60 protein-coding genes (2 of these 60 cut by a window edge) are annotated in these 55,199 nt (G+C 70.2%); 11 read left to right on the top strand and 49 right to left on the bottom strand.

What is annotated here, in order from left to right:
- From ACYVNR_RS06445 to ACYVNR_RS06420, 6 genes are all read left to right on the top strand, one after another.
- A protein-coding gene (locus ACYVNR_RS06445; protein ID WP_461047331.1) for a substrate-binding and VWA domain-containing protein crosses the window boundary here: on the top strand, positions 1-584 show its end. 1,141 nt of this gene lie to the left of the window's left edge; the window shows 584 of its 1,725 coding nt (coding positions 1,142-1,725); its start codon lies off the left edge, out of view; the stop codon is at positions 582-584.
- A gap of 203 nt (positions 585-787) precedes the next feature.
- Positions 788-2,146: an ABC transporter substrate-binding protein gene (locus ACYVNR_RS06440; protein ID WP_052677383.1), complete on the top strand. Its 1,359-nt coding sequence runs from the start codon at positions 788-790 to the stop codon at positions 2,144-2,146.
- The gene (locus tag ACYVNR_RS06435; protein ID WP_461047328.1) at positions 2,143-3,300 is read left to right on the top strand and encodes a carbohydrate ABC transporter permease; all 1,158 of its coding nucleotides are present in this window, start codon (positions 2,143-2,145) and stop codon (positions 3,298-3,300) included. The genes ACYVNR_RS06440 and ACYVNR_RS06435 overlap by 4 nt, the downstream gene beginning before the upstream one ends.
- On the top strand, positions 3,297-4,160 hold the full coding sequence (locus ACYVNR_RS06430) for a carbohydrate ABC transporter permease (protein WP_461047326.1): 864 nt from the start codon (positions 3,297-3,299) through the stop codon (positions 4,158-4,160). Before ACYVNR_RS06435 ends, ACYVNR_RS06430 begins: the two co-directional genes overlap by 4 nt.
- Positions 4,161-4,331: 171 nt before the next feature.
- Positions 4,332-6,044 (top strand): fumarate hydratase, encoded by a 1,713-nt coding sequence (locus tag ACYVNR_RS06425; protein ID WP_045191863.1) that lies wholly within the window; start codon positions 4,332-4,334, stop codon positions 6,042-6,044.
- Between the two features lie 2 nt (positions 6,045-6,046).
- Positions 6,047-6,562, top strand: coding sequence for a beta-class carbonic anhydrase (locus ACYVNR_RS06420; protein WP_045191864.1), 516 nt, complete (start codon positions 6,047-6,049; stop codon positions 6,560-6,562).
- A 115-nt stretch (positions 6,563-6,677) separates the two neighbouring features.
- On the opposite strand, the gene ACYVNR_RS06415 is transcribed toward ACYVNR_RS06420, so the two are convergent.
- From ACYVNR_RS06415 to rplM, 6 genes are all read right to left on the bottom strand, one after another.
- Positions 6,678-7,859 (bottom strand): low temperature requirement protein A, encoded by a 1,182-nt coding sequence (locus ACYVNR_RS06415; RefSeq protein WP_461047324.1) that lies wholly within the window; start codon positions 7,857-7,859, stop codon positions 6,678-6,680.
- A 39-nt stretch (positions 7,860-7,898) separates the two neighbouring features.
- Positions 7,899-9,932, bottom strand: a complete 2,034-nt coding sequence (locus ACYVNR_RS06410; protein ID WP_461047322.1) for a M3 family metallopeptidase — start codon at positions 9,930-9,932, stop codon at positions 7,899-7,901.
- 105 nt (positions 9,933-10,037) lie between these two features.
- Complete coding sequence (gene glmM, locus ACYVNR_RS06405) at positions 10,038-11,384, bottom strand: phosphoglucosamine mutase (RefSeq protein WP_458798542.1); 1,347 nt, start codon at positions 11,382-11,384, stop codon at positions 10,038-10,040.
- Between the two features lie 171 nt (positions 11,385-11,555).
- Complete coding sequence (locus tag ACYVNR_RS06400; RefSeq protein WP_461047320.1) at positions 11,556-13,982, bottom strand: hypothetical protein; 2,427 nt, start codon at positions 13,980-13,982, stop codon at positions 11,556-11,558.
- Between the two features lie 260 nt (positions 13,983-14,242).
- Entirely contained in the window at positions 14,243-14,749 is a 507-nt protein-coding gene (gene rpsI, locus ACYVNR_RS06395) for a 30S ribosomal protein S9 (RefSeq protein WP_045191868.1), read from the bottom strand.
- Positions 14,750-14,799: 50 nt separating this feature from the next.
- Positions 14,800-15,243: a 50S ribosomal protein L13 gene (gene rplM, locus ACYVNR_RS06390; protein ID WP_045191869.1), complete on the bottom strand. Its 444-nt coding sequence runs from the start codon at positions 15,241-15,243 to the stop codon at positions 14,800-14,802.
- Between the two features lie 256 nt (positions 15,244-15,499).
- Here rplM and ACYVNR_RS06385 point away from each other — a divergent pair, with 256 nt between their 5' ends.
- On the top strand, positions 15,500-16,135 hold the full coding sequence (locus tag ACYVNR_RS06385) for a helix-turn-helix domain-containing protein (RefSeq protein WP_461047318.1): 636 nt from the start codon (positions 15,500-15,502) through the stop codon (positions 16,133-16,135).
- Positions 16,132-17,490: an MFS transporter gene (locus ACYVNR_RS06380; protein WP_461047316.1), complete on the top strand. Its 1,359-nt coding sequence runs from the start codon at positions 16,132-16,134 to the stop codon at positions 17,488-17,490. The genes ACYVNR_RS06385 and ACYVNR_RS06380 overlap by 4 nt, the downstream gene beginning before the upstream one ends.
- On the opposite strand, the gene ACYVNR_RS06375 is transcribed toward ACYVNR_RS06380, so the two are convergent.
- The 9 genes from ACYVNR_RS06375 to truA all read right to left on the bottom strand — a co-directional run bounded on the left by ACYVNR_RS06375 (position 17,471) and on the right by truA (position 32,098).
- Positions 17,471-18,412, bottom strand: coding sequence for an aldo/keto reductase (locus ACYVNR_RS06375; protein ID WP_045191871.1), 942 nt, complete (start codon positions 18,410-18,412; stop codon positions 17,471-17,473). The genes ACYVNR_RS06380 and ACYVNR_RS06375 overlap by 20 nt on opposite strands.
- A gap of 118 nt (positions 18,413-18,530) precedes the next feature.
- Entirely contained in the window at positions 18,531-24,332 is a 5,802-nt protein-coding gene (pulA, locus tag ACYVNR_RS06370) for a pullulanase-type alpha-1,6-glucosidase (protein ID WP_461047314.1), read from the bottom strand.
- Positions 24,333-24,524: 192 nt separating this feature from the next.
- Positions 24,525-25,061: a YbaK/EbsC family protein gene (locus tag ACYVNR_RS06365; RefSeq protein ID WP_045192027.1), complete on the bottom strand. Its 537-nt coding sequence runs from the start codon at positions 25,059-25,061 to the stop codon at positions 24,525-24,527.
- A 56-nt stretch (positions 25,062-25,117) separates the two neighbouring features.
- Positions 25,118-26,878 (bottom strand): carbohydrate-binding module family 20 domain-containing protein, encoded by a 1,761-nt coding sequence (locus ACYVNR_RS06360; protein ID WP_461047312.1) that lies wholly within the window; start codon positions 26,876-26,878, stop codon positions 25,118-25,120.
- 122 nt (positions 26,879-27,000) lie between these two features.
- On the bottom strand, positions 27,001-28,062 hold the full coding sequence (locus ACYVNR_RS06355; RefSeq protein ID WP_461047310.1) for a nitronate monooxygenase: 1,062 nt from the start codon (positions 28,060-28,062) through the stop codon (positions 27,001-27,003).
- Positions 28,063-28,081: 19 nt separating this feature from the next.
- Entirely contained in the window at positions 28,082-29,764 is a 1,683-nt protein-coding gene (locus tag ACYVNR_RS06350; RefSeq protein WP_461048288.1) for an ABC-F family ATP-binding cassette domain-containing protein, read from the bottom strand.
- A 71-nt stretch (positions 29,765-29,835) separates the two neighbouring features.
- On the bottom strand, positions 29,836-30,477 hold the full coding sequence (locus tag ACYVNR_RS06345) for a hypothetical protein (RefSeq protein ID WP_461047308.1): 642 nt from the start codon (positions 30,475-30,477) through the stop codon (positions 29,836-29,838).
- 4 nt (positions 30,478-30,481) lie between these two features.
- Positions 30,482-31,114 (bottom strand): hypothetical protein, encoded by a 633-nt coding sequence (locus ACYVNR_RS06340; protein ID WP_461047306.1) that lies wholly within the window; start codon positions 31,112-31,114, stop codon positions 30,482-30,484.
- Positions 31,115-31,222: 108 nt separating this feature from the next.
- Entirely contained in the window at positions 31,223-32,098 is an 876-nt protein-coding gene (truA, locus tag ACYVNR_RS06335; RefSeq protein ID WP_461047304.1) for a tRNA pseudouridine(38-40) synthase TruA, read from the bottom strand.
- A gap of 138 nt (positions 32,099-32,236) precedes the next feature.
- On the opposite strand from truA, the gene ACYVNR_RS06330 reads away from it, so the two are divergent.
- Positions 32,237-32,773, top strand: coding sequence for an AMIN-like domain-containing (lipo)protein (locus tag ACYVNR_RS06330; protein ID WP_045191878.1), 537 nt, complete (start codon positions 32,237-32,239; stop codon positions 32,771-32,773).
- 122 nt (positions 32,774-32,895) lie between these two features.
- Here the strand turns inward: ACYVNR_RS06330 and rplQ are convergent, their stop codons facing one another.
- From rplQ to ACYVNR_RS06290, 8 genes are all read right to left on the bottom strand, one after another.
- A complete protein-coding gene (rplQ, locus tag ACYVNR_RS06325; RefSeq protein WP_458798550.1) occupies positions 32,896-33,603 on the bottom strand; it encodes a 50S ribosomal protein L17, sunset domain variant in 708 nt (235 codons plus the stop codon).
- A 72-nt stretch (positions 33,604-33,675) separates the two neighbouring features.
- Positions 33,676-34,707: a DNA-directed RNA polymerase subunit alpha gene (locus ACYVNR_RS06320; protein ID WP_045191880.1), complete on the bottom strand. Its 1,032-nt coding sequence runs from the start codon at positions 34,705-34,707 to the stop codon at positions 33,676-33,678.
- Between the two features lie 155 nt (positions 34,708-34,862).
- The gene (rpsD, locus tag ACYVNR_RS06315) at positions 34,863-35,471 is read right to left on the bottom strand and encodes a 30S ribosomal protein S4 (protein WP_045191881.1); all 609 of its coding nucleotides are present in this window, start codon (positions 35,469-35,471) and stop codon (positions 34,863-34,865) included.
- A 32-nt stretch (positions 35,472-35,503) separates the two neighbouring features.
- A complete protein-coding gene (gene rpsK / locus ACYVNR_RS06310; protein WP_020143208.1) occupies positions 35,504-35,899 on the bottom strand; it encodes a 30S ribosomal protein S11 in 396 nt (131 codons plus the stop codon).
- Between the two features lie 71 nt (positions 35,900-35,970).
- Positions 35,971-36,345 carry a 30S ribosomal protein S13 gene (gene rpsM, locus ACYVNR_RS06305; protein ID WP_045191882.1) on the bottom strand — a complete coding sequence of 125 codons (375 nt, stop codon included), beginning with the start codon at positions 36,343-36,345 and terminating at the stop codon, positions 35,971-35,973.
- Positions 36,346-36,568: 223 nt separating this feature from the next.
- On the bottom strand, positions 36,569-36,682 hold the full coding sequence (gene rpmJ / locus ACYVNR_RS06300) for a 50S ribosomal protein L36 (RefSeq protein ID WP_006592630.1): 114 nt from the start codon (positions 36,680-36,682) through the stop codon (positions 36,569-36,571).
- A 151-nt stretch (positions 36,683-36,833) separates the two neighbouring features.
- Positions 36,834-37,055: a translation initiation factor IF-1 gene (gene infA, locus ACYVNR_RS06295; RefSeq protein WP_013493543.1), complete on the bottom strand. Its 222-nt coding sequence runs from the start codon at positions 37,053-37,055 to the stop codon at positions 36,834-36,836.
- Positions 37,056-37,257: 202 nt separating this feature from the next.
- On the bottom strand, positions 37,258-37,602 hold the full coding sequence (locus ACYVNR_RS06290; RefSeq protein ID WP_461047301.1) for an iron chaperone: 345 nt from the start codon (positions 37,600-37,602) through the stop codon (positions 37,258-37,260).
- A 201-nt stretch (positions 37,603-37,803) separates the two neighbouring features.
- Between ACYVNR_RS06290 and ACYVNR_RS06285 the strand changes: the two genes are divergently transcribed.
- Together ACYVNR_RS06285 and ACYVNR_RS06280 are read left to right on the top strand one after the other, a co-directional pair.
- Positions 37,804-38,025: a hypothetical protein gene (locus tag ACYVNR_RS06285; RefSeq protein WP_045191884.1), complete on the top strand. Its 222-nt coding sequence runs from the start codon at positions 37,804-37,806 to the stop codon at positions 38,023-38,025.
- 87 nt (positions 38,026-38,112) lie between these two features.
- Positions 38,113-38,865: a hypothetical protein gene (locus ACYVNR_RS06280; protein ID WP_461047299.1), complete on the top strand. Its 753-nt coding sequence runs from the start codon at positions 38,113-38,115 to the stop codon at positions 38,863-38,865.
- Positions 38,866-38,949: 84 nt separating this feature from the next.
- On the opposite strand, the gene ACYVNR_RS06275 is transcribed toward ACYVNR_RS06280, so the two are convergent.
- The 26 genes from ACYVNR_RS06275 to rplD all read right to left on the bottom strand — a co-directional run.
- A complete protein-coding gene (locus ACYVNR_RS06275; protein ID WP_461047297.1) occupies positions 38,950-39,831 on the bottom strand; it encodes a hypothetical protein in 882 nt (293 codons plus the stop codon).
- Positions 39,828-40,322 (bottom strand): RNA polymerase sigma factor, encoded by a 495-nt coding sequence (locus tag ACYVNR_RS06270; RefSeq protein ID WP_461047294.1) that lies wholly within the window; start codon positions 40,320-40,322, stop codon positions 39,828-39,830. Before ACYVNR_RS06270 ends, ACYVNR_RS06275 begins: the two co-directional genes overlap by 4 nt.
- A gap of 125 nt (positions 40,323-40,447) precedes the next feature.
- The gene (locus ACYVNR_RS06265) at positions 40,448-41,863 is read right to left on the bottom strand and encodes a DHA2 family efflux MFS transporter permease subunit (RefSeq protein WP_461048287.1); all 1,416 of its coding nucleotides are present in this window, start codon (positions 41,861-41,863) and stop codon (positions 40,448-40,450) included.
- A 205-nt stretch (positions 41,864-42,068) separates the two neighbouring features.
- Positions 42,069-43,499: a serine hydrolase domain-containing protein gene (locus tag ACYVNR_RS06260; RefSeq protein ID WP_461047292.1), complete on the bottom strand. Its 1,431-nt coding sequence runs from the start codon at positions 43,497-43,499 to the stop codon at positions 42,069-42,071.
- Between the two features lie 79 nt (positions 43,500-43,578).
- Positions 43,579-44,433, bottom strand: coding sequence for a type I methionyl aminopeptidase (gene map, locus ACYVNR_RS06255; protein WP_461047290.1), 855 nt, complete (start codon positions 44,431-44,433; stop codon positions 43,579-43,581).
- Complete coding sequence (locus ACYVNR_RS06250; RefSeq protein WP_045191888.1) at positions 44,433-45,002, bottom strand: adenylate kinase; 570 nt, start codon at positions 45,000-45,002, stop codon at positions 44,433-44,435. Before ACYVNR_RS06250 ends, map begins: the two co-directional genes overlap by 1 nt.
- Positions 45,003-46,325: a preprotein translocase subunit SecY gene (secY, locus tag ACYVNR_RS06245; RefSeq protein WP_461047288.1), complete on the bottom strand. Its 1,323-nt coding sequence runs from the start codon at positions 46,323-46,325 to the stop codon at positions 45,003-45,005.
- A 178-nt stretch (positions 46,326-46,503) separates the two neighbouring features.
- Entirely contained in the window at positions 46,504-46,980 is a 477-nt protein-coding gene (gene rplO, locus ACYVNR_RS06240; protein WP_045191890.1) for a 50S ribosomal protein L15, read from the bottom strand.
- Positions 46,981-46,982: 2 nt separating this feature from the next.
- Positions 46,983-47,165 (bottom strand): 50S ribosomal protein L30, encoded by a 183-nt coding sequence (rpmD, locus tag ACYVNR_RS06235; protein ID WP_045191891.1) that lies wholly within the window; start codon positions 47,163-47,165, stop codon positions 46,983-46,985.
- Entirely contained in the window at positions 47,165-47,821 is a 657-nt protein-coding gene (gene rpsE, locus ACYVNR_RS06230) for a 30S ribosomal protein S5 (protein ID WP_045191892.1), read from the bottom strand. Before rpsE ends, rpmD begins: the two co-directional genes overlap by 1 nt.
- 43 nt (positions 47,822-47,864) lie before the next feature.
- The gene (gene rplR / locus ACYVNR_RS06225) at positions 47,865-48,239 is read right to left on the bottom strand and encodes a 50S ribosomal protein L18 (protein ID WP_045191893.1); all 375 of its coding nucleotides are present in this window, start codon (positions 48,237-48,239) and stop codon (positions 47,865-47,867) included.
- Between the two features lie 3 nt (positions 48,240-48,242).
- Positions 48,243-48,779 (bottom strand): 50S ribosomal protein L6, encoded by a 537-nt coding sequence (gene rplF, locus ACYVNR_RS06220; RefSeq protein WP_045191894.1) that lies wholly within the window; start codon positions 48,777-48,779, stop codon positions 48,243-48,245.
- 12 nt (positions 48,780-48,791) lie between these two features.
- Positions 48,792-49,190: a 30S ribosomal protein S8 gene (rpsH, locus tag ACYVNR_RS06215; protein ID WP_045191896.1), complete on the bottom strand. Its 399-nt coding sequence runs from the start codon at positions 49,188-49,190 to the stop codon at positions 48,792-48,794.
- Between the two features lie 124 nt (positions 49,191-49,314).
- On the bottom strand, positions 49,315-49,500 hold the full coding sequence (locus ACYVNR_RS06210; protein ID WP_020143231.1) for a type Z 30S ribosomal protein S14: 186 nt from the start codon (positions 49,498-49,500) through the stop codon (positions 49,315-49,317).
- Position 49,501: 1 nt separating this feature from the next.
- Positions 49,502-50,062: a 50S ribosomal protein L5 gene (gene rplE / locus ACYVNR_RS06205; RefSeq protein WP_045191897.1), complete on the bottom strand. Its 561-nt coding sequence runs from the start codon at positions 50,060-50,062 to the stop codon at positions 49,502-49,504.
- 2 nt (positions 50,063-50,064) lie between these two features.
- Entirely contained in the window at positions 50,065-50,442 is a 378-nt protein-coding gene (gene rplX, locus ACYVNR_RS06200) for a 50S ribosomal protein L24 (protein ID WP_045191898.1), read from the bottom strand.
- 2 nt (positions 50,443-50,444) lie between these two features.
- Positions 50,445-50,813, bottom strand: coding sequence for a 50S ribosomal protein L14 (rplN, locus tag ACYVNR_RS06195; RefSeq protein ID WP_045191900.1), 369 nt, complete (start codon positions 50,811-50,813; stop codon positions 50,445-50,447).
- Between the two features lie 74 nt (positions 50,814-50,887).
- Positions 50,888-51,178, bottom strand: a complete 291-nt coding sequence (rpsQ, locus tag ACYVNR_RS06190; protein WP_045191901.1) for a 30S ribosomal protein S17 — start codon at positions 51,176-51,178, stop codon at positions 50,888-50,890.
- Positions 51,175-51,531 (bottom strand): 50S ribosomal protein L29, encoded by a 357-nt coding sequence (rpmC, locus tag ACYVNR_RS06185; protein WP_045191902.1) that lies wholly within the window; start codon positions 51,529-51,531, stop codon positions 51,175-51,177. The genes rpsQ and rpmC overlap by 4 nt, the downstream gene beginning before the upstream one ends.
- A complete protein-coding gene (gene rplP / locus ACYVNR_RS06180) occupies positions 51,531-51,950 on the bottom strand; it encodes a 50S ribosomal protein L16 (RefSeq protein ID WP_020143237.1) in 420 nt (139 codons plus the stop codon). The genes rpmC and rplP overlap by 1 nt, the downstream gene beginning before the upstream one ends.
- A 3-nt stretch (positions 51,951-51,953) precedes the next feature.
- Positions 51,954-52,778 carry a 30S ribosomal protein S3 gene (gene rpsC, locus ACYVNR_RS06175; protein ID WP_030194229.1) on the bottom strand — a complete coding sequence of 275 codons (825 nt, stop codon included), beginning with the start codon at positions 52,776-52,778 and terminating at the stop codon, positions 51,954-51,956.
- Positions 52,778-53,146 (bottom strand): 50S ribosomal protein L22, encoded by a 369-nt coding sequence (gene rplV, locus ACYVNR_RS06170; RefSeq protein ID WP_045191904.1) that lies wholly within the window; start codon positions 53,144-53,146, stop codon positions 52,778-52,780. Before rplV ends, rpsC begins: the two co-directional genes overlap by 1 nt.
- Positions 53,147-53,172: 26 nt before the next feature.
- On the bottom strand, positions 53,173-53,454 hold the full coding sequence (rpsS, locus tag ACYVNR_RS06165) for a 30S ribosomal protein S19 (protein ID WP_026864141.1): 282 nt from the start codon (positions 53,452-53,454) through the stop codon (positions 53,173-53,175).
- Between the two features lie 15 nt (positions 53,455-53,469).
- Complete coding sequence (gene rplB / locus ACYVNR_RS06160; RefSeq protein ID WP_020143241.1) at positions 53,470-54,306, bottom strand: 50S ribosomal protein L2; 837 nt, start codon at positions 54,304-54,306, stop codon at positions 53,470-53,472.
- A gap of 25 nt (positions 54,307-54,331) precedes the next feature.
- Positions 54,332-54,631 carry a 50S ribosomal protein L23 gene (gene rplW, locus ACYVNR_RS06155; RefSeq protein ID WP_026864143.1) on the bottom strand — a complete coding sequence of 100 codons (300 nt, stop codon included), beginning with the start codon at positions 54,629-54,631 and terminating at the stop codon, positions 54,332-54,334.
- Positions 54,628-55,199, bottom strand: partial view of a 50S ribosomal protein L4 gene (rplD, locus tag ACYVNR_RS06150; protein ID WP_045191906.1) — the 3' portion only. 64 nt of this gene lie beyond the right edge of the window; only the last 572 of its 636 coding nucleotides appear in the window; its start codon lies off the right edge, out of view; its stop codon occupies positions 54,628-54,630. Before rplD ends, rplW begins: the two co-directional genes overlap by 4 nt.

Below are 55,199 nucleotides of genomic sequence, written 5' to 3'. Positions count from 1 at the left end.
GCTCGATGAAGGACAAGGTCGGCAACACGACCCGCGTCGCGATCACGCAGGAGGCGGCCGGCATCGCGCTCGCCGCCCTGCCGAAGACGACGAAGCTGGGCCTCTGGGCCTTCTCCATCGGGCTCGGCGGCTCCGTCGACTACAAGGAGCTCGCCCCGATCGGCCGGCTCGACGACGACAGCCACCGGGCGCAGGCGGCCACCGCGGTCGCGTCGCTCTCCAAGAACGTCGGCGGCGGCACCGGCCTCTACGACACCATCTGGGCCGCGTACCAGAAGGTGAAGTCGCAGTACGACCCCCAGCGGGTCAACGCCGTCGTCATCCTGACCGACGGACGCAACGAGGACCCGAACGGCATCTCGCTCGAGCAGCTCAAGGCCAACCTGCGCGCCGCGAGCGACCCGAGCAGGCCGATCGCCATCACCACGATCGGCATCGGCCCCGACGTCGACCCGAACGCGCTGTCGCAGATCTCGAAGATGACGTACTCCGACTTCTACGCCGCTCCCTCGCCCGCCGACATGACGACGGTCCTGGCCCGGGCTCTGTTCGACCACAAGTGCAAGAACGGTCGCTGCGTCTGACCCGTCCCGTCACACCGTTCACACCCGAAACAGCTCGCGGCCCCCGGTCCTCTGGGGGCCGCGTGCTGTTTGTGGGTAGGTCACGGTGCAGTTTCACCCACTGGACCGGCCATGCCCGACGCGGTAGGAATGGAGTACTCGACGTGACGGTCGTCACGCCGATCGGTGGGGATCGACGCAGAACTCAACGACGAGGAGCGACCATGAGCGGTATCCCTAGACGGGCCCTGAAGGCAGGCGGGGTGGTCGGAATCGCCACGCTGGTGCTGGCCGGCTGTCTGCAGAACCCGAACGCGTCCGGTGGCTCCGGCGGTGCCGGGGGTGGCGGCACCATCGTCGACGGCGGCAGCGCCGACAACGACAAGAAGGTCACGATCCTCGGCGCCTTCGGCGGCGACGAGGAGAAGAACTTCAACGCCTCGCTCGCCGAGTTCGAGAAGAGCAGCGGCATCGACGTGCAGTACACGTCCGACCAGGACTTCACGACGACCATCAAGCAGAAGGTCGGCGCCGGCGACTCCCCCGACATCGGCCTCTTCCCCCAGCCCGGCGGCCTGCTCGAGTTCGCCGCGCAGAAGAAGGTCGAGCCGATCGACACGTTCCTCGACTACGACAAGCTCCAGGGCACCCTGCTCACCGGCTTCCTCGACGCGGGCCGCTACAAGGGTCGTGTCTACGGCGCCCCGATGCGCAACGCCGTCAAGAGCATCGTCTGGTACCCCAAGGCCGCCTACGAGAAGGGCGGCTACAACAAGGCACCTGGTTCGATCCAGCAGCTGCAGACCGACGTCGCCGACAAGATCGCGGCGGCCGGCATCACCCCGTGGTGCATCGGCTGGGAGTCGGCGCAGGCGACCGGCTGGGTGGGCACCGACTGGGTCGAGGAGCTGATGCTGCGCATGTACGGTCCCGACGTCTACGACGACTGGACCTCGCACCGCATCCCGTTCAACGACGACCGGGTCGTCAAGGCCCTCGACGAGGCGGCCAAGTTCAACAAGGACCCGAAGATGGTGCTCGGCGGCACCAAGGGCGTGCTGACGACCGCCTTCGGCAACGCGATGACCCCGGCCTTCTCCAACCCGCCGAGGTGCATGCTGCACCGCCAGGGCAACTTCGCCACGACCTTCTACCCGAAGAACGTCCAGGCGGACCTCGACAACCAGGTCGGCATCTACGTCTTCCCGAAGTTCGAGGGCGGCTACGACGGCCAGGCGATCCTCGGCGGCGGCGACCTCGCGGGCCTCTTCAACGGCAACGACCCCGACGCGAAGAAGGTCATGGAGTTCCTGACCTCCGACAAGTTCGGCGGCCCGTGGGCCAAGGCCGGCGGCTGGCTCTCACCGCACAAGACGTTCGACACCAGCAACTACCCCAACGAGACCACGAAGAAGATCGCCGAGATCGCCAACAGGGCGAGCGTCCTGCGGTTCGACGGGTCCGACCTGATGCCGAAGTCGATCGGCTCCGACGTCTTCTGGAAGGAGATGGTCAAGTGGGAGGGCGGCCAGTCGTCCAAGCAGACGGCTGACAACATCGAAGCCGCTTGGCCGAAGTCATGACCGCCGGCACGAGCGCGGCAGCGCCGCGCCAGAGTCTGCGCGCCGACGACGACCCGCAGGCAGCCCTGCGCACGCAGCCGGTCAAGATCGCCGTCGGCCTCGTCGGCATGATCCTCACCGTGTGGGCCCTCGGCAACCTGTTCCTCGCCTTCGGCTTCTACCCCGAGAAGTTCGGCAGCAAGATCGTCATCGGGCTGCTCGCGATCGTCGCGGGCGTCGGTGGCGCGGCCGTGATCTTCTACTTCCTCAACATGTTCGTCGAGGGGCTGCCCGCACGGCTGTCGGAGGGAATGATCCCCTACGCCTTCATCCTGCCGGGCTTCGCGCTGGTCGCGCTGATGCTCATCTACCCGACGTTCCAGACGATCAACTACTCGTTCGCGAACTCCGACAGCACCGCGTACGTCGGGCTGCAGAACTACCGGACCATCTTCGGTGACTCGGAGTTCTGGTCGTCGATCGTCAACAACGTGCTGTGGCTGGTCATCGTGCCAGCGGTCGTGGTGGCGTTCGGCGTCGTCGTGGCGGTGCTGTCGGACAAGCTGTCGGCGAACGGCGAGAAGTTCGCCAAGAGCCTGATCTTCCTGCCGATGGCGATCTCCTCGGTCAGTGCCGTGTCCATCTGGGCCCTCGTCTACGCCTACAACAACCCGGGCCAGGCCCAGACCGGCCTGCTCAACGCGATCTGGACCAGCCTCGGTGGCGACCCGCAGACGTGGCTGCAGATCAGCACGGCCAAGCTCAACTCGATCCTGCTCATGGTGATCCTGATCTGGCTGCAGGCCGGTTTCGCCATGGTGCTGCTGAGCTCCGCGATCAAGGGCGTCCCCGAGGACACCCTCGAGGCGGCACGCATCGACGGTGCCGGCGAGTTCCAGATCTTCTGGCAGGTCGTCATCCCGCAGATCAAGGGCACGATCATCACGGTGTTCGTCACCGTCTTCATCACGGTGCTGAAGATCTTCGACATCGTCTACGTGTCGACCAACGGGCAGTACGGCACCAACGTCATCGCGAACCTCTTCTTCAACAAGCTGTTCGCGGCGAGCGAGGCGGGGCAGGCGACCGCCATCGTCGTCGTCCTGCTCCTCGCGGTGACCCCGCTCATCTGGTACCAGATCAAGCACTTCCGCGACGAGGAGGCGAACCGATGAGCCGCAAGCTGATGAAGGACGGGCGACCCCGCAGCCCGTTCTCGATCACCGTGATGGCCCTGCTCGCCCTCCTGTGGTCGATCCCCACGATCGGGCTGCTCATCACGTCGTTCCGCACGCGCGACGACGCCCAGTCCTCGGGCTGGTGGACGGCGCTGTTCAACCCCTTCGGCGCCAACTGGACGGCGAGCAACTACTCCGGCGCCTGGACCGGACAGGACTTCGGGTCGGGCTTCATCAACAGCCTCGTCGTCGCCATCCCGGCGACGATCATCCCGATCATGTTCGCGGCGTTCGCCGCCTACGCGTTCACCTTCATGGACTTCAGGTTCAAGGAGCTGTTCTTCCTGCTCATCATCGCCGTCATGGTCGTGCCGATCCAGGTGGCGTTCCAGCCGATGCTCGGCATCCTCGGCCCGCGCGGACTCGGCATCAGCGGGCAGTACATCGCGGTGTGGCTGTTGCACACGGGCTTCGGCATGCCGCTGTGCATCTACACGCTGCGCAACTACATGAGCACGCTGCCGCGCAGCGTCGTCGAGTCGGCGAAGATCGACGGCTGCAGCCACTACCAGACGTTCTGGCGGCTCGTGGCCCCGATGTCGATCCCGGCCATCGCGGCCTTCGCGACCCTCCAGTTCCTCTGGGTCTGGAACGACCTGCTCGTGGCCAAGCTCTTCCTCAAGAGCGAGAACACGACGGTCATCGTGAAGCTCCAGCAGCTGCTCGGCACGCAGGGCCAGGGGCAGGAGCTGCTCACGGCCGGCGCGTTCATCTCGATCATCGTGCCGATGATCGTGTTCGTCACCTTGCAGCGGTTCATGATCCGCGGCATGACGAGCGGTGCCGTCAAGGGCTGACCCACCTCGGCCCGCGGCGGGCTCGCGCCCGTGGCACCTCGCGTCAGTCCCCTCCCGGCCGTTCACTAGGCTGGGAGGGGACTTTCGTATGCCGTGTGGCCGCCCAGCTCACCACGGCATACGTCCGTGCGGTGGGCGCCCCGGCCCGCCGGTGAGTGCAAGGAGCATGTCGTGGCCGACTTCGCCTACGAGGACCTGCTGCCGATCGGCGCCGACGAGACGCCGTACCGGCTGCTGACGACCGAGGGCGTGCGCGCCGTCGAGGGCCCGGGAGGCCGCACCTTCCTCGAGGTCGACCCGGAGGCGCTGCGGCTGCTCACCGAGACGGCCATGCACGACATCGCGCACTACCTGCGGCCGGCGCACCTCCAGCAGCTGCGCAACATCCTCGACGACCCCGAGGCGAGCAACAACGACAAGTTCGTCGCGCTCGACCTGCTCAAGAACGCCAACATCGCCGCGGGCGGCGTGCTGCCGATGTGCCAGGACACCGGAACCGCGATCGTGATGGGCAAGCGCGGCCAGCACGTGCTCACCGCCGGCACCGACGAGCAGTCGATCAGCGAGGGCGTCTACGACGCGTACACCCGCCTCAACCTGCGCTACTCGCAGATGGCCCCCATCACGACGTGGGAGGAGAGGAACACCGGCTCCAACCTGCCCGCGCAGGTCGAGCTCTACGCCGACACGGCCCCCGGCCACGAGGCGCAGTACAAGTTCCTCTTCATGGCCAAGGGCGGCGGCTCGGCCAACAAGAGCTACCTCTACCAGGAGACGAAGGCGATCCTCAACGAGGACGCGATGATGCGGTTTCTCGACGAGAAGCTGCGCTCGCTCGGCACGGCGGCGTGCCCGCCCTACCACCTCGCCATCGTCATCGGCGGCACCAGCGCCGAGTTCGCCCTCAAGACGGCCAAGTACGCGTCGGCGAAGTACCTCGACTCGCTGCCCACGTCGGGGTCGATGACCGCGCACGGCTTCCGGGACACGGAGCTCGAGGACAAGGTGCTCGAGCTGACGCGCCAGTTCGGCATCGGCGCCCAGTTCGGCGGCAAGTACTTCTGCCACGACGTGCGCGTCGTGCGCCTCCCCCGTCACGGCGCGAGCCTGCCGGTCGCCGTCGCGGTCTCGTGCTCGGCCGACCGCCAGGTGCTCGGCAAGATCACGGCCGACGGCGTCTTCATCGAGCAGCTCGAGACCGATCCCGCGCGCTTCCTGCCCGACGCCGGCGCGGTCGACCTGGGCGAGCACGAGGACGACGCCGTCGGGGTCAGCTCGATCAGCCGCAACGTCGTCGTCAAGATCGACCTCAACCAGCCGATGGACGACATCCTCGCCGAGCTGAGCAGGCACCCCGTCAAGACGCGCCTGTCGCTCACCGGCCCCCTCGTCGTCGCGCGCGACATCGCCCACGCGAAGATCAAGGAGCGCCTCGACGCCGGCGAGGAGATGCCGCAGTACCTCAAGGACCACCCCGTCTACTACGCCGGCCCCGCCAAGACCCCCGAAGGTATGCCGTCCGGCTCCTTCGGGCCGACGACGGCGGGCCGCATGGACTCCTACGTCGACCAGTTCCAGGCAGCCGGCGGCAGCAAGGTGATGCTGGCCAAGGGCAACCGGAGCAAGCAGGTCACCGACGCCTGCGACGCGCACGGCGGCTTCTACCTCGGCTCGATCGGCGGCCCGGCCGCGCGGCTCGCGCAGGACTGCATCAAGCACGTCGAGGTGCTCGAGTACGAGGAGCTCGGCATGGAAGCCGTGTGGAAGATCGACGTCGAGGACTTCCCCGCCTTCATCGTCGTCGACGACAAGGGCAACGACTTCTTCGCCGAAGTCAGCAAGCCGATGGCCTTCACCATTACCAAGCGACCCGGACTGGAGTGACTGTGACTGAGAACGCCTCTGCCGCAAAAGGTTTCGACGACCTGATCGCGGCCAACCGCGCCTACGCCGACAGCTTCGACATGGCGGGCTTCGACGGCATCGCCCGGGCGGGCGTCGCCATCGTGACGTGCATGGACTCGCGCATCGACCCGCTGGGGCTCGTCGGGCTGCGCCCGGGCGACGCGAAGATCTTCCGCAACCCCGGTGGCCGCGTCGGCACGGACGCCCTCGAGGCGCTCGTCCTCGCGACCCACCTGCTGAACGTCAACCGCATCCTCGTCGTGCCGCACACGCGCTGCGCGATGGCCTCCAACACCGAGGCCGAGCTTCGCGAGCGGGTCGGTGCGAGCGCCGGCGAGGACGCCTCGTGGATGACCTTCCACGCGATCACCGACCAGGAGCGGGCGTTGCGCGAGGACCTCGCCAAGGTGCGCTCGCACCCGCTCATCGCTGCGGGCACCGAGGTCGCCGGCTTCGTCTACGACGTCGACACCGGCCTGCTCCGCCAGGTCGACTGACCCGGAAGCGTCTCCACCCCCGCCTCCACCCCCGCCTCTTCGTCGAACGCCGCGTTCGATGGCGAACGCGCTGCTGTGACAGTGAGCTCGTCACCGAACGCGGCGTTCGGTGGTGTCAGGAGGGGGTGGGAGTGCCGCCTCGGGTCTGCCACACGTGGTGGGCCACCACGGCGGCGAGCATCACTCCGAGGGCCAGCACGGTGATCCCGATGGGCGGCGCCACCGCTGCGACCGACAGCGCGGCCAGCCCGACCGCGATGCCGACGCGCCGCTCGACCGCCGGCGCACCCGCCAGCGAGTGCATCGCCGTCAGGCACCACACGTAGACCGCGACGGCGCCGGCCAGCGCCAGTCCGACGACCCGCGGCGACGTGTGCGCCTCCTCCTGCACGAGGTCGACCGCAGCCGCCAGACCCGCACCCGTGGCGGCCACCGACGCGAACACGAGGTAGTGCCCGTAACCGGTGAGGAAGATGCTGCCGATCGAGCCCTCGAAGAGCCCGGAGTGGTCGCGCTTGAAGTAGAGCCACCACATCGAGAAGACGAGGAGCAGCCCGCCCACCACGAGCGTGAGCAGCCCCGTTCTCGCGCCGGCGTCGAGCGCCCCCTGCACAGCCTGCACCGCGGCGAGCACCACCTCGCCCAGCACGATGAGCGTCAGCAGGGCGTACCGCTCGGCGATGTGGTGGGGGTGGAACGGCGTGAAGCCGCGGCGTTCGGCGAGCACGGGCACCATCAGCTCGAGGACCACGAGGGTGAAGAACGACGCCTTGAGCACGGCCTCCCCCTCGAGCAGCAGCCGCGCGATCCAGAGCGCCTGCACCGCGGTGATCCCGGCGGCATACGTCAGGGCGGTGCGGCGCCCCTCGGGGTGACCGCCGGCGGCACGCAGCCACATCGCGACCATGGCGAAGCGCATGAGCGCGTAGCCGCCGACGACGAGCCCTGACTGCCCGTCGTCGAAGAGGTCGGGGATACCCGCCGCGAGCATGAGCGAGCCCACCATGATCGCGAAGGTCAGCAGGCGGTAGGGCACGTCGTCGCAGTCGTAGGACGAGGCGAACCACGTGTAGTTCATCCAGGCCCACCAGATCGCGAAGAAGACCATCACGAAGTTCACGAGGTCACCCAGGTGCCCCTCCGCGAGCCCGTGGTGCCACTGCGCGGCGGCGCTCGCGATGGCGACGACGAAGACGAGGTCGAAGAACAGCTCGAGCGGCGTCGCGACGCGGTGCGCCTCGTGCGGGTCACGAGGCTGCATGCGTCGAGAGAGCGGCACGGCGTTGACGTGGCTCACGGCCCGAGTCTGCCAGCAACCCCGCGACGGATCGACGGGTCAGCCGAGGCCGCGACGCTCGAGCAGGTGCGTGATGTCGGCGTCGGCGCCCCGGAACTCCCGGTACGACTCGAGCGGGTCGGCGGCGCCGCCGATGCCGACGACGTGGCGACGGTAGCGGTCGCCGTTCTCCCGGGTCAGCCCGCCGTTGTCGTGGAACCAGGCCACCGTGTCGGCGTCGAGCACCTCGCTCCAGATGTATGCGTAGTACTGCGCGTCGTAGGAGTAGGAGAAGGTGTGCGCGAAGTAGGTCGACCGGTAGCGCGGCGGCACCAGCGGGTGCGCGAGCCCGACCCGCTCCAGCGCCTGCGCCTCGAAGGCCTCGACGTCGGTGACGGCGGCGGCCTCCTCGACGCCGAGCGCGTGCCAGGCCTGGTCGAGCAGCGCGGCCCCGAGGTACTCCCCCGTGCCGAAACCCTCGCCGAAGGACTGCGCGGCGACGAGCCGGTCGACGAGCTCCTGCGGCAGCCTCTCCCCCGTCTCGTGGTGCACCGCGTAGCTCGACAGCACCTCGGGCCACAGCATCCACATCTCGTTGACCTGGCTCGGGTACTCGACGAAGTCGCGGAAGACGCGGGTGCCGGCGAAGTGCGGGTAGGTGACGCGGGCGAGGAGCCCGTGGATGGCGTGCCCGAACTCGTGGAAGAAGGTGCGCGTCTCGTCGTAGGTGAGCAGCGTCGGCTCGCCGGCGCCCGGCTTGGGGACGTTGAGGTTGTTCATGACGACGGCGTGCGGCTGCTCGAGCAGCCCGTTCTGGTGCACGAGGCTGTTCATCCACGCCCCGCCCTTCTTCGTGTCGCGGGTGTAGAGGTCGAGCAGGTAGAGCCCGAAGGCCGACCCGTCGGCGTCGTGCACCTCGAAGACCCTCACGTCGGGGTGGTAGCCGACGAGGTCGTCGCGCTCGTGGAAGGTCAGCCCGTAGAGGCGCTCGGCGGCCAGGAAGATGCCATCCTGCAGCACCCGCTCGGCCTCGAAGTACGGCCGCATCGCGGCGAGGTCGACGGCATACCTCGAGGCGCGCACTCGCTCGGCCCAGAAGGCCCAGTCGTGGGCCTCGACGGGCTCGCCTGCCTCCTCCTCGAGGAGCGCCCGCTCGGCCTCGATGTTGCGGGCGGCCGCGGGTGCGAGCCGCCCGAGGAGCCCCATGACGCGTTCAGGGGTGCGGGCCGTGGAGTCGGCGAGGGCGGCGTGGGCGTGCGTGGGGTAGCCGAGCAGGCGCGCCCGCTCCGCCCGGAGGCGCACGATCTCGAGGACGAGGGCCTTGGTGTCGTCGGCGTTGCCGCGGTTGCCGCGCGCGCTCTGGGCCTCGTGGAGGCGCCGTCGCACGTCTCGGTTCGTCAGCGACGCGAGGTGCGGGTGTCCGGTGGGCAGCACCAGCGTGATGAGCCACTTGCCGTCGTGGCCGTGCTCGCGGGCGGCCGCTGCAGCGGCGGAGATCTCGCCGGCGGTGAGGCCGTCGAGCTCGGCCACGTCGTCGACGAGGACGGCGAGGTCGTTGGTGTCGGCGAGCAGCTGCTTCTCGAAACGGGTGTTCAGGGTCGCGAGCCGGCCGTTGAGGTCGCGTAGGGCCGCCTTGGCGTCGTCGTCCAGGCCCGCACCGGCCACCGTCATCTCGGTGAGGTGTCGCTCGACGAGCCGGCGCGACTCGGGGTCGAGGGCGGCCATCGCCTCCTCGTCGTCGCGCACCGCCCTGATGCGCGCGTAGAGCCGGGGGTCGAGTCGTACGGCGTCGCCGTGGGCGGTCAGCTTCGGCGCGTACTCCTCCTCGATCGCCTGCACCGCGTCGGTCGCGAGCGAGCTCGAGGTGCCGAAGAACGCGAGGCTGACCCGGCTCAGGGTGCGCCCCGACCGCTCGAGCGCCACGAGGGTGTTCTCGAAGGTCGGCGCCTCGGGGTTCGTGGCGATGGCCTCGACCTCGGCGAGGTGCTCGGCCATGCCGAGGTCGAACGCCTCCGGGTAGTGCTCGTCACGGATCAGCGCGAAGGGCGGCAGCGAGAACGGCAGCGGGCTCGGGGCGAGCAGGGGGTTGGGCATGACGGAACCCTACGCAGGGCGACGCCGCGAGCTCCACGCAGTTTGGCCGCGTATGCCGTCACGCACCCGAAGGGGAGCCGCGGCGCACCGGCGCGGCTGGGTCACTCAGAGGCTGAGCTCGGCCTTCACGACCCCGACGAGGCGGTCGGCGAGCGTGCGGGCCTGGTCGCCGTCCGCGGCCTCGACCATGACGCGCACCACGGGCTCGGTGCCGGACTTGCGCAGCAGCACGCGTCCGGTCTCGCCCAGCTCGCCCTCGGCGACACGCACGGCGTCGGCGACGGCCGTGTTGGCCTCGAGCGCCGACTTGTCGACGTCCTTGACGTTGACGAGCACCTGCGGGAAGTGGGTCATCACGGCGGCGAGGTCCGACAGCGTGCGTCCGGTCGCGGCCACGCGCGAGGCGAGCATGAGCCCGGTCAGGGTGCCGTCGCCGGTGGTGCCGTGGTCGAGCATGACGACGTGGCCGGACTGCTCGCCGCCGAGCGAGAAGCCGCCGTCCTTCATGCCCTCGAGCACGTAGCGGTCGCCCACGGCCGTCTGCAGGACCTTGATGCCGGCGCTGCCGAGCGCCTGGATCATGCCGAGGTTGGACATGACGGTCGCGACGAGCGTGTCACCGCGAAGGACGCCCTGCTCCTTCATGGCGAGCGCGAGGATCGCCATGATCTGGTCGCCGTCCACCTCGCGACCGGCCGCGTCGACGGCCAGGCAGCGGTCGGCGTCGCCGTCGAGCGCGATGCCGAGGTCGGCGCCGGCGTCGACGACGGCCTGCTCGAGGTGCTCGAGGTGCGTGGAGCCGTAGCCGTCGTTGATGTTGAGGCCGTCGGGCTCACCACCGATGAGCGTGACCCGGGCGCCCGCCTCTCGGAACGCCCGGGGCGCGACCTCGGAGGCGGCGCCGTGCGCGGCGTCGACGACGACGTGCAGGCCGTCGAGCCGGTGCGGCAGCACGGACAGCAGGTGGGCGACGTAGCGGTCGGCTCCGTCGACGAGAGGGGTGATGCGGCCGACGTCGCCGCCGGTGGGTCGCTCCCAGTCGGCGCGCAGCCGCTGCTCGATGCGGTCCTCGAGGTCGTCGGCCAGCTTGTGGCCGCCGCGGGCGAAGAACTTGATGCCGTTGTCGGGCATCGGGTTGTGCGACGCCGAGAGCATCGCGCCGAGGTCGGCGTCCTGCTCGCCCACGAGGTACGCGATCGCCGGGGTGGGCAGCACCCCTGCGTCGCGCACGTCGACGCCGGCCGACGCGAGACCGGCGGTCGTCGCTGCGGCGAGGAACTCGCCGGAGGCCCGGGGGTCACGGCCGACGACCGCGACGGGACGGTGGCCGTTGAAGGCCCCGACCTCGGCGAGCACGTGGGCTGCTGCGACCGACAGGTCGAGCGCCAGCTCTGCGGTGATGTCCTTGTTCGCCACACCACGGACGCCGTCCGTGCCGAAGAGTCGAGCCACGCTGTGTGCCTTCCGAGCGGGGCGGCCCCAGGCCTCCCGAGTTCATGTGCTGACCATCTCGTGGTCACGTGCTCGGACGACGATACCGCCCGAGCGGGGTGCCGCCCGCCGAGGCGTCCCGATCTGCCCGTGCCGGGACGAGTCGGGACCGTCCCCGCAGGGCGCCCCGGGTCAGCCGGCAGGCGTGCGCAGGCGGGCCAGCCAGACGCCGTCGGTGCGGCTGACGATGTCGGTCAGGGTGGCGAGCTGCGGCGACACCCGGCCCGATCGCTCGTCGGCCACGATCCAGCGCACGCCTCGGTCGCGGTAGGCGGTCGCGAGGTTCTCGGCCGTCGGGCCCTTGATGAGGGCGAGCTCGGCGTCGAGGCGCGGCTGGTCCCAGAACGGGGCCACCACGTAGCTCTGTCCCGGCTTGTCGAGCTGCAGCACCCGCGGCGCGTAGCCGTAGCCACCGACGTCGGTGCGCAGCCCGGAGAGGGCTGACACCGCGAAGTCGCGGTTGTCCGGCCGGCCGGAGGCAGAGACCCCGTTGAAGACGCGGTTGGTGGCGACGACGTCGCTCGGCGCCGCGTGCAGCCTGAGGTACTGGCCCGCCTCGAAGAGCGCCGGCGTCACCGCGGGGCGGCGGTCGCGATCGGTCGCCGCAGAGGGACTCGTCGCGACCCGGAGGTGCTTGAACGGCGACAGGGCCGGCGCGAGGGCCCGCACGCCGCCGGCGGCCACCGCCACGGCGAGCAGGGCCACCCAGGTCCCGCGGACGACCGGCACGGACGAGCGTCGCCGGACGAGCCACGCGGCTGTCACCACGACACCGAGGCCGACGAGCAGGCCGAGGGTCGGGGTGAACCACGCAACGATGGCCTCGGCCTCGCCGTGCGGCCTGGTGATCGCGCTCGGTCGCCGCCCGCCGGAGCGGAGGAACCGGCGTACCGCCAGGACGACGAGCAGACCTCCCGCGGCGACCGCCCCGGCGAGCAGCACGCGCCCTCGGACTCGCCTCCACCGGTCGCGGAGGGGCTCGCGGCGCACGGGCGCGTCGGCGACACCCGCGTCCTGCCCGACCGCGGACTCCCTCCGGGCGGCCAGCTCGTCGCGCAGCCAGCCCGCGATGCCCGCACCGGACAGGACGTAACCGATGGGCAGGGCGGCGATGGCGAAGTAGTACTGGCTGCCGCTCGGGTGCCGGAAGGTCAGGGCGGCCAGCACCCCGCCGACGATGGTCCCGATGCCGAGCCAGCCGGCGGGGTCCCTCGGCCGTCGACGCACCAGCACGAGCAGGCCCAGCGCCGGGAAGAGCGTGGGCGCCCATCGGCGGACGAAGGAGACGACGACGGCCACGATCCCGGCGCCGGCGCTGCCCTCCGGGCGCCCGAGGACCAGCGTCTTCTCGAACTGTGGCCAGAACGAGGGGGTGAACCGCAGCCCGTACGACCCGGGGTAGAGGAAGAGCACGGCCAGCGCCGTGACGACGGCCAGCAGGCCCAGGCAGAGGCCGTAGCGCCGCGCCGCGGTCCTGAGGCGCCCCGACCCGTCGGCTCGCCGGCGCCACTCACCGATGAGGACGGCGATCCCGGCCAGCCCCACGCCGCAGATGACGACCGGCACCTGGGCCGACTTGGCCCCGGCCGCCCCGACGGCGAAGAGGGGCAGCAGGGCTGCGGGGGCGAAGCGGTCGGACGGCCCGCGGCGCAGGACGGCGAGGAGCGCGCCGACGGACGCGAGGCCGAAGACCCAGCCCAGCGCCGCCGTCGGGCTGAGCTGCCAGTAGTTGGGCACGGCGACGATCGGGGGCTGCACCCAGGTGTCGACCGCGATGGGACGCACCACGGCGAGCGCGGCGGCGGCGCCGAGGCCTCCGGACCAGTGGCCGGTCACCTGGTGTCCGACGGCCGCCGCGAGCAGCAGCAGGATGACGACGAGCGTCGCCGGCAGCACACGCGTCGCGATGTCGAGGTCGTCGACCCCCGTGCCGCTCAGCTGGGCGGCGACGGCGTGGAAGAACCAGTGGTAGCCGAGGGGCTCGCCGTCGACCATGGGGTAGCCGGGCACCAGCTCGCGCCTCAGCTCGCCGGTGAGGGCCGTCTGGTAGAGCACGTCGGTGTTCCACAGCTCGTACGTCGCCGTCGGTCGCGGCGGCATCAGCGCCAGTCCACCGACCCAGACCCAGCGCACGGCGACGAGCACGAGGACGGTCAGCGTGGCCCACGCCAGCGCCGGCCAGGAGCCCGCGGCCACCTCATCGGCGTCGCCGCGGCCCAGGACGCGCCTGCGGGTCGCGGGGACGGCGAGGAGCGCGGCAGCGACGACGGGGCCGACGACCAGCGACGGCAGGCTCAGCCCCACGAGGTGGGCCAACAGCCAGGTCAGCAGGGCCAGCACGAGCCCGGTCGGGCCCGCCCAGCCGAGATCGGTGGCGGCGACGCGCCCGCCTCTGACGGCGCGCACCGCCACCCAGCCGGGGAGCAGGATCCCGAGCAGGACCACGGCGAGCCACCACAGCGTCATCCCGGCGGCCGAGCCCGTGCGTGTCAGGGCAAGCAGCAGTGCGGCCCCTGACACGAGGAGCAGCCCGGCCTCACCAAGCCCCCTGTAGCGCATGGCAACGAGGGTGCCATGCCCGCTCGCGAGATTCTCCCAAGGGGGGCCTTTTCGCGTCGCCGTCGGCGGCGATCTGACAGGCGGTGCGCGGAACAAGTCCCCGGAACAGGGCCCGGAACAAGGCCCGGAACAGGGCCCGGAACAGGTCCTGGGGACGGCACAGGCCCCCGAGCCTTCGCTCGGGGGCCTGTGCGCGGCCGGCATCCAGCCGCATCGGGGACGACCGGCGCGAGCAGGTGCGCTCGCCGCCGGCCGGACCGTCAGCGCTTGGAGTACTGCGGAGCCTTGCGGGCCTTCTTGAGACCGGCCTTCTTGCGCTCCGGGACGCGGGCGTCGCGGGAGAGGAAGCCGGCCTTCTTGAGGGCGGGACGGTTGAGCTCGGTGTCGACCTCGTTGAGCGAGCGGGCGACGCCGAGACGGACCGCGCCGGCCTGGCCGGAGGGGCCACCGCCGTGGACGCGGACGAGCACGTCGTAGGAGCCGTCGAGCTCGAGCAGCGTCAGGGGCTCCTTGACGATCTGCTGGTGCACCTTGTTCGGGAAGTACGCGTCGAGCGTGCGGCCGTTGATCTTCCACTCGCCCGTGCCGGGGACGATGCGCACACGGGCGATGGCCTGCTTGCGACGACCGGTGGCGGCGCCGGGGGTGGAGACCTGGCGGGCGCGCTTGGGCTCGCCGAGCGCGTCGGTCGCGGAGGACTCGCTCGTGTACTCGGTCAGCTCGGGCTCGTCGGTGTCGAGGACGTCCTCGTTGATGATGTCAGTCACTGGGTTTCTCTTTCTTCGCAGTCAGTGCTCGGTCGGGCTCAGCCGGGCGCTTACTGCGCGACCTGGGAGATCTCGAAGGGGACGGGCTTCTGGGCCGCGTGCGGGTGCTCGGCGCCGCGGTAGACCTTGAGCTTGGAGAGCTGCTGGCGGGCCAGCGAGTTCTTCGGGAGCATGCCGCGGATGGCCTTCTCGATGGCCTTCTCGGGGCTCTTGGCGAGCAGCTCGGTGTAGGAGGTCGCGCGCAGACCGCCCGGGAAGCCGGAGTGGCGGTAGGCCTTCTTCTGCTCGGCCTTGGCGCCGGTGAGGGCGACCTTGTCGGCGTTGATGATGATGACGAAGTCACCGGTGTCGACGTGCGGCGCGAACTGCGGCTTGTGCTTGCCCCGGAGGAGCACAGCGGCCTGGCTCGCGAGTCGGCCGAGGACGACGTCGGACGCGTCGATGACGTGCCACGTGCGAGTGACCTCGCCGGGCTTCGGGGTGTAGGTGCGCAATGGAGTCTGCCTTCGCTTCTGAAATGGTGGAGCCACTGGTGTGACGCTGGGCCCGGTCCGCGTCGCCGACTCCCTCGGGAGCATGGTTCGCCTGACGGCCCGCTGCACAACCTCACCAATGTTACGGGGTGCAGCCGCCGCTCCCAAATCGCGCCGGGGCACCCCCGGAACAGGCCCTGACCTGCAAAGACGCGCTGACGCGGCTCGCATGCACACATCTTGTGCAAACGAACTGTGCACAGGTATTGTGCACACTATGGCTGCACGCGACCGCTCGATGCCCCCCTCACCCGACCCGGAGACCGGCGACCCCGACAATTTCTGGCTCACGCCCGAGAGCCTGCGGGTGCTCGCCCACCCGCTGCGTTCCCGCCTGCTCGGCGCGCTGCGCCGCCACGGCCCGTCCACCGCCACCGACCTCGCCACGCTGCTCGGCACCAACTCGGGCGCCACCAGCTACCACCTGCGCAAGCTCGAGTCGGTGGGACTCGTCCAGGACACCGAGGAGGGCGAGGGCAAGCGCCGCCTCTGGCGGGCCAGCTCCGAGTTCCACTCGTGGCACCCCAGCGACTTCGAGGGCGACGAGGACTCCGAGACCGCCCTCAACTGGCTGACCCGCGACTACGCGCGGCACTTCAGCGAGCAGTACGACAAGTGGCTCGACGTCTCGACGACGTGGCCCACCGCGTGGCAGGACGCCTGCGGCTCGAGCGACGCCTCGGTGCTCGTGACGGCCGAGTCCCTCGAGGCGATGCGTGAGGAGATGTGGGAGCTCATCGAGCGCTACCGCCGGGTCGGGCAGGGCAACCCGCAGGCCCGCCGCATCGCCGTCTACGCCTTCGCCTACCCCCTGGACCTCGACCGGCCACCCACCGCGGGAGCCCGACGATGAGCCGCCCGCGCGTCCACGAGTCGTCACGGCGGCCGTATGCCGTCCTCTCCCCCACCGCGGCCCGCCGGGTGTTCCTGGCGCTCACCTTCACCCGCTGGTTCCCCGTGGGTCTCGTCGTCGGCCTGCTCACGCTCTGGCAGCTCGAGCGGGGCCTGACCGTCGCGCAGGCGATGACCGTGTCGTCGGCCGCCGGCCTCACGATCTTCGCCCTCGAGCTGCCGACGAGCGGCTTCGCCGACGCGTTCGGACGACGCCCCGTCTTCGTCGTGTCGGCCGTGGTCAACGTCCTCGCGAGTGTCGTGCTGCTGCTCGCCCACGCGTTCTGGATGTTCCTGGCGGCGGCCGTGCTCACCGGCATCTTCCGCGCGCTCGACTCCGGGCCGCTCGAGGCGTGGTTCGTCGACACCGTGCACGCGACCGACCCGGGAGCCGACGTCGACGGCTCGCTGGCCGCGCAGGGAACGGTGCTCGGCGGTGGCATCGCGGTCGGAGCCCTCGTGTCGGGCGCCCTCGTCTGGTGGCACCCGTTCACCGGCGCGTCGGCACTCGTGCTGCCCGTCGCCGTCTTCGTCGCCCTCAACGTCGTGCACCTGCTCGCCGTGCTCGTCCTGCTGCGAGAGCCCCGATCGGCCGAGCACGTCGACTCCTCCGGCGTGCGTCGGGCGCTCGCCTCGGCCAAGGAGTCGCCGGTCGTCGTGCGCGAAGGCCTCGGCCTGCTCCGCACCAACCCCGCCCTCCGCGGCATCGTCTGCGTCGAGATCTTCTGGGCGGTGGGCATGCTCGTCTTCGAGACCTTCCAGCCGATCCGTCTGGCCGAGCTCGTCGGGGGCGAGGAGCGGGCGGGCGCGCTCATGGGACCGGTCGCCGCAGCCGGCTGGGGCGTCTTCGCCCTGGGCGCCGCCCTCTCGGGCTGGACGAGCCGGCGCGTCGGCGTGGCCCGCACCGCGATCCTCGCCCGGGTGCTCAACGGCCTCGGTGCGGTCGTCATGGGTCTCGTGGCCGGTCCGGCCGCGCTCATCGCCGCCTATGGCGTGACCTACCTGCTCCACGGCTCCGCGGGGCCGGCCCACTCGGCACTGCTGCACCGCGAGGCACGAGCCCGCAACCGCGCGACCGTGCTGTCGATCAACTCGATGGTGGCCTCGGTGGCCTTCGGGGTCGCCGCTCCCCTCTTCGGCCTGTTGGCCGACCGGGTCTCGACGCAGGTCGCGATGGTGTGCGCGGGCGCGTTCAGCGTGCTGGGCGCGTGGTTCTACCGCCAGGCCCGCCGCGCCGAGCAGGCACGCACGGCCGGAGCAACGGACACGGACACGGACACGGACACCGTCGACGGGGTCACAGCGGCGGTGACGTGATCTCGTCGAGCTCGGCGAGGTCCTCGGCCGTCGGCTCCCAGAGGCCCGCGCGCACGTTCTCGACGACCTGCTCGGGACGCGTGGCGCCGGCGATGACGGAGGCGACGGCCGGCTGGGCGGCGAGCCCGCCGATGGCGACGTCGATGGGTCGCAGGTCGCGCTGGACGGCATACGCCTGGAGGCGCTCGATCGTGTCCCAGTCGGCGGCGGCGAGCCGGTCGGGCAGTCCGGCGAGCCGCGTGCCGGTCGGGGCGGACTCGCCGCGCCGGTACTTGCCGGTGAGCAGCCCCGAGGCGAGCGGGAAGAAGGGCAGCAGCCCGACCCCCACGTGCTCGCACGCCGGGACGAGCTCCTCCTCGACGTCGCGTTCGAGCAGGGAGTACTCGTTCTGCGCGGAGACGAAGCGGGCCGTGCCGGCGGCGCGCGCCGTCCAGTCGGCGTCGACGACCTGCCAGCCGGTGAAGTTGCTGCTGCCGATGTAGCGGACCTTGCCCTCGGTGACCAGCTCGTCGAGGGCTGCCAGCGTCTCGTCGATCGGCGTGACGGGGTCGGGACGGTGCAGCTGGTAGAGGTCGATCCAGTCGGTGCCGAGACGTCGCAGGCTCGCCTCGACGGCCTTGCGCACGTAGCGCCGCGAGCCCCGCACGCCCCAGTCGGGGCCGTTGCTGCCCTGCATGTCCATCCCGAACTTCGTTGCCACGACGACGTTCTCGCGCTCCGAGCCCAGGGCCAGCCCGAGCATCTCCTCGCTCGCGCCCTGGCCGTAGATGTCGGCCGTGTCGAAGAGGGTGACGCCGCTGTCGATGGCCTGGCGCACGACGGCGTTGGTGCCGTCCTGGTCGAGGCGCCGGCCGAAGTTGTTGCAGCCGATGCCGACGGTGGACACGGTCAGCCCGCTGTCGCCCAGCTGCCGGTAGGTCATGTCAGGAGTCGTCACTCGCCCAACCTATGCCTGCGCGCCACCCGGTCAGGGCACAGCACCTGCACGCGCGAGCGCCGGCCCTCGCTCTCGCGGGGACCGGCGCTGCGTCGTGGGCGGGTCAGCGGGGCTGCACGAAGACGGCCACGGTGCGCGCGGGCACCGAGAAGGTGCCGGCACCAGCGTCGTAGGACGCCTGCTTGACGACGCTGTCGGCGCCGCCGGCCTGCACCGGGCTGAGGGCCATCGGGCCCGCGAGGCCCGGCACCTTCTGCGTGACCGTGCTCGGCGTCGCGTTGAACACGACGACGAGGCCGCGCAGCGCAGGGTCGGCGTCTACGCCCACGGTGTCGTCGACCCGCATGACGATCACGCCCTGCTTCGCGTCAGCCGTGCCCGAGACCGGGAAGCTCACCTTGGCGTTGATCGCCTCGGCGTTCCCGAGCCGGAAGAGCTTGGTGCTGAAGCGAAGTCGCAGCAGGTCCTGTGCCATCGCATCGGCTGCCCGCACGTCGGCCGCGGTGGGCTTGAGGGCGCTGTTGCCGAGCAGCGGCTTCATGAAGGGCCACTTCGCCGAGTTCTGCTCCTGCGGCGGCAGGCCGTGGCCGAAGCCGTTGTCGGCTCCGGTCCAGTCGAGCCGGTTGAACCAGTCACCGCTGTCGTAGGAGTCGCGGTTGAGCGACTTGCTGCGCAGCAGGTCGGCGCCGGCGTGCCAGAACGACGGGGTCTGCGCGAGCGCGGTCGTGGCGAGCGACAGGGTGTTCATGCGCACCCGGTCCTGCATCGACGTCGCGACGGGCAGCTTGTAGGTGAGCGAGTCGAAGAGCGTCTCGTTGTCGTGGGCGTCGACGTAGGTGACGACCTCGTCGGGCTGGTCGGCGTAGCCGGCCGGCGAGCCGTTGTAGTCGACCTTGTCGCCGGTGACGAGACCACCGCTGGCCTGGCTGCGGAAGCCGAACGAGCGCAGGTTGCCCGCGAGTCCGAGCTGCACGAGGTCGGTGTCGTGCGCGAGGTTCTTCACGGCGTCGCCGTTGATCGGTGCCCCGTTGGGGTCGGTGGCCTCACCGGAGCCGAAGCCCTGCTTGCGCGGGTCCTCGTCGAAGGGACCGCCGCCACGGACGGCGTCGCGCAGCCGGTCCGAGAAGGTGCCGATGCCGGTGCCGCCGAGCTGGCCCTGCGTCGCCTGGACGAAGAGCTTGTTGTTCGCCACCTCGCCGAAGTTCCAGCCCTCTCCGTAGAGGTAGACCGCCTTGCCGTCCACGCCGTCCTTGGCGGGCGTGAGGGCGTCGAGGGCCGCGCGCACGGCGAGCATGTTGGCCTTGCTGTGGTGGCCCATGAGGTCGAACCGGAAGCCGTCCACCTTGTAGTTGCGTGCCCACGAGACCACCGAGTCGACCATGAGCTTCTCGGCCATCGCGTGCTCGGTGGCGACGTTCTGGCAGCAGGTCGAGGTTTCGACCGCACCGCTCGCGTTGAGGCGCTGGTAGTAGCCCGGCACCACCTTGTCGAGCACCGACTTGTCGGCCTGCCCCGAGGCGTTGGTGTGGTTGAAGACCTGGTCGAGCACGACCCGCAGGCCGTCCTGGTGCAGCGCCCCGACCATGGTGCGGAACTCGGCGACGCGAGCACCGCCGTCAGCGGCCTTGGTGCTCGAGGCGTACGAGCCGTCGGGCACGCTGTAGTGGAAGGGGTCGTAGCCCCAGTTGAAGGCGTCCTTGGACGCGACCGCGCTCGTGCACCGCTGCTGCTCCTCGCTGTCGGGGGCGTAGGAGGCGAGGTCGCACTTCGGCGTCTCCTGCTTCGCCGGGTCCTCCTCGATCGAGGCGATGTCGAAGGTCGGCAGCAGGTGCACGGTGTTCATGCCGGCCTTGGCGAGCGACCTGAGGTGCGCGCGCCCGTCACCGTCGGCGGCGAACGCGAGGTAGCTGCCGCGTATGCCGGCCGGCACCTTCGCGTCGGACGCCGAGTAGTCGCGCACGTGCAGCTCGTAGATCGTCGAGTCGACGCCTTGGGCGAGGGCCGGCGACTTCGTGGTGCGCCACGTCGACGGCATGAACGCGGGGTCGCGGAGGTCGACGGCCACGGACCGGGTCGAGTTCGGCGTCAGCGCCACCGAGCTCGGGTCGGTGACGAGGTTGGTCTCGACCTTGCCGGTCGTCGGCGCGTAGACCTTGACCTCGTAGAGGTAGCGGGCGCCCTTGGCCGAGGCGTCGAGCGAGGCCGACCACGAGCCGTCGGTGGCTCGGGCCATCGCGGTGCGCCTGGCCGTGCTCGCCGGCTGGTCGGCGCTGCCGGCCGGCCAGGTCAGCAGGCTGACGGACTGGGCCGTGGGGGCCCACACGGTGAAGCCGACGCGCCCGGTGCCCGAGAAGCTCGGCCCGTAGGTGCGGCCGCGCGCCGACGCGGCATACAGGGCGTCCACGGCGATGGCCGTCTGCGTGCCGGTGGCGTCGAGCAGGCGCCCGGTCGTGTCGTACATGCCCACCGCGACCTGGCCCTCGAGGATCTCGGGCAGCTGCCGCGACGTGGCCTTGTCGAGGCGCAGGGCGACGGCGCCCTTGAGCTCCGGGTGGGCCGCGACGAGCGTGGCGGGAAGGCCGGCGGGGTCGCGGGTCAGGGTCGCGACCGAGCCGCCCGTCACGGCCTCGGCGTCGACGGCGAGGCCGCCGTCGGCCGACCAGTGCAGTCGCCACCGCAGGGTCGAGGGGTCGGTGCCGGCAGGCAGGGCCGATGCCGGCCAGGCCACGAGGTCGGGACCGACGACGAACGCCTTGGCCTTCTTGAGGTCAGGGGCGGCGCCCGCCTTGGACGTCTTGACGCCGACCTCATGGGTCGAGGCCTTGTAGGTGATGGTCGTGACGACGCCGTCGCTCGGCACGGTGAAGGCGACGTTGCTCGCCGGGTAGGACTCGTCCCACGTGCGGTCGACGGCCACCTTGAACTCGTAGCTGCCCGCGGGGATGCGGTCGGTGCTGAATGTGAAGGTGCCGTCGCCGTCGGGGTCCTGCAGCCACGAGCGCATGCAGTCGGGCGCCCAGTCGCCGGGGCAGCCGAGCTCGCTCTGGAAGCTGCCCGGGGCGGTGAGGATCGAGCCCTGTGCCGTGCTCGTCACCCAGTGGGTGCGGTGGTCGTAGAAGAAGTCGACCGAGCCACCGGGCGCCTTGTAGCCGATGTTGCCGCCACCGGGGGCTCCTCCGACGCCGTAGTTCTCGTCCCACGACTTGTTGATCGCGGCCTTGTACTCGTAGTCGCCGGCCGGGATGGTGGCCGAGCCCTTCCAGATGTCGTCCTTGGGGTCGAGCGTGAGCTGCGCCTGGTCGCAGTCGGGCTGCCAGTCACCGGGGCATCCCATCTCGGAGTTGTGGCTGCCGGGGACGCTGACCGCCTTCGGCTGCGTGACGGGTCCGACGCCACCGGAGTCGCCGCCGCCGGCCGTCTGGGGCTCCCCGACGATGCCGTAGGTCGAGGTCGCCGAGACCTTGCCGTTCAGGTCCTTCGCCACCATCCGGTACTCCACGAGGGAGCCCTTGGCCAGACCGGAGACGTCGTGGAAGACGCGGTACGGGGCGTTGTCGTCGGTGCCGATGGGCGTCCACTGCGTGGCGCCCGCAGGACGCTGGAGGAACGTCACGTCGGCGAACGTGCCGCCGTCGAGCGCGGCACCGATCTCGGCGCGGCCGCCCACGACGCCGCCGGCGCCGGGCGAGGTCGGGATGATCGTCGGCGCGCTCGGCGACGAGGCCATCGTCGACGCGGCACGGTAGACGGCGACCGACAGCGGGGGCACGGTCACGGTGATGCGCCCCGACGTGTCGGCGCGGAGGTCACCCGAGGCGCCGAGGAGCGGCACGAACCTGCTTCCGGCCGAGTACGTCTCGAAGGTCGCGGTCTTGGCCGTGGTGGCGTTGTTCGTCGCGACGACGTACTCGCGCTTCGCCTCCTTGTCGATGCGGCTGAAGGCGTAGATGCCGGCCGAGTCGGAGGCGTAGCGGTGCACCTGCGCGCCGTCGGCGAGCGCCGGGTGCGCCTGGCGCAGCGCCGAGAGCCTGCGGATGTGCTGGTAGAGCGGGACGTCCGTCGAGTAGTGGGCACCCGTGCCCTGCAGCTGCGGGCTGCCGACGATGACGTCGTCCTTGTAGATGTCGGTGCTCGTGCCGAACATGTCCTGGCGGGCGCGCTTGTCGTCGAACCCGTTCGTGGGACCGGTGAAGCCCTGCTCGTCGCCGTAGTAGACGACGGGGTTGCCGCGCGAGAGGAACATCAGCGAGTTGGCGAGCTCGGTGCGGGCGAGCAGCGCGTCGCCGGTGTAGCCCGCCGAGAGGAGCATGGCGCCGGAGCGGCCCATGTCGTGGTTGCCGAGGAAGGTGGGCAGCTCGTAGGCGTTCGAGTCGGTGTCGGTGTAGTAGTCGTCGCCGGCGAAGAGGTCACGGACGCCCGTCGTCGCCTTGCCCTGCGCGAAGCCGAGGGCCGCGCCCTGGAAGCCGAAGTCGAGCGTCGCCGGCAGCTTGCCCTTCGTCGTGAACTGGCTCGTGTAGGCGGGGTTGCCGTCGAAGACCTCACCGAACATGTTGAAGTCGGGGTTGCCGATCTCCTTGGCGTGCTTGAGGATCGCCGGAGAGAAGGCCTGCCAGAACTCCATGTTGACGTGCTTGACGGTGTCGATGCGGAAGCCGTCGATGCCGAAGTCGACCCACGACTTGTAGATGTCGGCCATGCCGGAGACGACGTCGGAGCGCTCGGTGAACAGGTCGTCGAGGCCGACGAAGTCGCCGTAGGTGGAGGACTCGCCGGCGAAGGTCGAGTCGCCGCGGTTGTGGTACATCGTCGGGTCGTTGAGCCAGGCCGGGACCTTCACGGTCTTGTCGGCGTCGCTGCGGAAGACCGGCTTGTAGGGGAACGACGAGGCGGCCGACAGGGCCGGGAAGCAGTCGGGGTAGGCCTTGGCCGTGCCTGCGCACATCGGCTTGCCCGCCACGGCGGCGTCGTCGAAGGCCGCACCGCTCGCGTCCTTGTAGGACGAGGCCTCCTTGGAGACGTAGCCGTGCTGGCCACCCTCGTAGTCGACGACGTCGGCAGTGTGGTTGGTGATGATGTCGAAGTAGACCTTCATGCCCTTGGCGTGGGCGGCCGAGATGAGGGCCTTCATGTCGGCGTTGGTGCCGAGGTGCGGGTCGATCCGGGTGAAGTCGGTGACCCAGTAGCCGTGGTAGCCGGCGCTGGCGTCCGAGCCCGACCCCTGCACGGGGCGGTTCTTGAACGACGGCGTCAGCCAGATGGCGGTGGTGCCGAGACCCTTGATGTAGTCGAGGCGCTGCGAGATGCCCTTGAGGTCGCCGCCATGGAAGAAACCGGCGTCGGTGGGGTCGAAGCCGGTCTCGAGCCGCGAACCGGTGAGACCTCCCCGGTCGTTGGACGCGTCGCCGTTGGCGAAGCGGTCGGCCATCACGAAGTAGAAGCGCTCGCGCGTCGCGAGCTCGCGCAGGGAGGCCGAGGCGAGCTTCCCGTCAGCCGCGGTGGCCTTGCCCGGCAGGTCGGTGGGCGCGATGCCGACGGCGTGCGTGGTGTCGTCGTAGGTGAAGCGCAGCTTCGCCGCGTGCTGCAGCACCAGCGGGAGGTTGTTGCCGCCCTGCCCGTAGCTCTCGGCCCAGTCGTGGTTGATGGCGACCTTCAGCTCGTAGAAGCCGGCAGGCACCGTGAAGTCGGCGGCATACGTCGTCGAGCCGGGCTGCAGCGCCAGGTCGGTGGCGGTGCAGGCCGGCGACCAGTCGGCGTCACAGCCGAGCTCGCTCTGCAGCGAGCCGACGAGCGTCGCGGTGCGCGGCGCCTCGGCTCGGGCGGCGGGAGCCCCCGTCAGCGGGACGCCGAGTCCGGCGATGACGAGGGCCGAGATGCTGGCGACGGACAGGGCCGGGCGGCGGCGCATGCGCACTCCTTCGTGGGCTCGGGTCGTCGCGCCCGTGTCTGGACGCTCGACCACCGCCGGAGAACCTAGCGCCCATTTCGGACAACACGCCAGACCTGGGCTGCAACTTTTTGCATTTGTCTTCAGGATGTTGCGCGATCTTGCTCCGTCACGTCACCCTTCGCCGCACGGACCCGCAGCCGGTCCCCTGCCTCACCCCTCGCGAACGGCGAGGTCGACGACCTCGGCGCCGGGCAGGGCGGCGAGGTCGGCCCCGTCGAGCAGCAGCTTGGCTCCGCGCACCCCGGCCCCGACGACGACCGGCCCCGCCGCCACCACCGACGTGTCGACGAGCAGCGGCCAGTCCGCGGGAAGCCCGACCGGGGTGATCCCGCCCTGCTGCATGCCGGTGAGCTCCTGCGCCCTGGCCTGGTCGGCGAACGAGATCCTGCGGGCGCCCAGGTGTCGCCGCACCACCCGGTTGATGTCGGCCCGGTCGGTGGCCAGCACCATGACCGCCGCGAGAGTGGTCGTCTCGCCCCGCCTCGCCTCCACGACGACGCAGTTCGCCGACGCCTCGGGTGCGACGTCGTAGGCCTCGCAGAACGCCGCGGTGTCGGCCAGGCTCGCGTCGATGGCGGCGACCCGCGCGCCGGGCACCTGCGCCAGCGCCGAGACCACCGGCGGCGCGAGCAGGTCGGGCCGCCCCGCGGCCGGCTCCCAGGACAGGTTTCCCTCAGCACTCGGCATGACGTCACCGTATGCCGCCACCCGGCGTGACGGCATACGGCGGGTCCGGCGATGGGTCAGGGACGCCAGGTGTCGCTCAGCGTGACCGTGCCCGACGCCGGCACCGTGACGGTCCGGTTGGCGCCCGACTCCCACGTGACCGTCCCGGCGGCGTCCTTGCGGAGGTACTTGTACTGCACGACCGACCCCGGCGTCAGGGCGACGGTGCGGCGCCACACCGGGTAGGTGGCGGGATCCATCTTGAGCGCAGATCCCGGTGCCCACGCGCCCAGCGCGGGAGCGTCACCGACGACGTAGATGTCCTGGCCGGTCACGGTGGTCGCGTTGACCCCGAAGCCCACCGATGCCGATGCCGGTGCGCCGACCGTCGCCCCGACGTGCAGCGCCACCTGCTCGTTGGCACCGAGCGTGGCGGTGAACGCGCCGGACGAGCCGACGGCATACGTCGGCCCCGAGCAGGTGCCCCCGCTCACGGTCCCGTGCGTGACGTCGCAGTACGTGCCGGCGGGCAGCGACGTCTGGAAGGTCGAGGTCACCGGGCCGGTCTCGTGGTTGATGGCCACGTAGCCCTTGGCTCCGCGGCCGAAGCCGATCGCGTTGTTGCCGTTGGACCACCAGTTGGTCACGCCCGTACCGGCGACGGCGTTGCGGAAGCCGACCATCCCGGAGATCGGGGTCCAGGCGTGCTGGCACTTCCAACCGTTGCTGTAGCAGGCGCTCACGGCTCCGCCCAGCGGCGGGCCGGCATCCGGGTCGCTCCACTCGTAGCCGGAGAAGACGTTCGGCGCGCCGTAGGGCCACGCCAGCAGGAAGACGTTGGCGAGCGTGTAGGTCGCGCCCGCCTTGTAGCTGAGCGTCGAGCCGTTGCGCTCCGTGTCCCAGTTGTCGACGAAGCTGCGCGCCTGCCCGCTCGGCAGGTAGCCCCACGAGGCGCCCCAGTTCGACAGGTACGCAAGCTTTTCCGAGGTGAAGACACGCTTGAGGTCGTAGGCCGCCCGGAACTCGTCGACGTCGCCGGATCCCGTGTACTCGGTCGGCTGCACGGCCTCGCCCGCGCCGTAGATGACCTCGTGCACCCAGAAGATGTTCGGGTTGGTCAGCTTCGCCTTGATGGCAGCGAGGTCGGCGGCAGCGACGTGCTTGGCCGCGTCGATGCGGAAGCCGTCGACGCCCGCCGCGATGAGCGTGTTGAGGTAGGCGGCGACGGCGCCGCGCACGTAGTCGCTTCCGGTGTCGAGGTCGGCCAGGCCGACGAGCTCGCACGTCTGGACGTTGGTGCGGTCGGCGTAGTTGCTGATGCTCTGCCGGCAGGAGTGGAAGTCGCGGTCGGAGTACACGCTCGGGTAGGCGTACTTCGTGTAGCTGCTGCCGGCGGTGCCGGTGCCGGAGCCGGCGCTCATGTGGTTGACGACGACGTCGGCCACGACCTTGACGCCTGCGTTGTGGCACGCCGTCACCATCGAGCGGAAGGCGGCCTCGTCACCGAGCCGGCCGCCGATGCGATAGCTGACGGGCTGGTACGAGGTCCACCACTGGGACCCCTGGATGTGCTCTGCGGCGGGCGAGACCTCGACGAGGCCGTAGCCCTTGGGTCCGAGGACGTTGGTGCACTCGCGGGCCACGGCGTCGTAGCGCCACTCGAAGAGCGTCGCGGTGACGTCCTTGGTGCCGGGCGGCGTCGCACCTGCCTGCGGCACGACCGAGCTGGGGCCGGCCACCGGGACCGCGAGGGCGGCAGCTGCCGCGAGCATCGCCGTGACGATGCGGCGCCGGCGCAGCCGGGGCGGTGAGGGTGGGGTGGGACTGGGCGTGCGCATGCGGCATCTCCTCGTTGAGACGGCGGGGCTGTGGCAGTTCTTGCCAGTGATGCAAGAACTTGCGGCAGTCAACCGCCGCGTGCGCCACCCCGCAACTCGAAAGCGCCAGGCCCCGGATCCGCTCAGCGGCGGGACAGCTCACCGACCACGGTCGCCGCCGGCACGGCACGCGCCGACCTCCACGCGGTGCCCGCCCAGAGGGCGAGCAGGTCAGGACGCTCGGCCTTCGCCGAGGCCCGCCGCAGCGGCACCGTGAGGTGGTGCACCTCGGGGTAGGCCGCCGGCGCCTCGCCGGCGTGTCGGCGTATGAAGTCGGTCTCGAGACCCCGGGCCCAGCGCCCGGAGTAGGCGCGGGTCACCGCGGTGCCGGCGTAGGCCGCGTCGCCGAGCGCCCGACGGTAGGCCAGGCCCGTGCCCGCCTCGGGGGTCAGCAGCAGGGCGGTGCCGACCTGCACGGCGTCGGCTCCGGCCGCGCGCACCTGGTCGGCCCGCTCGCGGGTGCCGATACCGCCGGCCGCGACGAGCGGCACGTCGGTCTCGGCCCGCACCGAGACGACGAGCTCGACGAGGTCGAGGTTCGTGGGCTCCTTGACCGGGTCGAGCGTGCCGCGGTGACCGCCGCCGTCATGGCCCTGCAGGCAGAGCGCGTCGACGCCGGCCTCGAGCGCGGCGCGGGCCTCGTCGAGGTCGGTGACGGTCGCGGCGGTCTCGATGCCGGACCGGCGCAGCTCGCCGAGCACGGCGGAGGAGGGCAGCCCGAAGGTGAACGAGACGACCGGCACCTTCTCGCGCACGACGAGGTCGACCTTGCGCTCCCAGTCGTCGTCGTCGCCGGGCCGCGCCTCGCCGGGCTGCGCCCCGACCGTCTCGGCGTCGGCGACCAGCCGCTCGCGGTAGGCGGCGACGGCCGCCGCGCGATGGGCGCCGGTCAGGGGCGCCGGCGCGCCCGCCGGGGCGGCATACGCGTTGGCCTGCTCGGGCACGAAGAGGTTGACGCCGAAGGGGCGCGAGGTGGCGTCCCAGACCTCGGCGATGGCCGCCGCGAGGGCGGGCGCTGTGAGGTAGCCGCCCGCGAGGAACCCGAGGCCACCGGCGTCGCCGACCGCCGCGACGAGCTCGGGCGTGGTGGGCCCGCCCGCCATGGGGGCGCCGACGACACCGGTGTCGAGCTCACGCAGCAGCATGGCCTCGACGCTACTCCGCTCAGCGCGGACGGACGACCCGGCCTTCGTCCCACACCGGCTCGTTCGACTCGTAGACGCGGCCGTCGGCGCCGAACACGAGGAACCGGTCGAAGCCGCGCGCGAACCACCGGTCGTGCGTGACCGCGACGACGGTGCCCTCGAAGCGGTCGAGACCCTCCTCGAGAGCCTCGGCCGACTGCAGGTCGAGGTTGTCGGTGGGCTCGTCGAGCAGCAGCATCGTCGCACCGGACAGCTCGAGCAGCAGGATCTGGAACCGCGCCTGCTGCCCGCCCGAGAGCGACTCGAAGCGCTGCTCTCCCGACCTCGCCAGCTCGTAGCGGTCGAGGGCTCGCGCCGCCTCCTCACGAGGCTTGCCGGCGCGGTGCTCGTCGCCGCGGTGCAGGATCTCGAGCAGGGTGCGGCCGAGCAGCGACGGGTGCTGGTGGGTCTGGGCGAACCAGCCCGGACGCACCCGCGAGCCGAGCCGGACGACGCCGGTGTGGGCCACGGGGTCGGGCCGCACGTCACCGACCGGCTGGTGCTCGCGCTCGGGATCGGTGCCCCCGCTCGCGAGCAGCCGCAGGAAGTGCGACTTGCCCGATCCGTTGCTGCCGAGGATCGCGACCCGCTCGCCGTACCAGACCTCGAGGTCGAACGGCTTCATCAGGCCGGTGAGCTCGAGGTCGGCCGCGACGATGGCGCGCTTGGCCGTGCGCCCACCCGTGAGCCGCATCTTCACCGACTGGGTCATCGGCGTCTCCTCGGGAGGCCCGGCCTGCTCGAACTTCGCGAGCCGGGTCTGGGCCGCCTGGTAGCGCGACGCCATCCCGTCGTTGTACTTCGCCTTGACCTTCAGCGTCTGCACGAGGGTCTTGAGCTTGACGTGCTCCTCGTCCCAGCGGCGGCGCAGCTCCTCGAGGCGGGCGTTGCGGTCGGCCCGCGCGGCGGCATACGTCGAGAACCGACCCGGGTGCACCCACAGGGTCGCGCCGGCGGCACCCGGCTCGAGCGTGGCGACGCGGGTCGCGACGCGGTCGAGCAGCTCCCGGTCGTGGCTGATGAAGAGCACCGTCTTGGGGCTCGCGACGAGAGCCTCCTCGAGCCAGCGCTTCGTCGGCACGTCGAGGTAGTTGTCCGGCTCGTCGAGCAGCAGCACCTCCTCTGGACCGCGGAGCAGCGCCTCGAGGACGAGCCGCTTCTGCTCGCCGCCCGAGAGCGTGTTGACCTTGCGCCACTGCGCCTTCTCGTAGGGCACGCCGAGCGCAGCCACCGTGCACTGGTCCCAGAGGGTCTCCTGCTCGTAGCCACGGGCCTCACCCCACTCGACGAGGGCGTGGGCGTAGGCCATCTGGTCGTCCTCGGAGTCGCGCTCCATCATGGCGAGCTCCGTGCGGTCGACCTCCTCCGCCGCGTGGCGGATGCGCTCGGGCGCGACGGACACCAGCAGGTCGCGCACGGTCGTGTCGTCGCGGACCTTGCCGATGAACTGGCGCATGACGCCGAGGCCGCCGGAACGCGTGACGGCCCCTTCGTGGGCGGCCAGGTCACCGGCGATGATCCGCGTCAGCGTCGTCTTGCCCGTGCCGTTGGGACCGATGAGGGCGATCTTGGCGCCCTCCCCCACCCGCACGGAGACGTCGTTGAGGAGCGGCCTGCCGTCGGGCAGGCTGAAGGAGACTGAGTTGACGTCGACGTGGCCCACGAGGGTCAAGCCTGACGTATGCCGGCCGGTCGAGTCACGCGGATAACCCGCGTCGTGGTCGGGCTGGGTCCTCAGCCCCACGACCAGGAGTCAAGCACGGCACGGTAGACGTCGAGGGACTCCGGGTGGCCCGGGTCGTAGGTAAGACGGATGGCGAAGGCCTGCTCGGCGTACACCGCGACGTAGTAGACGTGTCGCAGCTCGTCCGACTGGTCGACGACGATGCCCATGGCGGAGTAGCCGCCGATCTGCCGCTCCGGCGCGGCCATCGGCCGGAAACCCTTGCCCTCGAAGCCGGTGCGCAGCCGCTCGACGGCCTCCTTCAGCGAGCTCGAACCGATGCGGATCGGGCGCTCGACGGCGATGAACGCCGGCACGTCGGTGTCGTCGGGCTGCACGAGGGTGTCGGGCGGCGGGTCGAGGTCGCGCTCACCCTCCGACCAGCCGACGGGCTTGAGGTAGCTGTAGTCGAAGCCGCGCACGCGCTCCTCGGAGAGGGCCGGGTGGCTCGAGGGGGCCGGCAGCTGCTGGATGCGGTGGCCGGCGCTGTCGGTCGTCGGCGCGGCGGACGTCGGCAGGTGCACGACACCGGTGTCGGTCGGCACCGCCCGGACCGGTCGGGGTGCGGGGTCGTCGGAGCAGCCGGCCAGGGCCGAAGCCATGACCAGGCCGAGCGCCGGGAGCAGGGCCGCCGACGTGCTCAGTCGCCGCATCGGGCTACGTCCACGCCCAGGTCGAGAGCAGCTCGTCGAACTCGGCGAGGGCGTGCTCGGCGTCGTCCTGCGAGGAGCTGAGCGTCAGCAGGTAGACCTTGCCGTCGCGCTGCACGCCGTACGACCGGGCCAGAACCTTGACGCCGTCACGCTGAAAGGTCGTCGTGAAGCCGGCCGCAGGGGCACCGGCCACGGACCTGGCCGGGGCAGTGGAGACGGTGCGACCCGCTGCGGTCATCTGGTCGCGGCCCTTCGTCATCTCCTCCTCGAGCACGGACTGGTCACCGGGCGACGTCAGCACGACGAGGTTGTTGGCGAAGGAGCCGACCTTCTTCGACGACAGCAGCACCAGGTCGATGTTCGCGACCCCGTCGGCCTTGTCGGTGGCCTCGGTCCAGCCCTCCGGAGGCACGACGGTGAAGGCGCCGGAGCGGCTCCTGACCTCGTCGCTCGTGGCCGTGGCGGAGCCGGACCCTCCAGCTGCACCCGCAGAGGGGGTGGTGGAGGTCGCGGAGGTGGCCTGGCCCGCACCGGAAGGGCTGGCCTGCCCGCCGGCCGGGTCCTTCGAGCAGCCGGTCAGCACCAGCGCGCACGTCAGGAGGCCGACCGAGACGGCACGGGTCGGGCGGGCGCTCATGACAGAGGATCCAACCACAGGGGCCCGCCCGGTGCGGGGTCGAGTCTCGGGGCTGAGACGAGCTGTCTCGGTGACGAGACAGGCTGGGAGCAGAGCGTCAGGCGGGCGTCAGGCGGGGTCGCGCCTCGCCCGGGTCATCGACGAGCGCGCGGCGAGATCCTCGTCGGCCGGGTAGACGACCTCCTCGAGGCTGAGGCCGTGGGCCGGCATGACGTGGATCCCCGGGGCCCGGTCGCGCCGCTCCTGGAGCAGCCTGGGCCAGTCCTTCTCACGGCGCCCCTCCCCCACCGGGACCACCGCGCCGACGAGCGAGCGCACCATGGAGTGGCAGAACGCGTCGGCCCGCACGGTGGCGGCGAGCACTCCGTCGTCGAGGCGCCGCCACGAGAAGTCGAGCAGGGTGCGCACGGTGGTGGCTCCCTCGCGCTGCTTGCAGAAGGCCGCGAAGTCACGCAGACCCACGAGCGAGCGCGCCGCCTCGTCCATCGCCGTCGCGTCGAGCGGCTTGCGCCACCAGACCGTGTCGTGCCGGCGCAACGGGTCGCGCACGGCACCGGTGTCGGCGATGCGGTAGACGTAGCGGCGCTCCAGCGCTGCGAAGCGGGCGTCGAATCCGTTGGGCGCCAAGGCCGCCCGGCTCACCACGATGTCGTGGGGAAGCACCCCGCCGAGACGGCTGACCAGCGACGGGCCCGGCTCGCGGTCCGACCGGCCCGGCAGCCGTGCCCACGCATGCGGGTCGAGGTCGGCGTGCACGACCTGACCGCGGGCGTGGACGCCCGCGTCGGTGCGGCCGGCCACCGTCACGCGTACGGGCTCGGTGCTGCGCAGCACCGTGGTGAGCGCCGTGGTGAGCTCGCCCTGGACGGTGCGCAGGCCTGGCTGGGCGGCCCAGCCGGAGAAGTCCGTGCCGTCGTAGGCGAGGTCGATCCGCACCCGCAACGGGGCGGCAGCCGCGTCGCCCGAACCCGTCTCCTCGCTCATCGCGACCGAGCCTAACGGGAGTGGGGCCAGGTGCGGGCACGACGTACCACCGGGCGGTCAACCACCTCTGACCCTCACACGTCTTGTGTGTGGAGCATCGGGCACTGGGGCCCGGGCTTGCGGAAGGGGAACCTGACCATGAACACCATCTCTCGCCGGGTCGCGGCCGCGGCACTCGCCGCGACCCTCGCGGCACCGGCTGCCGTCGCCGCGACGACGTCGGCCTCGGCCGCGCCGTACTGCGGCATCACGTGGGGCTCGACCACCAAGGCGACGAGCCCGAGCCTGCTCTGGACGGGCCGCGTCACCTCGGCCAGGGCCGGGCAGCACGCCTGCTTCGACCGGGTCGTCTTCGACCTCGCACCGGGCCGGGGCACGCTCGGCTACCGGGTGCGCTACGTCAGCGCCGTGACGAGCCCCGGCAGCGGCCTCCCGGTCGCCGTCACGGGCGGGGCCAGGATCCAGGTCACGGTCGACGCGCCCTCGACCCTGGGCCGGAGCACCACGACCTTCACGGGGTGGCGCACCTTCCGGCAGCTGAAGGGCATCGGCAGCTTCGAGGGCTACACCGACTACGGCCTCGGCGTGCGAGCGCGGCTGCCCATGCGGGCGTTCGTCCTCGCCGACGCCGACGGCGGTCGTCGCCTCGTCGTCGACGTCGCCCACGCCTGGTGACGCCGGCGTGACGGAGCGTTCTGATCGATATCCCATCGAGAGAACGCTCCGTCACCCGGGACAACGAAAGAGCAGCCCGCCCCGCGAGGGACGGACTGCTCTTTCGATGCGTGCTGCGTGGCTCAGGAGCCGGCGCCGGCCTTCGTGAAGCCGGCCTTCTCGGCGTCCTCGGCCGTCTTGAACCAGAACTCCGCGATCGTCTGGTCGTACCACTGGCCGTCGGGCTCGTGGTACTTGCCGGAGTCGGCGTTGCCCTTGACGGTGTAGCCCTCGGGGGCCGAGCCGTCCTCGTTCGCGGCGACGGCGCCCTCGGGCAGCTCGACGGCAGCGGCCTCGGTGGCCTCGGTCGTCTCGGCCTTCTCGGCGTCCTCGGCGGCCTTCGTCTCGGCGGCGGCCTGCTTCGACTCGCTCTGCTTCGCAGCGCGCTTCGTGGCGGCCTCGGCCTCCTTGACCGTCGCCTTCTTGGCCGACAGCGGCTCGCGGACGAGCTCGATGACGACCATGGGGGCGTTGTCACCCTTGCGGGCGCCGATCTTCGTGATGCGGGTGTAGCCACCCTCGCGAGCCGCCATGTCGGGGGCGATCTCGGCGAAGAGACGGTGGACGACACCCTTGTCGCGCACGACCGTGAGGACGCGGCGGCGGGCGTGGAGGTCACCGCGCTTGGCGAACGTGATGAGACGCTCGGCCAGCGGGCGCAGGCGCTTGGCCTTGGCCTCGGTCGTCGTGATCTTGTCGTGCTCGAAGAGCGACGTCGCGAGGTTGGCCAGAATCAGCCGCTCGTGGGCGGGGCCGCCACCGACGCGGGGACCCTTGGTGGGGGTGGGCATTTCGTTTCTCCTAGAAGTCCGACCAGGCCGTTCTCGATCAGGGCGTCGAGGGCTCGGTCAAGAAGCGGTTGGTCAGAGACGCTCGTCCTCGACGAACGACTGGTCGTCGTCGTCGCTGTAGTCATCGTCGCCGTAGCCGTCGACCAGGGCCGACGGGTCGAACCCGGGCGGGCTGTCCTTGAGGGCCAGACCCATGCCGACGAGCTTGGCCTTGACCTCGTCGATCGACTTCGCACCGAAGTTGCGGATGTCGAGCAGGTCGGCCTCGCTGCGGCCCACGAGCTCACCCACGGTGTGGATGCCCTCGCGCTTGAGGCAGTTGTAGGAACGAACGGTGAGGTCCAGGTCCTCGATCGGCAGGGCGAGGTCCGCGGCGAGCGCGGCGTCCGTCGGCGACGGGCCCATGTCGATGCCCTCGGCCTCGACGTTGAGCTCGCGCGCCAGGCCGAAGAGCTCGACCAGCGTCTTGCCGGCCGAGGCCATGGCGTCGCGCGGGGTCATCGAGTTCTTCGTCTCGACGTCGACGATGAGCTTGTCGAAGTCGGTGCGCTGCTCGACTCGGGTCGCCTCGACCTTGTAGGTCACGGTGAGCACCGGGCTGTAGATCGAGTCGACCGGGATGCGGCCGATCTCCTGGTCACCGGACTTGTTCTGCTGGGCCGAGACGTAGCCACGGCCACGCTCGACGGTCAGCTCCATCTCGAGCTTGCCCTTGTCGTTCAGCGTCGCGATGTGCAGGTCGGGGTTGTGCACCTCGACACCCGCCGGCGGCGTGATGTCGGCGGCGGTGACCGCACCCGGGCCCTGCTTGCGCAGGTACATGACGACCGGCTCGTCGTGCTCCGAGGAGACGACGAGGCCCTTGATGTTGAGGATCATCTCGGTGACGTCCTCCTTCACGCCCGGCACGGTCGTGAACTCGTGGAGCACGCCGTCGATGCGGATGGAGGTGACCGCCGCGCCCGGGATGCTCGAGAGCAGGGTGCGACGGAGGGAGTTGCCGAGCGTGTAGCCGAAGCCGGGCTCGAGCGGCTCGATGGTGAAGCGGCTGCGGGCCTCGACCACGACCTCTTCGGAGAGCACGGGACGCTGTGCGATGAGCACTGTTCAGTTCCTTCCCACGGGCGACCGCCATATGACGCCTCGTGAAACTGCCCGGTCGTGATCCGGGCGGGCCGGCACGGCTCTGTCTGCGAGCCGGCCCCGAGAATGAGGGGCGTATGCCGTGGGGCCGGGGCCCCACGGCATACGACCTCGGGTCAGTTCTTCGAGTAGAGCTCGACGATCAGCTGCTCGGTGAGCTGCGAGTCGATCTGCGCGCGCACCGGGAGCTGGTGGATGAGGATCTGCAGCGAGCCGTCGACGACCTGCATCCAGGCCGGGACGGGACGCTCGCCGAACGTCTGGCGGGCCAGCTCGAACGGGAAGCTCTCGACGGACTGCTTGCGGACCGTGATGATGTCGTACTGCTCGACGCGGTAGCTCGGGACGTCGACGCGCACGCCGTTGACCTCGAAGTGACCGTGGGTCACGAGCTGACGCGCGTGGCGACGCGTGCGGGCCAGGCCCGCGCGGTAGACCACGTTGTCGAGACGGGACTCGAGGATCTGGAGGAGGTTCTCACCGGTCTTGCCGGGGCGCTTCGCCGCTTCCTTGTAGTAGCGGACGAACTGCTTCTCCATGACGCCGTACTGGAAGCGGGCGCGCTGCTTCTCCTGGAGCTGGGTCAGGTACTCCTTCTCCTGGATCCGGCGACGGCCGTGCTGGCCGGGCGGGAACGGGCGGAGCTCGAAGTTCTTGTCGCCGCCGACGAGGTCCATCTTGAGGCGGCGGGACTTCTTGGTGATCGGGCCGGTGTAACGAGCCATGACTTATCTACTCTTCCTGGTCTCTGGCCGGATCAGACGCGACGGCGCTTGGGCGGGCGGACACCGTTGTGCGGCGTGGGCGTGACGTCGCTGATCGCGCCGACCTCCAGGCCGGTGGCGGTGAGCGAACGGATCGCCGTCTCGCGGCCCGAGCCCGGGCCCTTCACGAAGACGTCGACCTTGCGCATGCCGTGCTCCATGGCGCGGCGGGCAGCAGCCTCGGCCGCCATCTGGGCAGCGAACGGGGTGGACTTGCGCGAGCCCTTGAAGCCGACCTGGCCGGCAGAGGCCCAGGCGATCACGGCGCCGGTGGGGTCGGTGATCGAGATGATCGTGTTGTTGAACGTGCTCTTGATGTGAGCGTGCCCGTGGGCGACGTTCTTCTTCTCCTTGCGACGAACCTTCGTCACGCGAGCCTTGGGAGGCATGTTTCTCCTACGTCAGAACTGAATGTCGGTGAGGACCACAGATGAGGGCGCCGAAGCGATCTCGATCAGGGTCACTTGGCCTTCTTCTTGCCGGCCACGGTGCGCTTCGGGCCCTTGCGGGTGCGCGCGTTGGTCTTGGTGCGCTGGCCGCGCACGGGAAGACCACGACGGTGACGGAGACCTTCGTAGGAGCCGATCTCGACCTTGCGGCGGATGTCGGCCTGCACCTCACGGCGAAGGTCACCCTCGAGGCGGTAGTTGCCCTCGAGGAAGTCACGAAGCGCAACGAGCTCGGTCTCACCGAGGTCCTTGACGCGGGTGTTGGGGTCGACGCCGGTGGCAACCAGCGCCTGCTTGGAACGGGTGCGACCGACACCGAAGATGTAGGTCAGCGCAACCTCGACGCGCTTCTCGCGCGGAAGGTCGACTCCAACAAGACGAGCCATGTTGGGTTTTCTCCTGGATTCTGTTTCGCGGAGGTCTGGAGCAGGCACCGATCCGGGTCACGGACCGCCACACAGAAGGACGGGCCAACCGGTCCCCGGCCTCCGTGCCGGGGGTGACGTCCTGCGCCGACGCGACGGTCGGTCATCAGGGGCCGGGTGCTGCTTTCATTCACATGTCTTTGCGTGCTGTCGAAGTCTGTCGACGGCGAGGTGGTGGTTCTGCTCAGCCCTGGCGCTGCTTGTGGCGCAGGTTCTCGCAGATCACCATGACCCGACCGTTGCGGCGGATCACCTTGCACTTGTCGCAGATCTTCTTGACGCTGGGCTGAACCTTCATCTGCCTGCTGTCTTCAGATCGCGCGCCTGCCTCCGCGGGCCCCGAGGGGCTCGTGTCGCCAGGTGCTTGGTTGTGTAATCGGGAGTTGGTGCCTCGCACTCGTCCCGGCCGGCGTGCCCGCTCGCGCGTGCCGCCAGGCCGACCCTGGTGCTCAGCGGTAGCGGAAGACGATCCGACCGCGGGTCAGGTCATAGGGCGAGAGCTCGACCACCACACGGTCCTCCGGGAGGATCCTGATGTAGTGCTGTCGCATCTTGCCCGAGATGTGTGCGAGCACCTTGTGACCGTTGGAGAGCTCCACCCGGAACATCGCGTTCGGGAGAGCCTCGACGATCGTGCCCTCGATCTCGATGACACCGTCCTTCTTGGCCATATCCTCCGTCTATCTGTTGGTGGCCGACCCGGACTGGACCGGCCTTGGGACGTGCCTGTCTGCCGCGCCCGGAGGTGTCTCCGGGCGACAGGCGGTACTCAGGCGCCGAGGCACACGACACCCAACGCACAAGACTACGCCACGCCGGCGATTACCCGAAATCGGCGCAGCGGCCCTCCACGCTGGTATGCCGGCCCGCGGGTCAGCCGCGCAGCTCGGCCAGGCGCAGCGACACCACGCGTTCGAGCACGGGGTCGGGAACCGGCCGGTCGACGGTGAAGCGGATGGTGCCCTTGCTGAGCGAGAAGCCCTCGAGATCGGGGGCCACCGCCTCGACGACGGCGGGGCTGAACGGGAAGAGCGAGAGGTGCTTCGCGGCGGCCGTGACGCCGACCAGGCGCCGGCCGTCGAGCCGCAGGGCCGGCATGCCGTAGCTCGTGCCCTCCTCCGCCTCGGGTACGAGGCGCGATGCGATGTCGACGACGTGCTGCAGCGCCGCGCGTTGGTCCGGCCCGAGGCCTGCCAGGTAGTCGCCGATCGTCCCCACGTCGACGATCCTGCCACCGGCGCCGCGGTTCAGGGGTCGTATGCCGCGGGTACGTACGGCGGGCAGTCCCGCCGAGCCCCGCCCGACCTCCCTGGTCCCGGGAGCGGCACGGGTCTGCGGGGTGCCCACCCTCCAGGGCTCCCCTGCCGTTCGACACCCTCCACCAGCCGCCCTCCGACGGCTGACCCACGAAAGGCAGTCATGGCCGCTCGCACCCGCGCCCGCACTCGCACCTCCACGATCGTCGTGCTCCTCTGGCTCCTCATCGGGCTCGTCGCCGCCTTCCAGCGTGGCTACCTCGGCTCCTCGGAGCCGAGCTGCAGCCGTCTGTCGACGATCGCGGTGACGATCGTCGCCGGCCCGCTCAACTACGTCGGGCTCAACCCGAGGATCGGCTGCTCGACGCCCCAGCCGTCGAGGTAGGCCGCCGCGTCCCGACGTCGTGTCGGGTGCGCCGGGGTCGGTCCGCACACACGGACGCACACCCCGGCCACCCGGCATACTGGCGGGGTGACCGAGCCCGGCGACGACGCCGCCCACCCGACCGCACCCGACGACCACGCTGACGACCACGCTGACAACCCTGGCGACACCGTGAGCGCACCACCCACGGAGGCGGAGTCGGTCGAGGACTACTACGCCCGGATCGCGGCCGCGGCCGGCGACGACGGGCGGCTGCCGGTGGCCGTCGAGGAGATGCCCGGGTGGGACATCTACCCGTACGAGCTGGAGGGCCTGCGGCTCAAGCCGATCCGACCCCCGGCCGACGAGGAGCCGCAGCGCCGCGGCGAGGAGCAGGCCGATTGCTGGTGCGCTTCCGCCCCCTCGCCCGACACCGACGGGACCGTCGTGTGGACCAACACGCGCTGGCGGCTCAGCCTCAGCCGCGACACCGGGCTGCCGATCATGCTCGTGCTCCAGCCGGTCGAGCACCACGACCTGCCCACGCTGCCGGGTGACCTCGCCGCGGAGATGGGCCAGCTCGTGGTCGCCGTCGCCGACGCCGTCGAGCACGTGCCCAGCGTCGGGCGCGTCCAGCTCGCCAAGTGGGGCGACGGTGGAGCCCACCTGCACCTGGTCTTCCTCGGCCGGCCCGCGCGGATGCTGCAGTTCCGCGGGTCGCCGCTCATCGACTGGGAGGAGAACCTCCCGCGCGTGCCGCTCGAGGTGCTGCAGGCCAACGCCCGCGTCGTCGCCGAGCGCATGGTCGTGCACGTCGGCGGCCGCGCCGGTGACCTCGGACGCAGCGGGCCGCAGGGCTGAGCGCAGACGCCGCCGGCACATGGCGGTGTGGCGCCGGCCGGGCACCGGCCGGGACACAGGGTGACGCCACACGCCGTGACGGGGTCAGAGTCCGGCGGGCCAGCCGGGTCCGTTCGAGGCGGGCCACGCGGGCGGGTCGGCGACGTGCGCGAACGTCAGGAGCGGGTCGGTCGCCAGGGCCTCGAGCTCGCCGTCGGTGACCCGCCGCGAGGCGGGGTCGGCCGAGCCGTCGAGGACTGAGGTGGCCGTGACGACCGTCGAGTCCACGGTGCGCCACAGCGTGGCCGTGGTGCGGGGCCCGTCGTGGGTCACCACCAGGGTGCCTCCGGACACCTGCCGCGCCACACACGCCGCCGCTCCCTGGGCCGACCGGCCCGCGAGCACCGACACCTCGCCGTTCGGCGCAATGTCGCCGACCTTGACGCGCGAGCCCCGGGCGTCGACCACCCGGCTGGAGGCGTCGCACACCCGCGGCCCCTGGGGAGCGTCGACGGGTCGCTGCGACATCAGCACCGTGAGGGTCTCGTCGTCGTCGACCCGGTAGACCGCCTGCCACTCGGTGGCCCTCGACGCCTGCGCGTCGGGCAGCGGCGTCGAGCGGGTCCAGTCGCTCGGGTAGACGTCGGTGGCGGTCCCCGGTCGCGCGACCGCGTCGTCGACGACCTGCACCAGCGTCTCGTCGACCGTCGAGCCTGCGACCCAGTCGGTCGACGACGCCGCGGCACCTGCCGCCGGCTGTGCAGCGGGCGGGACCGAGCGCTGGAGGGTGCCGGCGCCGACCACCGTCAGACCTGCGACGACGGCGGCCCCGGTGACCCCTGCCACCAGGGCCCCGCCGCGGCGCACGGCCCGACGACGCCGGCCACCGGCGATGCTCGCGCCGAGGTCGGGTTCTGCAGGAACGGCGGAGGTGGCGCGGTCGAGGCGCTCCCTCAGCTCGTCCTCGATGACGCTGTGCGTGGTCATGCGCGTGCTCCTTCGCTGCTCGTCAACACGGTCTCCAGTCGTGACAGCGCCCGCGCGGCCTGGCTCTTGACCGTGCCCTCGGGCAGGTCGAGCACTCGCGCCACCTCGGCGACGGAGAGGTCCTCGAGGTAGCGCAGGACGACGACGGCGCGGTGCTTGGCCGAGAGCTGCGCGAGCGCCGCCATCAGCTGCGGATCGACGCCGTCGCGGGGGTCGACGCCCCGGTCGGGCACCTCGGCGACGAGTGGTTCGCGGGCCGCTCGCCGCGCCGCCGTGTAGCAGGCGTTGACGAGGGCGCGCCGCGCGTACGCGTCGCGGGTCTCGTCGTGGATGCGCGACCAGTGGACGTAGAGCCTCGTGAACGTCGCCTGGACGACGTCCTCCGCCGAGGCCCAGCTGCCGAGGATGGCGTAGGCGATCCGCATGAAGGCCCGCTGCCGCGCCTCGAAGTAGTCGCAGTAGTCGCCCTCCCACACGGGCCGTCGGCCCATCGTCCTCCCCCTTCGCCGTTCTGCTGTCCCCCTCCATACCTGCGAGAGGCCGATCCGGTTCCATCGTTTCGCACCGGAATCGCTGCGGCGGGCGACCGGCCGGAGGTGCGCCAGGACCGGCGCGGTCAGCCGTGGTGCGCCGGCCGCTCGAAGAAGAGCACGGCGACCACGCCGACGAGCAGCACGGCCGCGGGCAGCAGCATGGCCTGGGACATGGCGGAGGAGAACCCGTCGGCGACCTGGGGAGGCATCGCGCCGCCGCCGGCCCGCTGCATCGACCCGGACGACAGCTCGACACCGGGGAGGTTAGCCGCCATGCGCGCCTCGATGACGGCTGCGATGGCGGCGCTGCCGAGCACGGCACCGACCTGCCGCGTCGTGTTGTAGACGCCGGCGCCCGCACCGGCCGACGACAGGGGCAGGTTGCGGGTGGCCGTGGCCGCGAGTGGACCCCACATGAACGCGCTGCCCACACCCATCAGCCCCATCGGCAGGAGCAGCTGCCAGATCGCGGTCTCGGGACGCATGACCGCCGCGACCCAGAAGAGCGAGGCCGAGGTGAGCCCGAGACCGATGGGGGCGAGCAGCTTCGGGTGCACCTTGTCGGTGAGCCGGCCGCCGACGGGGGCGAGCGCCCCGGAGATGACCGCCATCGGAGCGAGCAGCAACGCGGACGACGTCGGGCTGAGGCCGCGGACCGCCTGCGCGTAGAGCATGAACGGGAAGGCCATCGCCGTGATCGCGAAGCCCACGGTCGTGATGCCGATGTTGGAGACGGAGAAGTTGCGGTCGCGGAAGAGGCCGAGGGGCACCAGGGGCTCGTTCGTGTTGCGGGACTGCCAGACCAGGAAGAGCGCGAAGACGACGATGCCGACCCCGATCAGCAGCGGCACCGAGACGACGCCGCTGATCGTGCCCCAGTCGTAGGTCTCGCCCTCCTGGACCCCGAACACGATGAGGAACATGCCGACCGCCGACAGCGCGACCCCGAGCCAGTCGAAGGCGTGGCTGTGGGTGCCCAGCCTCGGGACCAGCCGGGCCGCCAGGACGAAGGCGATGATGCCGACGGGCACGTTGATGAAGAAGATCCACTCCCAGCCGGGGCCGTCGACGAGCAGGCCGCCGACGACCGGGCCGACGAGGATCGCGACACCGGCGGTCGCACCCCACAGGGCCATGGCCTGCCCGCGAGAGGCCGCCGGGAACGTGCGGGTGATCACGGCCATCGTCTGCGGCGTCAGCATCGAGGCGCCGAGCCCCTGCACCACCCTGGCGACGATGAGGCCCGTGATGGTGCCGATGAGGCCGCACCAGAGCGAGGCCAGGGTGAAGATGGTGAGCCCGGCGAGATAGACGTTCTTGGGACCGTAGCGGTCGCCCAGCCGTCCGGTGATGAGCAGCGGCGTGGCGTAGGCGAGCAGGTAGGCACTGGTGACCCAGATGACGCTGTTGACGTCGGTGTCGAGGCCGCGCAGGATCGCGGGGGTCGCGACCGAGACGATCGTCGAGTCGACGAGGATCATGAAGAAGCCGATGACCATGGCCCACAAGGCCGGCCACGGGTTGTGATCGGCCGGCACGCCACCGGGGGGCGCGGTGTCACCCACCTCGCCGGTCGGCCCGGTCGTCCTCGTCGTGCCTCCGTCACTGGCCACGGTGGGCCCCCTTCTGCTCGTCCCGCACAGCACCCTCGATTCTTCACCCGCGCACCGACAGGCGTCACTGCCACGGGCTGGACGGCTCGGGTCAGGTCCAGCGCGTCGAGAGCCACATCGGGTCGTAGCCGGTGAGCGGCACCATGCGCCAGGTCAGGTCCGCGTCGGCGCTGCGCAGCCGGGCCTCGACGCGGAAGCGATGAGGCGTCTCGATCGCGATGACCTCGGCCCGGAAGGTGTCCTCGTCGACCCACCCTCCGCTCGACACGACGGGCAGCCGCGCTCCCCCGGCGACCATCTCGCCCTCACGCCAGGCTCCGTGGGCGACCGGCACGCGCACCCACTCACCCTTGCGGCTGAGCCCCAGCACGTGGCCGGGGCCCTCGCGGGTGACCGACACGGCGGTGTAGCCGGAGGCCAGGTCCGAGGCGCTCGAGCGGTTGAACTCCGCGTAGTCAGGCCCCAGCGCCTCGCCCGTCAGCGCAGGGATCTGCAACCCGGCCAGCCGCTCGGCCAGCGCGGCGTCGGCCGCCTGGGACCCCGCCCCGCCGATCGCGGGCACGAGGTGGCGCCACAGCGCGTCGAGCGTCGACTGCATGCGCTCCTGCTCGGCCGTCACGGCCACGACGGTGTCGTGGTCGGGCAGCACGACGAGGAACTGGCCGTAGGCGCCGTCGCCGCGGAACCCGAAGCGCTGCATCCAGAACGAGTAGCCGTAGCCGCGCCGCCAGTCCTCGTCGGCGCCGGGGTCCTCGTTGAGCGGACCGAACGCGCGGGTGGCCTCCTCGACCCACTCCTCCGATAGCAGCCGGCGCCCCTGCAAGACACCCCGGTCGAGGTAGAGCTGGGCGATCGAGGCGATCGTCTCGGTGGTCAGGTGCGAGCCGGTGAAGCCGAGCTCGCGGCCGGCCGGGTCGCGGTGCCACGGGATGAGCTCCTGCACCCCGAGCGGCACGAGCAGCCGCGGGTGGAGGTACTCGGAGATCCCGTCGCCGGTGAGCCGACGCACGATGAGCGCGAGCACGTACGTCGCGACCTGGTTGTACGCGAAGACGCTACCGGGCGGCTGCGTCGGCGTGGTCGCGAAGACGCGCGGCACCCAGTCGCCCGTCGCGTCGAAGTCGCTGCCGCTCATCCGGTCGAACACGTGCGACCAGGCGTCCTCCTCGTGGCCCACCGTCATCGACAGGCAGTGACGCACCCGCACGTCGGCCCAGCCGGGCGCGACGGCGTCGCGGTCGAGGTCGGGGAAGTGGTCGAGCACCCGGTCGTCGAGCGCCAGCCGGCCCTCCTGCACGAGGAGGCCGACGGCAGTGGCCGTCACCGTCTTCGAGAGGGAGTACGCGAGGTGGACGCGGTCGGCGGCATACGGCCTCCACCAGCCCTCGGCGACGACGTGCCCGTGGCGCACGACCATGAGGCTGTGGAGGCCGAGGTGCTCTCGCTCCACGCTGTCGACGAGGTCGAGGAGTCCGGTGGCGTCGACGCCCTGCGCCGACGGGGTGCTGCGGGGAAGGGTCACGAGCGTGAGGCTACGCGGAGCCGGTCCCGTGTGGGGCCGCCGGACACCGTGTCGCTCGGTGAGCCCGACGGTCCGCTTCTCAGACCGTGACGCCGAGGGGGGCGTATGCCGCCCCGACGGCCTCGAGGGCAGCCTTGCCACCGTCGATGGCCGTGAGGATCCAGAGCCCGTCCTCACGGACGGCGACCGAGTGCTCGGCGTGCGCGGCGCGCGACCCGTCGGCGGTGACGACGGTCCAGTCGTCGGAGAGCACCTTGGTGTCGGTGGACCCGAGCGTGATCATCGGCTCGATGGCGCCGGTGAAGCCGTCGACGAGCTTCGGGCCCGTCTCTCGCACGGCGTAGTTCGGGATCTGCGGGTCCATGTGCATCTGGGTGCCGATGCCGTGGCCGACGTACTCGTCGATGACGCCGTAGACGCGACCGTCGCGGTCGGCGGCACTCTCGATGCTCGCCTCGACGGCGTCGCCCACCGCGTACAGCCGGCCACCGACCTGCATCGCGGCGATGCCGGCATACAGGCTGGCCTCGGTCGCGGCGATGAGGGCGAGGTCCTCGGGGCGCCCGGCCTCGGGGCCGCCGACGACCGCGGTGAACGCCGCGTCGCCGTTCCAGCCCTTGACCTCGGCGCCGCAGTCGATCGAGACGATGTCGCCCGCCTCCAGCACGCGCGTGCCCGGGATGCCGTGGACGACCTCGTCGTTGACGCTCGTGCACAGCGTGTGGCTGTAGCCCGGCACGAGCTGGAAGTTCGGGATGCCGCCGTGGCTGCGGATGAAGTCCTCGGCGAGGCGGTCGAGCTCGAGCGTGGTGACGCCGGGGCGCACCTCGCCCGCAAGCATCTCGAGGGTGCGCCCGACGAGCAGCCCCGCCTCGCGCATGAGGAGGAGCTGCTCGTCGGTGCGGCCCTGGAGCCGGGTGCGGCGTCCGAACATCAGGCGTGCTGGGGCAGGGCGGCGATGACGCGGTCGGTGACCTCGTCGACCTCGCCCATGCCGTCGACCTTCACGAGGAGGCCGACCTGGTCGTAGTGGTGCGCCAGCGGGGCGGTCTCCTTGCGGTAGATCGCCTGGCGCTCACGGATGACGTCCTCGGTGTCGTCGGCGCGACCCTCGGTCTGCGCCCGCTTGAGCAGGCGCTCGACGATGGCGTCCTCGTCGACCTCGAGCTCGAGGACCGCGTCGAGGGCGTGACCGTGGCGCGCGAGCATCGCGTCGAGCGCGTCGACCTGGCCCGACGTGCGCGGATAGCCGTCGAGGAGGAAGCCGTGGGTGGCGTCGTCCCAGGAGAGGCGGTCCTCGACGATCTCGTTGGTGATGTCGTCGGAGACGTAGCCACCCGACTTGATGATCTCGTCGACCTTGACACCCAGCGGGGTCTGGTCCTTGATGTTGGCGCGGAAGATGTCGCCGGTCGAGATGGCCGGGATGCCGAGGCGGTCGGCGATCCGCGCCGCCTGGGTGCCCTTACCGGCGCCGGGCGGGCCGAGGATGATCAGTCGCATTTAACGGAGGAACCCTTCGTAGTGACGCTGCTGCAGCTGCGCCTCGATCTGCTTGACCGTCTCGAGGCCCACACCCACGACGATGAGGATCGACGTGCCGCCGAACGGGAAGTTCTGGTTGGCGCCGACGAGCACGAGGGCCACGAGCGGGATGAGCGAGACGATCGCGAGGTAGATGGCACCCGGCACGGTGATTCGGGTCAGGACGTAGTTGAGGTACTCGGCCGTGGGTCGCCCGGCCCGGATACCCGGGATGAAGCCGCCGTACTTCTTCATGTTCTCGGCGACCTCGGTCGGGTTGAACGTGATCGAGACGTAGAAGAACGTGAAAAAGAGGATGAGGGCGACGTAGATCGCCATGTAGATGGGGTGGTCACCGCGGACCAGGTTCGACTGCACCCACGTCACCCAGTCGGGGTTGTTGCCGTCGGCGCGCGTGTTGAACTGCGCGATGAGGCCCGGCAGGGCGAGCAGCGAGCTGGCGAAGATGACCGGGATGACGCCGGCCATGTTGACCTTGAGCGGGATGTACGTGGACGTGCCGCCGTACATGCGCCGGCCGACCATGCGCTTGGCGTACTGGACGGGGATGCGGCGCTGCGACTGCTCGACGAAGACGACCGCGGCGATGACGAAGATGCCGAGGATGATGATGCCGAGGAAGGTGCCCCAGCCCTTGTTCTCGCGGATGCCCCAGAGCGAGGCGGGGAAGCCGGCGGCGATCGACGTGAAGATCATCAGGGACATGCCGTTGCCGACACCCTTGTCGGTGATCAGCTCGCCGAACCACATGATCAGGCCGGTGCCGGCCGTCATGGTGAGCACCATGATCACGATGGTGACCATCGACTGGTCGGTCATGATCGAGCTGCACGACCCGCCGAACAGGCTCGAGGGGTTGCGCGCGAAGGTGACGAGGGTCGCCGACTGGAGGATCGCGAGACCGATCGTCAGGTAGCGGGTGTACTGGGTCAGCTTGGTCTGACCCGACTGGCCCTCCTCCTTGAGCGCCTCGAAGCGCGGGATGACCACCGTGAGCAGCTGGATGATGATGCTCGCCGTGATGTACGGCATGATCCCGAGCGCGAACACCGACAGCTGGAGCAGCGCACCGCCGCTGAAGAGGTTGGCGAGGTTGAGGAACCCGCTCTGGTCACCCGACTGGCCCTTGTTGGCCTCGAGACAGTTCTGCACGAGGCTGTAGCTGACACCGGGCGTCGGCACGTGCGAGCCGAGCCGGAACAGCACGATGATGCCGAGCGTGAAAAGCAGCTTCTTGCGCAGGTCCGGGGTACGGAACGCGCGTGCGAAGGCGGCGAGCACTGGGTCCTCCTGGGGGCCGCGCGGTGGCGCGGCGTCATTCATGCAATCCGTGGAAGGTTAACGCAAAGGCGCAGCGCCCCGAGCCTCCGACCGCGGTAACCGACGTCACGTCGGCGCGCGGCTGGCGCTCGGGGCGCTGCTCACACGAGGTGTGTGGGGGTCACGCTGGACCGGTCACTCAGCCTGCGATGGCGGTGACCGTGCCGCCGGCGGCCTCGATCTTCTCCTTGGCGGACGCCGAGAACTTGTGCGCCTCGACCTCGACCTTGACGGAGATCTCGCCCGTCCCGAGCACCTTCACCGGGAAGCCGTCGCGGACGGCACCCTTGGCGACGAGGTCCTCGACCGACACCTGGCCGCCCTCGGGGAAGAGGAGCTGCAGGCGGTCCAGGTTCACGACCTGGTACTCGGTGCGGAACGGGTTCTTGAAGCCGCGGAGCTTCGGAAGGCGCATGTGCATCGGCATCGAGCCGCCCTCGAAACGCTCCGGGACCTGGTAGCGGGCCTTGGTGCCCTTGGTGCCACGACCGGCGGTCTTGCCCTTGGAGCCCTCACCACGACCGACGCGGGTCTTGGCGGTCTTGGCTCCGGGGGCCGGACGCAGGTGGTGGACCTTGAGGGCGGACTCGCCCGACTTCTTGGCGTTGTCGGCCATGGTCAGTCAACCTCCTCGACGGTCACGAGGTGCGTCACCGTCTTGACCATCCCGCGGATCTCGGGACGGTCCTCCTTGACGACGACGTCGCCAATGCGCTTCAGACCGAGGCTGCGCAGCGTGTCACGCTGGTTCTGCTTGCCACCGATCTCGGAACGGGTCTGGGTCACCTTGAGACGAGCCATCACGCACCAGCCTTCGCAGCCTGGGCCTCGGCGAGGCCGGCCGCACGGGCCCTGAGCATGGCCGCCGGAGCGACCTCCTCGAGGGTCTTGCCACGACGGGCAGCGACCGACTCGGGGCGCTCGAGGTCACGCAGGGCCTGGGCCGTCGCGTGCACGATGTTGATGGCGTTGTCGGAGCCCAGCGACTTGCTGAGGACGTCGTGGATGCCGGCGCACTCGAGCACCGCACGCACCGGGCCACCGGCGATGACACCGGTACCGGGGGCGGCGGGGCGGAGCATGACGACACCAGCGGCCGCCTCACCCTGGACGGGGTGCGGGATGGTGCCCTGGATGCGCGGGACCTTGAAGAAGTTCTTCTTGGCCTCCTCGACACCCTTGGCGATGGCCGCGGGAACTTCCTTGGCCTTGCCGTAGCCGACACCCACGGTGCCGTCACCGTCGCCGACGACGACGAGGGCGGTGAAGCTGAAGCGACGACCACCCTTGACGACCTTGGCGACACGGTTGATGGTCACGACGCGCTCGACGTACTGGTTCTTGTCGTCACGGCTGTCGCGGTTGTCGCGGCCACCGCGGTTGTCGCGGCGGTCTCCGCGCTCGGTGCGCTCGCCGCCACCGGCGGGGCCGGTGCCTCGACGCTGCTGTCCGGGCATCAGATGTTCCTCATCTCAACAATTGCGGTCACGAAGTGCTTGGTCACAGGGACAGCCCACCTTCACGGGCGCCCTCGGCGATCGCGGCGACGCGGCCGTGGTACTTGTTGCCACCACGGTCGAACACGACGGCCTCGATACCGGCGTCCTTGGCACGCGAGGCGACGAGCTCGCCGACCTTCTTGGCCTTGGCGGTCTTGTCACCCTCGAACGCGCGCAGGTCGGCCTCCATCGTCGAGGCCGAGGCCACGGTCTTGCCGACCGTGTCGTCGACGACCTGGACGAAGAGGTGACGGCTCGAACGCGACACGACGAGGCGGGGACGGGCGGTGGTGCCGCTGATCTTCTTGCGACCGCGGACCTGGCGACGGATGCGAGCGGCAGCCTTGGACTTGCCGCGCTTGATGATCATTGCCATGGCTTACTTACCGGCCTTTCCGACCTTGCGACGGATCTGCTCGCCCGCGTAGCGAACGCCCTTGCCCTTGTACGGGTCGGGCTTGCGCAGCTTGCGGATGTTGGCCGCGACCTCACCGACGAGCTGCTTGTCGATGCCCTGCACCGAGAAGCGGGTCGGGTTCTCGACGGCGAAGTTGATGCCGGCGGGAGCCTGGATGAGGATCGGGTGCGAGTATCCGAGCGAGAACTCGAGGTCCGAGCCCTTCGCGGCGACACGGTAACCCGTGCCGTGGATCTCCATCTTCTTCTCGTAGCCCTCGGTGACACCGAGGACCATGTTGTTGATGAGCGAGCGGGTCAGGCCGTGACGCGAGCGCGAGTCACGCTCGTCGTCGGGGCGCTTGACCTCGAGGTTGCCCTCGGCCAGCTCGACGGTGATCGGCTGAACGACGGTCAGGGAGAGCTCACCCTTGGGGCCCTTGACCGTGACGTCCTGGCCGCTGACGTTGACGTCCACACCCGAGGGGATGGAGACAGGAAGTCGTCCGATTCGCGACATGTCTTCGTCTCCTTACCAGACGTAGGCGAGGACTTCCCCACCCACGCCCTTCTCGTGTGCCTGCTTGTCGGTCAGCAGTCCCGTCGAGGTCGACAGGATCGCGACGCCGAGCCCGCCGAGAACCTTGGGCAGGTTCGTCGACTTGGCGTAGACGCGCAGACCGGGCTTGCTCACGCGGCGCACTCCGGCGATGGAGCGCTCGCGGTTGGGGCCGTACTTGAGGTCGATGGTCAGCGTCTGGCCGACCTCGGCCTCCTCGATCTTCCAGGAGGCGATGTAGCCCTCGGCCTGGAGGATCTCGGCGATGTTCTTCTTCAGCTTCGAGTACGGCATGGAGACGACGTCGTGGTGCGCCGAGTTGGCGTTCCGGACGCGGGTCAGCATGTCCGCAATCGGGTCAGTCATGGTCATGGTGGGCTCTCCGCCCTTCCTCACCGGGGTTTCGACCTCGGCATCTGCCGCCGGCATGTGCCGGGTGGTCGACCTACGGTGTCAGAGGTGTGTTGGTCTGGGTGGTGCTGGGCTCGGGAGCCGGTTACCAGGAGCTCTTGGTCACGCCCGGCAGCTCGCCCGCGTGAGCCATCTCGCGAAGGCAGATGCGGCAGAGGCCGAACTTGCGGTACACCGAGTGCGGGCGACCGCACTTCTGGCAGCGGGTGTACGCGCGGACCTTGAACTTCGGCTTCCGGTTCGCCTTGTTAACGAGCGCGGTCTTGGCCATGTCAGTTCTCCTTGAAGGGGAAGCCGAGCTGCTTGAGCAGCGCGCGACCCTCGTCATCGTTGGTCGCCGTGGTGACCACGGTGATGTCCATGCCTCGCACGCGGTCGATCTTGTCCTGGTCGATCTCGTGGAACATCGACTGCTCGGTCAGACCGAACGTGTAGTTGCCGTTGCCGTCGAACTGCTTCGGCGAGAGGCCACGGAAGTCACGGATGCGCGGCAGGGCGATCGTGACGAGGCGGTCGAGGAACTCCCACATGCGGTCGCCACGCAGCGTCGTGTGGGCGCCGATCGGCATGCCCTCACGCAGCTTGAACTGGGCGATGGACTTGCGAGCCTTGGTCACGACCGGCTTCTGACCGGTGATGGCCGTGAGGTCGCGCACGGCGCCCTCGATCAGCTTGCTGTCCTTGGCCGCGTCGCCGACACCCATGTTGACGACGACCTTAACGACGCCGGGGACCTGCATGACGTTGGCGTGGCCGAACTGCTCCTGCAGGGAGCCCTTGATCTCGTCCTGGTAGCGCTGCTTGAGGCGCGGCTTGGTGCTGGTCTCAGTCATTCTCAGAGGTCCTTGTCCGACTTGACCGCGACACGGACGCGGGCCGCCTTCTGGCGACCGTTCCGCTCGACGGACTCGACACGCGTCTTGATGCGGGTCGGCTTCTTCGACTCGGGGTCGACGATCGCGACGTTGCTCACGTGGATCGCGGCCTCGGTGTGCGTCAGGCCACCGGTGCGCGTGCCACGGGCGGTCGCGCCCGCCTTGACGTGCTTGGTGACCCGGTTGATGCCCTCGACCAGCACGCGCTGGTTCTCCGGGAAGACCGCGATGACCTTGCCCTGCTTGCCCCGGTCGCCGCCGTTCTTCTGGCTGCGGCCGGAGATGACCTGGACGAGGTCACCCTTCTTGATCTTCATCTTGGTCGGCTTGTTCGCCATGTTCACAGCACCTCCGGCGCGAGCGAGATGATCTTCATGAACTTCTTCTCGCGAAGCTCGCGGCCCACCGGGCCGAAGATGCGGGTACCACGGGGGTCACCGTCGGTCTTGAGGATCACCGCAGCGTTCTCGTCGAACTTGATGTAGGAACCGTCGGCACGGCGACGCTCCTTGACGGTGCGGACGATGACGGCCTTGACGACGTCACCCTTCTTCACGTTGCCGCCAGGGATCGCGTCCTTGACGGTGGCGACGATCGTGTCGCCGATGCCGGCGTACCGACGGCCCGAGCCACCGAGAACACGGATGCAAAGGAGCTCCTTGGCACCGGTGTTGTCGGCGACGCGCAGCCGCGACTCCTGCTGAATCACTTCTAACTCCTGTCGTCGTGCTGGTTCTCACCGGTTGCCCGGATGAGCCTTGCCGAACGGAAATGGGGGGTGGCTTACTTGGCCTTCTCGAGGATCTCGACGATGCGCCAGCGCTTCGTCGCGGAGAGCGGGCGCGTCTCCATGATCAGCACGCGGTCGCCGACGCCGGCTGCGTTCTGCTCGTCGTGCGCCTTGACCTTGTTGGTGCGGCGGATGACCTTGCTGTAGAGGGCGTGCTTGACGCGGTCCTCGACCTCGACGACGACGGTCTTGTCCATCTTGTCGCTCACCACGTAGCCCTGACGGGTCTTGCGGTAGTTGCGCTCGTTCGCCTGGTCGCTCACGACCTTCTCCTGCTCGCTCATGCGTCAGCCTCCTGCGCCTTGTCAGCCTTCTTGGCCTTCTTCTCGGCCTTGTCAGCCTTCTCGGCCTTGTCGGCCTTGGCGGCCTTCTTCTCCGCCTTGTCGGCCTTCTCCTCCGCCTTGGGGGCGGCGGGGGCCGAGCCGATGCCGAGCTCACGCTCACGCATCTCGGTGTAGATCCGTGCGATGTCCTTCTTGACGGCGCGCAGACGGCCGTGGTTGTCCAGCTGACCGGTGGCCGACTGGAAACGCAGGTTGAACAGCTCTTCCTTGGCCTTCTTCAGCTCGTCCGCCAGCTTGGTGTCGTCGAGACCACGCAGCTGCTCGGGAGCCAGGTCCTTGGTTCCGACTGCCATCAGATGTCACCACCCTCACGCTGAACGAAGCGGCACTTCATGGGGAGCTTGTGCATCGCGAGACGCATGGCCTCGCGCGCCACCGGCTCGGCCACGCCCGAGATCTCGAACATGACGCGGCCCGGCTTGACGTTGGCGATCCACCACTCCGGCGAACCCTTACCGGAACCCATGCGGGTCTCGGCGGGCTTCTTGGTGAGCGGACGGTCGGGGTAGATGTTGATCCACACCTTTCCGCCACGCTTCATGTAACGGGTCATCGCGATACGAGCGGACTCGATCTGCCGGTTGGTGACGTAGGCGGGCTCGAGGGCCTGGATGCCGTAGTCGCCGAAGGCGATCGTCGTCCCACCCTTGGCCGCGCCGTGGCGGTTCGGGTGGTGCTGCTTGCGGTGCTTGACTCGACGGGGAATCAACATGGGTCAGGCCTGCTCATTCTCGGTGCTCGCCGCGGCGGGGGCCTCGGCAGCAGCGGTCTCGTTCACTGCCGGAGCAGCGGCGGTCTCGTTGCGGTCACCACGACGGGCGCGGTTCGGGCGGTCGCCGCCGTCACGACGCGGGCCGCGCGACGGGCGCGGGGCGGCGGCCTGCTGGGCCGCGAGCTCCTTCGCCGTCATGTCGCCCTTGTAGATCCAGACCTTGACGCCGATGCGGCCGAAGGTCGTGCGGGCCTCGTAGAAGCCGTAGTCGATCTGCGCACGCAGCGTGTGCAGCGGGACGCGACCCTCGCGGTAGAACTCGGTGCGGCTCATCTCGGCGCCGTTGAGGCGGCCCGAGACCTGCACGCGGATGCCCTTGGCGCCGGCGCGCTGGGCGGACTGCATGCCCTTGCGCATGGCGCGACGGAAGGCGACACGGGCCGAGAGCTGCTCGGCGATGCCCTGGGCGACCAGCTGGGAGACGATCTCGGGGTTCTTGACCTCGAGGATGTTCAGCTGGACCTGCTTACCCGTGAGCTTCTCGAGCTCGCCACGGATGCGGTCGGCCTCGGCGCCGCGGCGGCCGATGACGATGCCCGGGCGGGCCGTGTGGATGTCGACGCGGACGCGGTCGCGGGTGCGCTCGATCTCGACCGAGGCGATACCGGCGCGCTCCATGCCCTTCTCCATCAGGCGACGGATGGCGACATCTTCCTTGACGTAGTCGCGGTAGCGCTGACCCGACTTCGTCGAGTCGGCGAACCAACGGCTCTTGTGGTCCGTCGTGATGCCGAGACGGAAGCCGTGGGGGTTGACCTTCTGACCCATCAGCGGGCTCCCTTCGTGTTCTCCGGCTGCGCGACGACCACGGTGATGTGGCTCGTGCGCTTGTTGATGCGACCGGCGCGGCCCTGGGCACGCGGACGGAAACGCTTCATCGTCGGGCCCTCGTCGACGAACGCGGCCGTGATGACCAGGTTGCGCTCGTCGAAGGCGACCGACTCGCGGTCGGCCTTGACGCGGGCGTTGGCGATGGCGCTCTCGAGCACCTTCTTGACCGGGTCGGAGGCCGACTGCGGGGCGAACGTCAGCGTGGTGACGGCGTCGGTGGCCGCCTTGCCGCGGATCAGGTCCACGACACGGCGAGCCTTCTGCGGGCTGACACGGACGTGCCGCGCCGAGGCCTTGGCTTCCATGACTTCTTCCTTGGATTCGATGGCCATCAGCGACGACGACCCTTCTTGTCGTCCTTCACGTGACCCTTGAACGTGCGGGTCGGTGCGAACTCGCCGAGCTTGTGGCCGACCATCGACTCGGTGACGAACACCGGGACGTGCTTGCGGCCGTCGTGGACGGCGAAGGTGTGACCGAGCATGTCCGGGCTGATGACCGAACGACGCGACCAGGTCTTGATGACGTTCTTCGTGCCCGCTTCGTTCTGGGCGTCCACCTTCTTCTGAAGGTGGTCGTCGATGAAGGGGCCCTTCTTCAGGCTACGAGGCATTCCAAAGGCTCCTTATCAGCGCTTCTTGCCAGTACGACGGCGACGCACGATGAGCTTGTCGCTTTCCTTGTGTCCCTTGCGGGTGCGGCCCTCGGCCTGACCCCACGGGGAGACGGGGTGACGTCCACCGGACGTCTTGCCCTCACCACCACCGTGCGGGTGGTCGACCGGGTTCATCGCGACACCACGGACGGTCGGGCGCTTGCCCTTCCAGCGCATGCGGCCGGCCTTGCCCCAGTTGATGTTGCTCTGCTCGGCGTTGCCCACCTCGCCGACGGTCGCGCGGCAGCGCGCGTCGACGTTGCGGATCTCACCGGACGGCATACGCAGCTGGGCGTAGGGGCCGTCCTTGGCGACGAGCTGCACGCGAGCACCCGCGGAGCGGGCGATCTTGGCGCCGCCACCCGGCTTCAGCTCGATCGCGTGGACGACCGTACCGACCGGGATGTTGCGCAGCGGGAGGCTGTTGCCCGGCTTGATGTCGGCCGCGGGGCCGTTCTCGATCGGGTCGCCCTGCTTGAGCTTGTTCGGCGCGAGGATGTAGCGCTTCTCGCCGTCGGAGTACTGGACGAGCGCGATGCGCGCGGTGCGGTTGGGGTCGTACTCGATGTGAGCGACCTTGGCCGGCACGCCGTCCTTGTCGTGGCGACGGAAGTCGATGACGCGGTAGGCGCGCTTGTGGCCGCCACCGATGTGACGGGTCGTGATGCGGCCGGCGTTGTTGCGGCCACCCGTCTTCGACAGGGGGCGCACGAGCGACTTCTCCGGCGTGGAGCGCGTGATCTCGACGAAGTCGGCGACCGACGAGCCGCGACGGCCCGGTGTGGTCGGCTTGTACTTACGGATACCCATGTGGTTTCAGTCCTTTTCGTCGATCTCAGGCGCCCGCACCGAAGATGTCGATCGAGCCCTCGCGGAGGGAGACGATCGCACGCTTGGTGTCCTTGCGCTTGCCGAGGCCGAATCGGGTGCGACGGGTCTTGCCCTGGCGGTTCAGGGTGTGGACCTTGTCGACCTTGACGTTGAAGATCTGCTCGATGGCGATCTTGATCTCCGTCTTGTTCGCACGCGGGTCGACGATGAAGGTGTACTTGCCCTCGTCGAGCAGCCCGTACGACTTCTCGGAGACGACCGGCGCGATCAGGATGTCGCGGGGGTCCTTGGCGTGGATGCTCACTTGGCGGCCTCCTTGTCGGCCTTGTCGGCCTTCACGGGACCGGCCACGAACGCGTCGAGGGCAGCCTGGGTGAAGACGATGTCGTCGGCGCACAGGACGTCGTACGTGTTGAGCTGGTCGGCGACCAGGACGTGGACGTTCTGCAGGTTGCGGACCGACTTGAACGACACCTCGTCGGTGCGCTCGAGCACGACGAGCAGGTTGGGACGCTCGGTCAGGCCGGCGAGCAGCGCGGCGGCGTCCTTCGCCGAGGGCACGTCGCCCGAGACGATGGCGTCGACGACGTGGATGCGGTCGAAGCGGGCCCGGTCGGACAGGGCGCCACGCAGGGCGGCGGCCTTCATCTTCTTGGGGGTGCGCTGCGCGTAGTCACGCGGCTGCGGGCCGTGGACGGTGCCACCGCCGGCGAACTGCGGGGCGCGGGTCGAGCCCTGACGGGCGCGGCCGGTGCCCTTCTGGCGGTACGGCTTGCGGCCACCGCCGCGGACCTCGCCGCGGGTCTTCGTGGAGTGCGTGCCCTGACGAGCGGCCGCGAGCTGGGCCACCACGACCTGGTGGATCAGCGGGA

The organism is Terrabacter koreensis (genome assembly GCF_054783315.1).
This window is presented reverse-complemented; position numbering and strand designations above follow the sequence as displayed.

Coding starts and splice junctions, on each gene's coding strand:
- rpsQ (WP_045191901.1), bottom strand. CDS start 51,178: ATGAGCGAGCAGGAGAAGGTCGTGAGCGACCAGGCGAACGAGCGCAAC.
- rplQ (WP_458798550.1), bottom strand. CDS start 33,603: ATGCCCACCCCCACCAAGGGTCCCCGCGTCGGTGGCGGCCCCGCCCAC.
- ACYVNR_RS06400 (WP_461047320.1), bottom strand. CDS start 13,982: ATGCGCTACAGGGGGCTTGGTGAGGCCGGGCTGCTCCTCGTGTCAGGG.
- rpmC (WP_045191902.1), bottom strand. CDS start 51,531: ATGGCAGTCGGAACCAAGGACCTGGCTCCCGAGCAGCTGCGTGGTCTC.
- map (WP_461047290.1), bottom strand. CDS start 44,433: ATGTTCGGACGCCGCACCCGGCTCCAGGGCCGCACCGACGAGCAGCTC.
- ACYVNR_RS06385 (WP_461047318.1), top strand. CDS start 15,500: ATGGCTGCACGCGACCGCTCGATGCCCCCCTCACCCGACCCGGAGACC.
- ACYVNR_RS06380 (WP_461047316.1), top strand. CDS start 16,132: ATGAGCCGCCCGCGCGTCCACGAGTCGTCACGGCGGCCGTATGCCGTC.
- rpmJ (WP_006592630.1), bottom strand. CDS start 36,682: ATGAAGGTTCAGCCCAGCGTCAAGAAGATCTGCGACAAGTGCAAGGTG.
- ACYVNR_RS06275 (WP_461047297.1), bottom strand. CDS start 39,831: ATGACCACGCACAGCGTCATCGAGGACGAGCTGAGGGAGCGCCTCGAC.
- ACYVNR_RS06285 (WP_045191884.1), top strand. CDS start 37,804: ATGGCCGCTCGCACCCGCGCCCGCACTCGCACCTCCACGATCGTCGTG.
- ACYVNR_RS06410 (WP_461047322.1), bottom strand. CDS start 9,932: ATGCCCAACCCCCTGCTCGCCCCGAGCCCGCTGCCGTTCTCGCTGCCG.
- ACYVNR_RS06330 (WP_045191878.1), top strand. CDS start 32,237: ATGAACACCATCTCTCGCCGGGTCGCGGCCGCGGCACTCGCCGCGACC.
- ACYVNR_RS06345 (WP_461047308.1), bottom strand. CDS start 30,477: ATGCGGCGACTGAGCACGTCGGCGGCCCTGCTCCCGGCGCTCGGCCTG.
- rpsK (WP_020143208.1), bottom strand. CDS start 35,899: ATGCCTCCCAAGGCTCGCGTGACGAAGGTTCGTCGCAAGGAGAAGAAG.
- ACYVNR_RS06435 (WP_461047328.1), top strand. CDS start 2,143: ATGACCGCCGGCACGAGCGCGGCAGCGCCGCGCCAGAGTCTGCGCGCC.
- ACYVNR_RS06365 (WP_045192027.1), bottom strand. CDS start 25,061: ATGCCGAGTGCTGAGGGAAACCTGTCCTGGGAGCCGGCCGCGGGGCGG.
- ACYVNR_RS06430 (WP_461047326.1), top strand. CDS start 3,297: ATGAGCCGCAAGCTGATGAAGGACGGGCGACCCCGCAGCCCGTTCTCG.
- ACYVNR_RS06265 (WP_461048287.1), bottom strand. CDS start 41,863: ATGGTCATCGGCTTCTTCATGATCCTCGTCGACTCGACGATCGTCTCG.
- ACYVNR_RS06375 (WP_045191871.1), bottom strand. CDS start 18,412: ATGACCTACCGGCAGCTGGGCGACAGCGGGCTGACCGTGTCCACCGTC.
- infA (WP_013493543.1), bottom strand. CDS start 37,055: ATGGCCAAGAAGGACGGTGTCATCGAGATCGAGGGCACGATCGTCGAG.
- rpsH (WP_045191896.1), bottom strand. CDS start 49,190: ATGACCATGACTGACCCGATTGCGGACATGCTGACCCGCGTCCGGAAC.
- rplP (WP_020143237.1), bottom strand. CDS start 51,950: ATGTTGATTCCCCGTCGAGTCAAGCACCGCAAGCAGCACCACCCGAAC.
- ACYVNR_RS06360 (WP_461047312.1), bottom strand. CDS start 26,878: ATGCGCACGCCCAGTCCCACCCCACCCTCACCGCCCCGGCTGCGCCGG.
- rplR (WP_045191893.1), bottom strand. CDS start 48,239: ATGGCAATGATCATCAAGCGCGGCAAGTCCAAGGCTGCCGCTCGCATC.
- rplF (WP_045191894.1), bottom strand. CDS start 48,779: ATGTCGCGAATCGGACGACTTCCTGTCTCCATCCCCTCGGGTGTGGAC.
- ACYVNR_RS06440 (WP_052677383.1), top strand. CDS start 788: ATGAGCGGTATCCCTAGACGGGCCCTGAAGGCAGGCGGGGTGGTCGGA.
- rplX (WP_045191898.1), bottom strand. CDS start 50,442: ATGGCGAACAAGCCGACCAAGATGAAGATCAAGAAGGGTGACCTCGTC.
- rplO (WP_045191890.1), bottom strand. CDS start 46,980: ATGGCCGACAACGCCAAGAAGTCGGGCGAGTCCGCCCTCAAGGTCCAC.
- rpsM (WP_045191882.1), bottom strand. CDS start 36,345: ATGGCTCGTCTTGTTGGAGTCGACCTTCCGCGCGAGAAGCGCGTCGAG.
- rplE (WP_045191897.1), bottom strand. CDS start 50,062: ATGACTGAGACCAGCACCAAGCCGCGCCTCAAGCAGCGCTACCAGGAC.
- rpsE (WP_045191892.1), bottom strand. CDS start 47,821: ATGCCCGGACAGCAGCGTCGAGGCACCGGCCCCGCCGGTGGCGGCGAG.
- rpsD (WP_045191881.1), bottom strand. CDS start 35,471: ATGGCTCGTTACACCGGCCCGATCACCAAGAAGTCCCGCCGCCTCAAG.
- ACYVNR_RS06250 (WP_045191888.1), bottom strand. CDS start 45,002: ATGCGACTGATCATCCTCGGCCCGCCCGGCGCCGGTAAGGGCACCCAG.
- rplV (WP_045191904.1), bottom strand. CDS start 53,146: ATGGAAGCCAAGGCCTCGGCGCGGCACGTCCGTGTCAGCCCGCAGAAG.
- ACYVNR_RS06210 (WP_020143231.1), bottom strand. CDS start 49,500: ATGGCCAAGACCGCGCTCGTTAACAAGGCGAACCGGAAGCCGAAGTTC.
- rpsC (WP_030194229.1), bottom strand. CDS start 52,778: ATGGGTCAGAAGGTCAACCCCCACGGCTTCCGTCTCGGCATCACGACG.
- rpmD (WP_045191891.1), bottom strand. CDS start 47,165: ATGGCTCGTCTCAAGGTGACCCAGACCCGTTCCGAGATCGGTGGCAAG.
- ACYVNR_RS06270 (WP_461047294.1), bottom strand. CDS start 40,322: ATGGGCCGACGGCCCGTGTGGGAGGGCGACTACTGCGACTACTTCGAG.
- pulA (WP_461047314.1), bottom strand. CDS start 24,332: ATGCGCCGCCGCCCGGCCCTGTCCGTCGCCAGCATCTCGGCCCTCGTC.
- ACYVNR_RS06355 (WP_461047310.1), bottom strand. CDS start 28,062: ATGCTGCTGCGTGAGCTCGACACCGGTGTCGTCGGCGCCCCCATGGCG.
- rplB (WP_020143241.1), bottom strand. CDS start 54,306: ATGGGTATCCGTAAGTACAAGCCGACCACACCGGGCCGTCGCGGCTCG.
- truA (WP_461047304.1), bottom strand. CDS start 32,098: ATGAGCGAGGAGACGGGTTCGGGCGACGCGGCTGCCGCCCCGTTGCGG.
- ACYVNR_RS06340 (WP_461047306.1), bottom strand. CDS start 31,114: ATGAGCGCCCGCCCGACCCGTGCCGTCTCGGTCGGCCTCCTGACGTGC.
- rpsS (WP_026864141.1), bottom strand. CDS start 53,454: ATGCCTCGTAGCCTGAAGAAGGGCCCCTTCATCGACGACCACCTTCAG.